This window comes from Gordonia sp. X0973, assembly GCF_013348785.1.
Lineage (GTDB): Bacteria > Actinomycetota > Actinomycetes > Mycobacteriales > Mycobacteriaceae > Gordonia.
The window spans coordinates 453,762-509,424 of sequence record NZ_CP054691.1; the positions used below are offsets into that span (position 1 = coordinate 453,762).

57 protein-coding genes (2 of these 57 only partly in view) are annotated in these 55,663 nt (G+C 68.8%); 24 read left to right on the forward strand and 33 right to left on the reverse strand.

The window, feature by feature from the left end:
- On the reverse strand, positions 1-2,541 hold the 5' portion of the coding sequence (locus HUN08_RS02225) for a Na+/H+ antiporter subunit A (protein ID WP_124246216.1). It extends 303 nt beyond the left edge of the window; the window shows 2,541 of its 2,844 coding nt (coding positions 1-2,541); its start codon is at positions 2,539-2,541; the stop codon falls past the left edge of the window.
- A 93-nt stretch (positions 2,542-2,634) separates the two neighbouring features.
- Here HUN08_RS02225 and HUN08_RS02230 point away from each other — a divergent pair, with 93 nt between their 5' ends.
- Positions 2,635-3,081 carry a hypothetical protein gene (locus HUN08_RS02230; protein WP_124245762.1) on the forward strand — a complete coding sequence of 149 codons (447 nt, stop codon included), beginning with the start codon at positions 2,635-2,637 and terminating at the stop codon, positions 3,079-3,081.
- On the opposite strand, the gene HUN08_RS02235 is transcribed toward HUN08_RS02230, so the two are convergent.
- Genes HUN08_RS02235 through HUN08_RS02270 form a run of 8 tightly spaced genes read right to left on the reverse strand, consistent with a single transcriptional unit; the run spans position 3,078 to position 8,656 of the window.
- Complete coding sequence (locus HUN08_RS02235; RefSeq protein WP_124246215.1) at positions 3,078-3,338, reverse strand: metal-sensitive transcriptional regulator; 261 nt, start codon at positions 3,336-3,338, stop codon at positions 3,078-3,080. The genes HUN08_RS02230 and HUN08_RS02235 overlap by 4 nt on opposite strands.
- A complete protein-coding gene (locus HUN08_RS02240; protein WP_124245761.1) occupies positions 3,338-3,742 on the reverse strand; it encodes a DUF302 domain-containing protein in 405 nt (134 codons plus the stop codon). The genes HUN08_RS02235 and HUN08_RS02240 overlap by 1 nt, the downstream gene beginning before the upstream one ends.
- Positions 3,743-3,767: 25 nt before the next feature.
- On the reverse strand, positions 3,768-4,640 hold the full coding sequence (locus HUN08_RS02245; RefSeq protein WP_301546957.1) for a phosphatidylcholine/phosphatidylserine synthase: 873 nt from the start codon (positions 4,638-4,640) through the stop codon (positions 3,768-3,770).
- A gap of 29 nt (positions 4,641-4,669) precedes the next feature.
- Positions 4,670-5,383 carry a phosphatidylserine decarboxylase gene (locus HUN08_RS02250; RefSeq protein ID WP_124245759.1) on the reverse strand — a complete coding sequence of 238 codons (714 nt, stop codon included), beginning with the start codon at positions 5,381-5,383 and terminating at the stop codon, positions 4,670-4,672.
- 2 nt (positions 5,384-5,385) lie between these two features.
- On the reverse strand, positions 5,386-5,859 hold the full coding sequence (locus HUN08_RS02255) for an SRPBCC family protein (protein WP_124245758.1): 474 nt from the start codon (positions 5,857-5,859) through the stop codon (positions 5,386-5,388).
- A gap of 22 nt (positions 5,860-5,881) precedes the next feature.
- The gene (locus tag HUN08_RS02260) at positions 5,882-6,307 is read right to left on the reverse strand and encodes a DUF350 domain-containing protein (RefSeq protein ID WP_124245757.1); all 426 of its coding nucleotides are present in this window, start codon (positions 6,305-6,307) and stop codon (positions 5,882-5,884) included.
- Positions 6,308-6,311: 4 nt separating this feature from the next.
- Positions 6,312-7,439 (reverse strand): acyl-CoA dehydrogenase family protein, encoded by a 1,128-nt coding sequence (locus tag HUN08_RS02265; protein WP_124245756.1) that lies wholly within the window; start codon positions 7,437-7,439, stop codon positions 6,312-6,314.
- A 17-nt stretch (positions 7,440-7,456) separates the two neighbouring features.
- Positions 7,457-8,656: an acyl-CoA dehydrogenase family protein gene (locus HUN08_RS02270; protein ID WP_124245755.1), complete on the reverse strand. Its 1,200-nt coding sequence runs from the start codon at positions 8,654-8,656 to the stop codon at positions 7,457-7,459.
- 82 nt (positions 8,657-8,738) lie between these two features.
- Between HUN08_RS02270 and HUN08_RS02275 the strand changes: the two genes are divergently transcribed.
- Positions 8,739-10,148, forward strand: coding sequence for an amidase (locus tag HUN08_RS02275; RefSeq protein WP_124245754.1), 1,410 nt, complete (start codon positions 8,739-8,741; stop codon positions 10,146-10,148).
- 22 nt (positions 10,149-10,170) lie between these two features.
- The gene (locus HUN08_RS02280; RefSeq protein WP_124245753.1) at positions 10,171-10,632 is read left to right on the forward strand and encodes an SRPBCC domain-containing protein; all 462 of its coding nucleotides are present in this window, start codon (positions 10,171-10,173) and stop codon (positions 10,630-10,632) included.
- Here the strand turns inward: HUN08_RS02280 and HUN08_RS02285 are convergent.
- The gene (locus HUN08_RS02285) at positions 10,629-11,306 is read right to left on the reverse strand and encodes a TetR/AcrR family transcriptional regulator (RefSeq protein ID WP_165353352.1); all 678 of its coding nucleotides are present in this window, start codon (positions 11,304-11,306) and stop codon (positions 10,629-10,631) included. The two genes, HUN08_RS02280 and HUN08_RS02285, sit on opposite strands and share 4 nt — an antisense overlap.
- An 86-nt stretch (positions 11,307-11,392) precedes the next feature.
- Here HUN08_RS02285 and HUN08_RS02290 point away from each other — a divergent pair, with 86 nt between their 5' ends.
- Positions 11,393-12,781 (forward strand): GH1 family beta-glucosidase, encoded by a 1,389-nt coding sequence (locus HUN08_RS02290; RefSeq protein WP_124245751.1) that lies wholly within the window; start codon positions 11,393-11,395, stop codon positions 12,779-12,781.
- Between the two features lie 23 nt (positions 12,782-12,804).
- Here the strand turns inward: HUN08_RS02290 and HUN08_RS02295 are convergent, their stop codons facing one another.
- On the reverse strand, positions 12,805-13,716 hold the full coding sequence (locus tag HUN08_RS02295) for an MBL fold metallo-hydrolase (protein ID WP_124245750.1): 912 nt from the start codon (positions 13,714-13,716) through the stop codon (positions 12,805-12,807).
- An 82-nt stretch (positions 13,717-13,798) separates the two neighbouring features.
- Here HUN08_RS02295 and HUN08_RS02300 point away from each other — a divergent pair, with 82 nt between their 5' ends.
- The 7 genes from HUN08_RS02300 (at position 13,799) to HUN08_RS02330 (ending at position 19,706) form a co-directional block, all read left to right on the forward strand.
- Positions 13,799-14,353, forward strand: coding sequence for a helix-turn-helix domain-containing protein (locus tag HUN08_RS02300; RefSeq protein ID WP_165353351.1), 555 nt, complete (start codon positions 13,799-13,801; stop codon positions 14,351-14,353).
- 214 nt (positions 14,354-14,567) lie between these two features.
- Positions 14,568-16,193: a chaperonin GroEL gene (gene groL, locus HUN08_RS02305; RefSeq protein ID WP_124245749.1), complete on the forward strand. Its 1,626-nt coding sequence runs from the start codon at positions 14,568-14,570 to the stop codon at positions 16,191-16,193.
- A gap of 180 nt (positions 16,194-16,373) precedes the next feature.
- Positions 16,374-17,048 (forward strand): DUF4166 domain-containing protein, encoded by a 675-nt coding sequence (locus tag HUN08_RS02310; protein ID WP_124245748.1) that lies wholly within the window; start codon positions 16,374-16,376, stop codon positions 17,046-17,048.
- A gap of 34 nt (positions 17,049-17,082) precedes the next feature.
- Positions 17,083-17,526, forward strand: coding sequence for an SRPBCC family protein (locus tag HUN08_RS02315; protein ID WP_124245747.1), 444 nt, complete (start codon positions 17,083-17,085; stop codon positions 17,524-17,526).
- Entirely contained in the window at positions 17,523-18,032 is a 510-nt protein-coding gene (locus HUN08_RS02320; RefSeq protein ID WP_301546846.1) for a DUF6764 family protein, read from the forward strand. The genes HUN08_RS02315 and HUN08_RS02320 overlap by 4 nt, the downstream gene beginning before the upstream one ends.
- Before the next feature lie 10 nt (positions 18,033-18,042).
- Entirely contained in the window at positions 18,043-18,843 is an 801-nt protein-coding gene (locus HUN08_RS02325) for a hypothetical protein (protein ID WP_124245746.1), read from the forward strand.
- Between the two features lie 47 nt (positions 18,844-18,890).
- The gene (locus tag HUN08_RS02330) at positions 18,891-19,706 is read left to right on the forward strand and encodes a hypothetical protein (protein ID WP_124245745.1); all 816 of its coding nucleotides are present in this window, start codon (positions 18,891-18,893) and stop codon (positions 19,704-19,706) included.
- Positions 19,707-19,731: 25 nt separating this feature from the next.
- Here HUN08_RS02330 and HUN08_RS02335 read toward each other — a convergent pair whose 3' ends face one another.
- Both HUN08_RS02335 and HUN08_RS02340 read right to left on the reverse strand, forming a co-directional pair.
- Complete coding sequence (locus HUN08_RS02335; protein WP_124246212.1) at positions 19,732-21,045, reverse strand: D-arabinono-1,4-lactone oxidase; 1,314 nt, start codon at positions 21,043-21,045, stop codon at positions 19,732-19,734.
- The gene (locus HUN08_RS02340) at positions 21,042-22,292 is read right to left on the reverse strand and encodes an alanine racemase (RefSeq protein ID WP_124245744.1); all 1,251 of its coding nucleotides are present in this window, start codon (positions 22,290-22,292) and stop codon (positions 21,042-21,044) included. Before HUN08_RS02340 ends, HUN08_RS02335 begins: the two co-directional genes overlap by 4 nt.
- Positions 22,293-22,428: 136 nt before the next feature.
- Between HUN08_RS02340 and HUN08_RS02345 the strand changes: the two genes are divergently transcribed.
- The 3 genes from HUN08_RS02345 to HUN08_RS02355 all read left to right on the forward strand — a co-directional run bounded on the left by HUN08_RS02345 (position 22,429) and on the right by HUN08_RS02355 (position 26,403).
- A complete protein-coding gene (locus tag HUN08_RS02345; protein WP_124246211.1) occupies positions 22,429-24,189 on the forward strand; it encodes an FAD-binding dehydrogenase in 1,761 nt (586 codons plus the stop codon).
- Between the two features lie 75 nt (positions 24,190-24,264).
- Positions 24,265-25,674, forward strand: coding sequence for a serine hydrolase (locus tag HUN08_RS02350; RefSeq protein WP_165353350.1), 1,410 nt, complete (start codon positions 24,265-24,267; stop codon positions 25,672-25,674).
- A gap of 147 nt (positions 25,675-25,821) precedes the next feature.
- On the forward strand, positions 25,822-26,403 hold the full coding sequence (locus HUN08_RS02355) for a TetR/AcrR family transcriptional regulator (protein ID WP_124245742.1): 582 nt from the start codon (positions 25,822-25,824) through the stop codon (positions 26,401-26,403).
- Positions 26,404-26,419: 16 nt separating this feature from the next.
- Here the strand turns inward: HUN08_RS02355 and HUN08_RS02360 are convergent, their stop codons facing one another.
- Positions 26,420-27,676 (reverse strand): CdaR family transcriptional regulator, encoded by a 1,257-nt coding sequence (locus tag HUN08_RS02360; RefSeq protein ID WP_124245741.1) that lies wholly within the window; start codon positions 27,674-27,676, stop codon positions 26,420-26,422.
- Positions 27,673-28,749: a hypothetical protein gene (locus tag HUN08_RS02365; RefSeq protein ID WP_165353349.1), complete on the reverse strand. Its 1,077-nt coding sequence runs from the start codon at positions 28,747-28,749 to the stop codon at positions 27,673-27,675. The genes HUN08_RS02360 and HUN08_RS02365 overlap by 4 nt, the downstream gene beginning before the upstream one ends.
- 187 nt (positions 28,750-28,936) lie before the next feature.
- Between HUN08_RS02365 and HUN08_RS02370 the strand changes: the two genes are divergently transcribed.
- A complete protein-coding gene (locus tag HUN08_RS02370; protein WP_124245739.1) occupies positions 28,937-29,797 on the forward strand; it encodes an SGNH/GDSL hydrolase family protein in 861 nt (286 codons plus the stop codon).
- Positions 29,798-29,810: 13 nt separating this feature from the next.
- Here HUN08_RS02370 and HUN08_RS02375 read toward each other — a convergent pair whose 3' ends face one another.
- The 4 genes from HUN08_RS02375 to HUN08_RS02390 form a co-directional block, all read right to left on the reverse strand.
- Entirely contained in the window at positions 29,811-31,871 is a 2,061-nt protein-coding gene (locus HUN08_RS02375) for a prolyl oligopeptidase family protein (RefSeq protein ID WP_124245738.1), read from the reverse strand.
- A 65-nt stretch (positions 31,872-31,936) separates the two neighbouring features.
- Positions 31,937-33,034, reverse strand: coding sequence for a linear amide C-N hydrolase (locus tag HUN08_RS02380; protein WP_124245737.1), 1,098 nt, complete (start codon positions 33,032-33,034; stop codon positions 31,937-31,939).
- Positions 33,035-33,083: 49 nt separating this feature from the next.
- Positions 33,084-34,301 (reverse strand): NADH:flavin oxidoreductase, encoded by a 1,218-nt coding sequence (locus tag HUN08_RS02385; protein WP_124245736.1) that lies wholly within the window; start codon positions 34,299-34,301, stop codon positions 33,084-33,086.
- Complete coding sequence (locus tag HUN08_RS02390; protein WP_124245735.1) at positions 34,298-34,912, reverse strand: TetR/AcrR family transcriptional regulator; 615 nt, start codon at positions 34,910-34,912, stop codon at positions 34,298-34,300. The genes HUN08_RS02385 and HUN08_RS02390 overlap by 4 nt, the downstream gene beginning before the upstream one ends.
- A 109-nt stretch (positions 34,913-35,021) precedes the next feature.
- Here HUN08_RS02390 and lpdA point away from each other — a divergent pair, with 109 nt between their 5' ends.
- Positions 35,022-36,407, forward strand: coding sequence for a dihydrolipoyl dehydrogenase (gene lpdA, locus HUN08_RS02395; protein ID WP_124245734.1), 1,386 nt, complete (start codon positions 35,022-35,024; stop codon positions 36,405-36,407).
- Between the two features lie 16 nt (positions 36,408-36,423).
- Positions 36,424-37,188: a PIG-L deacetylase family protein gene (locus tag HUN08_RS02400; protein WP_124245733.1), complete on the forward strand. Its 765-nt coding sequence runs from the start codon at positions 36,424-36,426 to the stop codon at positions 37,186-37,188.
- Positions 37,189-37,197: 9 nt separating this feature from the next.
- Here HUN08_RS02400 and HUN08_RS02405 read toward each other — a convergent pair whose 3' ends face one another.
- The 8 genes from HUN08_RS02405 to HUN08_RS02440 form a co-directional block, all read right to left on the reverse strand.
- Positions 37,198-37,833, reverse strand: a complete 636-nt coding sequence (locus tag HUN08_RS02405) for a helix-turn-helix domain-containing protein (RefSeq protein ID WP_124245732.1) — start codon at positions 37,831-37,833, stop codon at positions 37,198-37,200.
- A 24-nt stretch (positions 37,834-37,857) separates the two neighbouring features.
- Positions 37,858-38,646, reverse strand: coding sequence for an ABC transporter permease (locus HUN08_RS02410; protein WP_124245731.1), 789 nt, complete (start codon positions 38,644-38,646; stop codon positions 37,858-37,860).
- Positions 38,643-39,383 carry an ABC transporter ATP-binding protein gene (locus HUN08_RS02415; RefSeq protein ID WP_124245730.1) on the reverse strand — a complete coding sequence of 247 codons (741 nt, stop codon included), beginning with the start codon at positions 39,381-39,383 and terminating at the stop codon, positions 38,643-38,645. The genes HUN08_RS02410 and HUN08_RS02415 overlap by 4 nt, the downstream gene beginning before the upstream one ends.
- Before the next feature lie 3 nt (positions 39,384-39,386).
- On the reverse strand, positions 39,387-39,854 hold the full coding sequence (locus tag HUN08_RS02420; RefSeq protein WP_124245729.1) for a hypothetical protein: 468 nt from the start codon (positions 39,852-39,854) through the stop codon (positions 39,387-39,389).
- Positions 39,851-40,210 (reverse strand): cupin domain-containing protein, encoded by a 360-nt coding sequence (locus HUN08_RS02425; RefSeq protein WP_124245728.1) that lies wholly within the window; start codon positions 40,208-40,210, stop codon positions 39,851-39,853. Before HUN08_RS02425 ends, HUN08_RS02420 begins: the two co-directional genes overlap by 4 nt.
- Before the next feature lie 41 nt (positions 40,211-40,251).
- Positions 40,252-41,046, reverse strand: coding sequence for a class I SAM-dependent methyltransferase (locus HUN08_RS02430; protein ID WP_124245727.1), 795 nt, complete (start codon positions 41,044-41,046; stop codon positions 40,252-40,254).
- A 71-nt stretch (positions 41,047-41,117) separates the two neighbouring features.
- Positions 41,118-41,759 carry a class I SAM-dependent methyltransferase gene (locus tag HUN08_RS02435; protein WP_124245726.1) on the reverse strand — a complete coding sequence of 214 codons (642 nt, stop codon included), beginning with the start codon at positions 41,757-41,759 and terminating at the stop codon, positions 41,118-41,120.
- Between the two features lie 20 nt (positions 41,760-41,779).
- Positions 41,780-42,310, reverse strand: coding sequence for a carboxymuconolactone decarboxylase family protein (locus tag HUN08_RS02440; RefSeq protein WP_124245725.1), 531 nt, complete (start codon positions 42,308-42,310; stop codon positions 41,780-41,782).
- 66 nt (positions 42,311-42,376) lie between these two features.
- Between HUN08_RS02440 and HUN08_RS02445 the strand changes: the two genes are divergently transcribed.
- A complete protein-coding gene (locus tag HUN08_RS02445; protein WP_124245724.1) occupies positions 42,377-42,622 on the forward strand; it encodes a type II toxin-antitoxin system Phd/YefM family antitoxin in 246 nt (81 codons plus the stop codon).
- Positions 42,610-43,002, forward strand: coding sequence for a type II toxin-antitoxin system VapC family toxin (locus HUN08_RS02450; protein ID WP_301546847.1), 393 nt, complete (start codon positions 42,610-42,612; stop codon positions 43,000-43,002). Before HUN08_RS02445 ends, HUN08_RS02450 begins: the two co-directional genes overlap by 13 nt.
- An 18-nt stretch (positions 43,003-43,020) precedes the next feature.
- On the opposite strand, the gene HUN08_RS02455 is transcribed toward HUN08_RS02450, so the two are convergent.
- Positions 43,021-45,066 (reverse strand): MDR family MFS transporter, encoded by a 2,046-nt coding sequence (locus HUN08_RS02455; RefSeq protein WP_124245722.1) that lies wholly within the window; start codon positions 45,064-45,066, stop codon positions 43,021-43,023.
- A gap of 239 nt (positions 45,067-45,305) precedes the next feature.
- Entirely contained in the window at positions 45,306-46,715 is a 1,410-nt protein-coding gene (locus tag HUN08_RS02460; protein ID WP_124245721.1) for a lipase family protein, read from the reverse strand.
- Between the two features lie 162 nt (positions 46,716-46,877).
- On the opposite strand from HUN08_RS02460, the gene HUN08_RS02465 reads away from it, so the two are divergent.
- Positions 46,878-47,348, forward strand: coding sequence for an SRPBCC domain-containing protein (locus tag HUN08_RS02465; protein WP_124245720.1), 471 nt, complete (start codon positions 46,878-46,880; stop codon positions 47,346-47,348).
- Here the strand turns inward: HUN08_RS02465 and ramB are convergent.
- Entirely contained in the window at positions 47,336-48,763 is a 1,428-nt protein-coding gene (gene ramB, locus HUN08_RS02470; RefSeq protein WP_124245719.1) for an acetate metabolism transcriptional regulator RamB, read from the reverse strand. The genes HUN08_RS02465 and ramB overlap by 13 nt on opposite strands.
- A 27-nt stretch (positions 48,764-48,790) precedes the next feature.
- On the opposite strand from ramB, the gene HUN08_RS02475 reads away from it, so the two are divergent.
- The 3 genes from HUN08_RS02475 (at position 48,791) to HUN08_RS02485 (ending at position 52,235) form a co-directional block, all read left to right on the forward strand.
- Positions 48,791-49,576 carry a hypothetical protein gene (locus tag HUN08_RS02475; protein WP_124245718.1) on the forward strand — a complete coding sequence of 262 codons (786 nt, stop codon included), beginning with the start codon at positions 48,791-48,793 and terminating at the stop codon, positions 49,574-49,576.
- Between the two features lie 349 nt (positions 49,577-49,925).
- Complete coding sequence (gene aceA / locus HUN08_RS02480; protein WP_124245717.1) at positions 49,926-51,218, forward strand: isocitrate lyase; 1,293 nt, start codon at positions 49,926-49,928, stop codon at positions 51,216-51,218.
- A 144-nt stretch (positions 51,219-51,362) separates the two neighbouring features.
- Positions 51,363-52,235, forward strand: a complete 873-nt coding sequence (locus HUN08_RS02485; RefSeq protein ID WP_124245716.1) for a 3-hydroxybutyryl-CoA dehydrogenase — start codon at positions 51,363-51,365, stop codon at positions 52,233-52,235.
- 194 nt (positions 52,236-52,429) lie between these two features.
- Here the strand turns inward: HUN08_RS02485 and HUN08_RS02490 are convergent, their stop codons facing one another.
- Genes HUN08_RS02490 through HUN08_RS02500 form a run of 3 tightly spaced genes read right to left on the reverse strand, consistent with a single transcriptional unit; the run spans position 52,430 to position 54,826 of the window.
- Positions 52,430-53,077, reverse strand: a complete 648-nt coding sequence (locus HUN08_RS02490) for a class I SAM-dependent methyltransferase (protein WP_301546848.1) — start codon at positions 53,075-53,077, stop codon at positions 52,430-52,432.
- 40 nt (positions 53,078-53,117) lie between these two features.
- Entirely contained in the window at positions 53,118-53,987 is an 870-nt protein-coding gene (locus HUN08_RS02495) for a polyphosphate kinase 2 family protein (protein WP_124245714.1), read from the reverse strand.
- Entirely contained in the window at positions 53,987-54,826 is an 840-nt protein-coding gene (locus HUN08_RS02500; protein WP_124245713.1) for an SDR family oxidoreductase, read from the reverse strand. Before HUN08_RS02500 ends, HUN08_RS02495 begins: the two co-directional genes overlap by 1 nt.
- Positions 54,827-54,864: 38 nt before the next feature.
- Here HUN08_RS02500 and HUN08_RS02505 point away from each other — a divergent pair, with 38 nt between their 5' ends.
- A protein-coding gene (locus HUN08_RS02505; protein ID WP_124245712.1) for a DUF445 domain-containing protein crosses the window boundary here: on the forward strand, positions 54,865-55,663 show its 5' portion. The gene runs 536 nt beyond the window's last position; the window shows 799 of its 1,335 coding nt (coding positions 1-799); the start codon lies at positions 54,865-54,867; its stop codon lies beyond the right edge, outside the window.

Genomic DNA, 55,663 nt, shown 5'->3' on the forward strand with positions numbered 1-55,663 from the left:
TGCCAGGCCCATCGTGAGCCCGCCGGCGAAGCCGCCGCCGGGGGAGTTGTGCCCGGCGTAGAAGAAGAAGACCGAGAGCACGACCATCGTCGGGAACACCAGCCGCGTGGTGGCCTCGAGGACCAGGGAACGGTGCCGGGGATCGCGCAGGTCGGACCCGAGCAGCCAGGTCGTGCGCTCCGACGGGATCAGCAGGTCGTCGTCCTGGGCGGTCGCGTCGGCCACCCGCGGCGCCGCGCCGAAGCGGCGGTTGCGGAAGACCATCGAGGCGACGCCGGTCGCCGCGACGATCAGCACCGAGACCTCGCCGAGGGTGTCCCAGGCGCGGATGTCGACGAGTAGGACGTTGACCGCGTTGGCGCCGTGGCCGACGGAGTAGGCGACGTCGGGGATGATGCTTTGCAGCGGTCGGGCCGAGCGCGCGGCCGCCGCGAAGTAGGCGAGGGCGACGAAGGTGCCGCCGATGGCGACGGCGATGATCGCCCGGGTGAGGCGGTGCAGCGCTGGGGGACGGTGGTGGCGGGTCTCCGCGGGCAGTTTGCGCAGGACGAGGACGAAGATCACCAGCGTCAAGGTCTCGACGAGGGCTTGGGTCAACGCGAGGTCGGGTGCGCCGTGGCGGGCGAAGAGGAAGACGCAGCCGTAGCCGTTGAGTCCGATGGCGAGGACCGCGGCCAGGCGGTTGCGCAGCAGGACGACGCCGATCGCCGCGGCCAGCATGAGGAGGGCCACGACCGCCTGCGTCGGTGCGTCGAAGCCCCGCGGGTCGACCGCGCGCCGCGCACCGCTGAACAGCGCGGACATCGGCAGCACGACGGCGGTCGCGAGGATGACGCCCTGGGTGATGGGCAGGGATCCGCGCTGGGTGTTGCGGGTGATGGCCAGCGACACGGCGTCGATGGTGCGGAGCACGGCGTCGTAGACCCGGTCGGCGTTGACGATCGGCTTGTGGACGAAGAGGTGATCGCGCTGGCTGCGGACCACCAGGAAGGTGAGGACACCGGCGACGATCGCGATGGCGGAGAACACCACCGGCAGCCCGAAGCCGTGCCACATCCCGAGGTGTTCGAGTGGGTGCCCCCAGGTCGCGAGGGTGTCGGCATAGGGCTCGAAGAGGTGTCCGAGCCACCCGGATGCGAAGCCGGCGACGACGCCGCACACGGCGAGTACCGCCGGTGGCGCGAGGAACAACGGGCTGGGCAGGTGTGCCCGGGCGACGGCGAGGCTGGGGGCCTGCCGGACCTTGCGTCCGAACGCACCCCACAGGAAGCGGGTCGAGTAGGCCATCGTGATGACCGAGCCGACGAGGACGACCAGGTCGACGGTGTGGGCCTGCCACGTCGAGAGGGCGCCGGAGGACCAGATGGTGCCGAAGGCCGTCTCCTTGCCGACGAATCCCAGGGTGAACGGCAGCCCGGCCATACTCGCCGCGGCGACCGCCGCGACCAGGGCCAGAACCGGCATGCGTTGGCCGAGCCGGGCCAGCTTGCGCAGATCGCGGGTACCGGTCGAGTGGTCGATGATGCCGACCACCATGAACAGGGCCGCCTTGAACAGGGCGTGGGCGCACAGCATGGCGAGCCCGGCGAGGGCGACGTTGGCGTCGCCGAATCCGACGAGCACCATCAGGAAGCCGAGCTGCGAGACGGTCCCGAACGCCAGGATCAGTTTCAGGTCGAGTTCGCGCAGCGAGCGCCAGCCGCCGACGAGCATGGTCAGCGCCCCCAGGCCCAGCACCAGCACCTGCCACACGGGCAGGTGCGCGAATCCCGGGGCCAGCCGTGCGACGAGGTAGACGCCGGCCTTCACCATCGCCGCGGCGTGCAGGTAGGCGCTCACCGGGGTGGGGGCGGCCATCGCTCCTGGTAGCCAGAAGTGCAGCGGGACGATCGCCGATTTCGAGAGTGCGCCGACGAGGATGGCGGCAATCGCGACGTCGACGTAGACCGAATTCGACGGCGGGTGGGCGATCAGGTCCGAGAGCAGGTAGCTGCCGGTCCGGGTGCCCAGGGCGATGATCCCGCCCAGCATGGCCAGCCCGCCCAGGGTGGTCACCAGCAGCGCCTGGGTGGCGGCCCGGCGCGAGCTGGCGCGCACGCCGTAGAAGCCGACGAGCAGGAAGGACAGCACCGTGGTGGCCTCCCAGAACACGTAGAGGACCAGCATGTTGTCGGAGATGACCAGGCCGAACATGGCCGCGGCGAAGGCGAGCATCTCGCCGCCGAAGACCGCGACGCGCGGGCGCATCTCGTCGAAGTAGTGGGCGCAGTAGCAGAGGACCAGCGCGCCGATGCCGAGGATGAGAACGGAGAGGATCGCCGAAAGCGTGTCCATGCGCATGACGAAGGTCATGTGCAGTCGCGGGACCCATTCGACGGTCTCGACGCGCGGACGGCCCCCGGTCGGCCAGTGGAGCAGGACCCAGGCGAGTGCCGCCGCCGGTGCCAATGCGATGAGGTAGAAGCCCTTGGTGTCCAGCCACCACATGACGGCGGGCGCGACCACCGCGGCCACCGTCAGGGCGGTCAGGGTGGCTATCACGGGCGCTCCGGCGAGATCGGTCGTGCTGGCGTCTTCGGACTTGCGCGGGGTGTCACGACGGTGCGCCCGCATGTTTACCCTACCGTTGCAGCTATGTCGCCACTTCTAACAGGTCGGCTCCGCCGCGCGGTCCTCGGCATCCTGGCGGTCCTCGCCCTCGCGATGACTCTCGTCGTCGGCGGATGCGACTCGTCGGAGTCGTCCGGGCCGACCGGGGACGTCGCGATGCCGGCCGACTTCCCGAAGAAGGACCTGCCGCTGCTCGACGGGCGGCTCATCCAGGCCACCGGCAACGCGGCGGACGGGTGGTCGTTGACCATTCAGGGACAGGCCGGTGGGCCGAATGTCCTCGACTCGGCGGTCCAGACGCTGACCAAGGCCGGATACACCGAGTCCAGTCGCACCGAGGAGGGCGGCACGCGCACGGTGATCCTTTCGGCGAAGAAGGGCGACCGGACCTATTGGGTCACGGTGGGCAGCTCGCCACGCGCGGCCGGTGGGCCGAATTCGGTGTTCTACCAGGTGAATCTGGCGCACTAGGCCAAGGAGAGGAACAGCTTCTCCAGCTTCTGCGTGTCGACGTTGTCGGGGCCCTCGGTGCGCATGCAGTACTGCAGGCCGGTGGCGACGAGCGAATAGCCGCTGCGGGCGATCGCCTTGTCGACGGCGGCGAGCTGGGTCAGCGCGTCCTCGCATTCGGCGCCCTCCTCCAGCATGCGGATGACCGAGGCCAGGTGGCCGTGGGCGCGGCGCAGACGGGTGAGGATCGGCTTGATCTCGTCGGCGGGCAGCTGCATCACGCACCCGCCTTGGTGACGAGGTCGTCGAGCATCGCCGAGAGCTGGGCGCGGGCATCGGTGGCGATGGTGTGCAGGGCGGCCGTGCCGGTGAACTGCTCCATCGTGCCCGGGTCGAGGATTTCGACGCGGCTGGCGTTCTCGCCGTCGGCGGAGACGACGACGTTGCACGGCATGATGGCCGCGACCCGCGGGTCGGCCTGCAGCGCTGCATGGGCGAACCGCGGCTGGCAGGCGCCGAGGATGATCTTCGGCTCGACGTCGACGTCGAGCTTCTTCTTCAACGTCGCCTTGATGTCGATTTCGGTGAGCACCCCGAAGCCCGCGTCGGCGAGTCCCGCGCGGGTGCGGGCGACGGCGTCGTCGTAGGGGAGGGGGAGGTCAGCGCTGATGGTGAAGTCCATGACGCCAGCATAACCCCCTGGGGGGTTATGCGCCAGGTCGGCGCAAACCGAGCCGGGCCTGCGACTTGCGCAGGATCGGCCGGCGGCTGCTCGTCATGCGCCGATGGGCGCGACGTTCGGCGGGCAACGAGTCCCAGTGCTCGGGCCGCGCCCGGACCCACCGGTTGGCCCACCAGGCGAACGGGATATGCGCCAGATACGCGGCGATGATGATGATCATCAGCGTGTACGGATAGGTGACCAGCAGGGCTGCCGCACCGGCGAACAGGATCAGGGCGGGCGCCAACGCGGCGCGCGAGAGCTTCGTCGTCGCCTTGAGCGACGAGGTGGGGATGCGGCTGATCGCGAGGAATCCGGCCAGCAGCGTCCAGACGGCGACCGCCGCGAAGGAACTCCACCAGCCGTCGCCCAGCCACTGGTGCAGGCCGACCGGTCCGAGCGCGATCAACGCAGCGGCCGGTGCGGGCACGCCGACGAAGAAGTCGCGGGTGTAGCCGGGGGCGTTCTCGTCGTCGGACAGGGTGTTGAAGCGCGCGAGCCGCAGGATGATCGCGCAGCAGTACACCAGGGCGATCGCCCAACCGAGGTCGTGGCCCTGCATCAGGGTCGCGGCCAAGATGAGTGCCGGAACGACGCCGAAGTTGATCGCGTCGGCCAGCGAGTCGAGTTCGGCGCCGATCTTCGACGTGGCGTTCATCAGGCGGGCGACGCGGCCGTCGATGCCGTCGAGGAAAGCCGCGGCGACCACCAGGACCAGCGCCAGATCGATGCGGTTCTCGGCGGCCAGCCGCACCGCGGTGAGCCCGGCGCAGACCGCGAGGATGGTCAGCGCCGACGGGACGGCGACCCGGGCGCTGCGTGCCCCGGGCTGGCCGACCCGGGGTCGGCCGCGGCGCAGCGAGCGTCGCGTCGGGGTGCCGGCGACCCTCACGGCAGGACCGCCAGCGGGGTCTCGGCACCGACCGTGCGCTGGCCGACGGCGACGCGCAGCGGCGTGCCGGCCGGGAAGTAGACGTCGACGCGGGAGCCGAACCGGATCAGGCCATAGGTGTCGCCGATCCGGAGTGTGTCGCCGACATTCGCCTCGTTGACGATGCGCCGCGCGATCAGACCGGCGATCTGGACCACCCCGATCTCCGCCCCCGACTCGGTGCGGATGGTCATGGCCGTGCGCTCGTTCTGGGTGCTCGCCTCGGGCAGGTCCGCCGACAGGAAGGCCCCGGGGGTGTGGCGGACGGCCGTAACGGTCCCCGAGATCGGGACGCGTTGGACGTGGACGTCGAATACCGAGAGGAAGGTCGAGACGCGCGGCAGTTCCGCCGAGCCCAATCCCAGCTCCGGCGGCGGGACCGCGGAGTCGACGAGGGCGACCTCCCCGTCGGCCGCGGCGACGACGGTTCCCGGCTCGGTCGGCGGGACCCGCGACGGGTGGCGGAAGAAGGCGGCGCACGCGGCGGACAGGGCCCAGGCCGGGCGGGCCACCCACTTGTGCCTGCGGGCCAGCAGCGCGACGGCGGCCGGGGCCGCGACGAAGGGGATCCCCGCCGGGTGGAGCGGTGGGATCGTCTGCTTGGCCAGGTCGGTCAGGTGGGCCAGCCCCGTGGTGGACGGCCGGTCGGGGTCGGCAGGTCGTCTGGCCACGGTTAGGTCGCGACCGCTTGCGCCGCGCGCTTGATCTTGGCGAGCGACTCGGCCATTCCTTCGCGCAGCTCGGCCTCGAATGTCTCGCGGCCGCCGAGCAGAAGCTGCGTCAGCACGCCGGAGACGTTGCTGACCTTGCCACCGGGGGCCTCGCGGCGCTCGGTGAGGGTCACCCCGCTCGCGGTCGGGGCGATCTCGTAGGACCAGACGCTGCCGTTCTCGGCGACCTTCCAGGCGATGGCCTCGTTCGGGTCGAACCGGATCACCTTGGCCGTCGTCGGCCAGAACAGCGGTCCGCGGCGGTTGACGTTGATCGTGCGGGTGCCGAGGCCGACGGGGCCGCCGCGCACGATCATCTTCCGGCACTGCGGGCTCCATTCGCCCATGCGCTTGAGATCCGATACGACCGACCAGACCGCCTCGGGAGTGGCGTCGATCTCGGTCGACGCCTCGATCAGTGCTGTTGCTTCTTTCATGCGCGTCACCCTACTGGGGTGATCAGAGTGCCGCACCCATCGATACACCGAGCGTGACAAATACGACGATATTGATCCACACCACCGCGGAGTTCCCGGTCATCATGAGTTCACCGAGCCGGCCGGGCGTCAACCAGTCGATGAGGACGAAGGAGAAGCACATGATCGCGATGGCCACCAGCGAGTAGATGGCCGAGAACAGCAGGCCCTGCCAGCGGTGTTCCACCAGCACGCTGGAGTGCACGCTGGCCGCGTAGACCACGCCGAGGGAGATCAGGTAGCCGGCCGTGAGGATCACCGAGTTCTGATGGCCCTCTTTCCAGAGGAGGGTGCGCAGGCTGCCCGGCGTCACCACGTCCAGCGCGAGATAACCGACGAGCAGCACCAGGATGCCGAGCAGTCCGTAGGACGAGACGTCGGCCAAGTTTTCCAGCAGCAGGCTTTTCATGCGTTCACCCTATCGACACCATGTCCCAGTCGGTGACCGAGTTCGCCAGGTGCGACAAATGTGCCTCGGCGTCGCCCAGGGTGTGGGAGATGGCCGTCAGCCGGCTGACATAGTGGCCGACCGGGTACTCCGCGGTCATCCCGATGCCGCCGTGCATCTGGATGGCCTCCTGGCCGATCTGGCGCCCCGACCGGCAGATCTGCAGCTTCGCGCGGGAGGCGACCACTTCGTCGATGACTCCGTCGGCGAGGGTGCCGGTGGCGTATGCGCTGAGGCTGCGGGCCAGTTCGAGTAGCACGTACATGTCGGCGGCGCGATGCGTCAGGGCCTCGAAGGTCGACAGCGTCACGCCGAATTGCTTGCGCGTCTTCAGGTATTCGACGGTCAGCTCCAGGGCGCGCTCCATCGCCCCGACGGCCTCGGCGCACAGGGCGGTCTGGGTGAGGACGTCGGCCTGGCGCAACGCGTCGGAGGCGTCGCCGGAGCCGAGTCGGGTCGCGGGAGCGGCGGCGAACCCGACCTGGGCCCCGCGTCGGCGGTCGTGGGTTCGGAACGGGATGCGCGTCACCCCGTCGGCCTCCGCGTCGACGAGGTAGAGCCCGACCGCGCCGGACTCGTCCCGGGCCGAGACGACCAGCTTGTCGGCACTGTCGGCCGCGAGGACCTCGGTCTTGGTGCCGGTGATCTTCGCGGCGTCCCCGGAGCCGGACACCGTGGTCGTCACGCCGGCCACCGGCCAGCGATCGGTCTCCTCGGTGTGGGCGAATGCCATCAGCAGTTCGCCGGAGACGAGGCCGCCGAGCAAGTCGGCGCGGGCGTCGCCCTCGGCGGTGGCCGAGACCAGTGCCGCCGGGACGACGACGCCGTTCAGATAGGGCTCGGGCGCGAGGCTCCGACCGATCTCGCCGAGCACCGCGCCGAGTTCGACCGGCCCCGCGCCCATGCCGCCGTCGGCCTCGTCGACCGTCAGGCCGAGGATGCCGATGTCGGCCAGCGACTTCCACACCTTGGGATCCCAGCCGCGTTCGGTGTCGGTGACCTTGCGGAGAGTCTCGATGTCGTAGGTCTTGGCCAATACCTCGCGCACGGTGTCGCGGAGCATGACCTGTTCGTCGTTGAGTTCGAAGTCCATGATGTCGTGCTCTCCTTCTAGAGGCCGAGGACGGCTTTGTCGATGATCTGGCGCTGGACCTCGGAACTGCCGCTGTAGATGGAGACCTTGCGGTAGTTCAGGTAGGTCGGGACGGAGCGCTGGGCCCAGGTGGGGGCGGCGATGTCGGCCGAGCCGTTGGCGGTGCCCGCATCCGGCGGTGCGACGGCGAGCGAGTTGGGCCCGGCGATGTCGGCCAGCAACTCGGTGGCCGCCTGCTGCAGCTCGCTGCCGCGCAGTTTGAGCAGGCTCGACGCCGGGTTGGGCTTGCCGTCGGCCGACGAGGCGACCACCCGCAGCTGGGTGAGTTCCAGGGCGAGCAGTTCGTTCTCCAGCTCGGCTATGCGGGCCGCGAACAACGGGTCCTCGAGCAGCGTCCCGTCGGCGGTCGGGGTTTGCGCGGCCAGCTTCTTGGCGCGCGACAACGCCATCTTGGTGTTGGCGACGCGGGCGACGCCGGTGCGCTCGTTGCCGAGGAGGAACTTGGCGTAGGACCAGCCGGCGTTCTCCTCGCCGACGAGCTGGTCGGCCGGGACCCGCACGTCGTTGAAGAAGACCTCGTTGACCTCGTAGCCGCCGTCGATCAGCTGAATCGGGCGGACCTCGATACCGGGAGTCGACATCTCGATCAGCAGGAAGCTGATGCCCTGCTGGCGCTTGGGGGCGTCCGGGTTCGTGCGGACCAGGGCGAAGATCCAGTCGGCGTATTGGCCGAGCGTCGTCCACGTCTTCTGGCCGTTGACGACCCATTCGTCGCCGTCGCGCACCGCCTTGGTCTTGAGGGACGCGAGGTCGGAGCCGGCCTCGGGCTCGGAGAAGCCTTGGCACCACCAGATGTCGCAGTTGGCCGTCGACGGCAGGAAGCGCTCCTTCTGCTCCTGGGTGCCGAACTCGGCGATGACGGGTCCGACCATGCCGGTGTTGAACGGCAGAGTGTCCGGAACCGAGGCGAAGGCCAATTCCTGGAGCCAGATGTGATGCTGGATCGGCGTCCAATCCCGGCCGCCCCACTCGGTGGGCCAATGCGGCACGCACAATCCGTTCTCGTTGAGAATCCGCATCGTCGTGCGGATGTCGTCCGGGTAGTCGAGTTCGCCGGAGGCTGCGCGTTCCCGGATCTCCGCGGGAATCTTGGTGGTGAAGAAGGTGCGCATCTCATCGCGGAAGGCGAGTTCGTCGTCGGAGAGTCTCAGCTGCATGGTTCCTTGATACCCGTTCGGTTCGGCTCACGGGCGCCAACCGTCCGAACGGCGAGGTCGTCGCCGTGTAGCGTCGGCAGCCATGACCAAGGTGAGTGCGTTCACCGGTGATTGCCTCGGCGAGCTGGACGCCGTCGGGGTGGCCGGGGGGATCAAATCGGGGGAATTCTCGGCGCGGGAGGCGGCGCAGGCCGCGCTGGCGCGCATCGACGCGGTGGAGCCGCAATTGAACGCGGTGGCGTTCGACGACCGGGAACGGGGCCTCGAGCGGGCCGCCGCCGGAGAGTTCCCGGACGGGTCGCTCGCCGGAGTGCCGTCGATGATCAAGAACAACACGCTGTTCGCCGGGATCCCGACGATGCACGGGTCGGCCGCGGTCCCACCCGTTCCCGCGGCCGCGGACGAGAAATTCGTCGGGCAGATGCTGGCCTCGGGCATCAACATCCTCGGGGCCACGACCCTGCCGGCCTTCGGGCTCACCGCGACGACCGAGTTCGTCGACCGACCGCCGACGCGCAATCCGTGGAACACCGACTATTCGGCCGGAGCGTCGTCGGGGGGAGCCGCGGCGCTGGTGGCCGCCGGCGCGTTGCCGATCGCGCACGCCAACGACGGGGGCGGTTCGATCCGGATCCCCGCAGCCTGTTGCGGCCTCGTCGGGTTCAAGCCGAGCCGTGACCGGGTGATCGCGTCCGCGGAGGGGGAGTCGCTGCCCATCGACCTGATCTCCAACGGGGTGGTGTCGCGGAGTGTCCGGGACACCGCCCACTTCCTCGCCGACACGCAGCGATACGCGCCCGCGAAGGGGATGCCCGAGCTGGGGCTGGTCGAGGGGCCCGGCAAGCGACGGCTGCGGATCGCGCTGATCGCCGAGCCGATCACCGGCGGACTGCTCGACCCGGAGACGTCGGTGGCGCTGGAGGCGGTCGCCGAGCTGTTGGCCGAGCAGGGGCACCACATCGACCGGGTGCCGCTGCCGGTGGAGCGCAGTTACGTGCAGCAGTTCACCGACTACTGGTCGTTGTTGGCTTTCTCGCTCGACCACTTCGGGAAGCGGTTGATCGACAAGGGGTTCGACCGTTCGAAGCTCGACCCGTTCACCGCCGGGTTGTCCAAGCAGTTCCTGCGACGGTTCTGGGCGACGCCGGGGGTGCTGATGGGGCTGCGGAAGTCGACCAAACAGTTCCGCGCACTCTTCGACGACTTCGACGTCGTGTACTCGCCGACGCTGGGCCACGTCACGCCGAAGATCGGCTACCTCGATCCCGGCGGCGACTTCCAGGAGGTCTTCGACCGGCTCGTGCAATACGTGACGTTCACCCCGGCCAACAACACGTCGGGGACACCCGCCGTGACGCTGCCGTTGGCGCAGACCAAGGAGGGCCTGCCGATCGGGCTGCACTTCTGTGCCGATGTCGGACAGGAGCGGACGCTGCTGGAGCTCTCCTACGAACTCGAAGCGGCCCACCCCTTCGCCCGGATCCAAGACTGATCGCTGCGCGCAGGGTGCACCCATGAGCCGGACCGACGTGGTGTCGAGAACCGTCTCGGCGACTCCCGACGAGGTGTTCAGCGCATTCGTCGACCCCGCGGCTCTGCTCCGGTGGTTGCCGCCCGAGGGCATGTCCGGCCGGTTCGACGAATTCGACGCGCGGGTCGGCGGTCGGTACCGCCTGGTGCTCACCTATCTCGACGCGCCATCCGGCGGCGGTAAGGCCACCGCCGACTCCGACATCGTCGAGGCCCGCTTCACCGCGATCGACCCCGGGGTCCGCGTCGTGCAGGCCGTCGACTTCGAGTCCGACGACCCGCGGTTCGCCGGAACGATGACGATGACGTGGAGCACCGCGCCGGTCGACGGCGGAACCCGCGTCGAGTTCCGGGCAGACGACGTCCCGCCGGGTATCTCGAAGCGCGACCACGAAGTCGGCATGACCTCGTCGTTACGACAACTCGCCGCGTTCCTGGCGCGCTAGCCAGGCCGGCGGTCGGGACCGTTCGCGGTGATCCGCTCGACCACCTCGGCGAAATGCCGCTCGACCGCTTCGCCTGGGCGGATCGGATTCGCGCCGCCGCCCAGCAGCCATTGGAGTCGGATGCCGTCGACGAAGGCGATCAGCGATGTCGCCTCCCACTCGGGGTCGAGGTCGGCGCGGATCTCGCCGCGCGCGATTCCCTCGCGCAGCAGTCCGGCGAGGAGGGCGGTGAGGGCTTCGTAGCGACGTTGGGCCCAGTCGCGCAGGAGGGAGTCGGGGCGGGTCGCGTCGGCGCTCACCAGCGTCGAGAAGACCATCAGTTCCGGCGTCTCCTCCATCACCGATCCCCAGGCCGCCAAGGCGCGGATGGCGGCGAGACCGCCGGGGGCCGCGTACTCCTTCATCTGCTCGACCTGCAGTTCCACGCTGCGGGCCAGCGCCGCTTCCACCAGTGCGTCGCGCGACGGGAAGTGGTGCAGGAGGCCGGCGTCGGTCAACCCCACCCGCCCGGCGATGGTCGCGATGGACGCCCCGTGGATCCCCTCGGTGCTGAAGAGTTCCAGCGCGGCGTCGACGATGTCGTTCACCGCGACCCGGGGTGGGCGGCCCCGCGGCTTCGTGTCGGACGCGAGCCGGGACGGGGACTCGGCGACGCGGCGGTCATCGGCGGACAAGGGACCTCCTGGGAAGTACTGCCGCGATGCTACTCGGCAGAGTAACCTAGTCATCGCTAGGTAAATGGTGCGAGAGGGGATCGGACATGGATGGGGCGCGTGCGCTGCCGGATGGTTTTCGTTGGGGGGTGGCCACGTCGGCCTACCAGATCGAAGGCGCCTGGGAGGAGGACGGCAAGACGCCGTCGATCTGGGACTCCTATGCGCACACCCCCGGGATGATCGCCAACGGCGACACCGGAGACGTCGCCAACGACCACTATCACCGCCACTCCGAAGACGTCGCCCTCATGCGGGATTTCGGCGTGGGCGCCTACCGGTTCTCCATCGCGTGGCCCCGGATCCTTCCGGGCGGGACCGGTGCCGTGAACCAGAAGGGCGTCGACTTCTACAGCCGGCTCGTCGACGAACTTCTCGACGCGGGGATCGCCCCGTACGCGACTCTCTATCACTGGGACCTGCCGCAGTCGCTCCAGGACGCGGGCGGGTGGCAGACGCGGGACACGGCGGAGGCCTTCGCCGAATACGCGGGCGTCGTTGCCGGCGCGCTCGGCGATCGCGTCAAACACTTCTTTACCATCAACGAGTTCCACACCTTCGTCGACATCGGCCACCAGGGGCTCGACGTCCCCGTCGGCGGCGGTGAATCCATGCACCTGTCCCTCGCCCCCGGCCTCACCCTCTCCGACCGCGAGCGCAACCAGGTGCGGCACCACGCCGTACTCGGCCACGGGTTGGCGGTGCGGGCGATCCGTGCCGCGGCGCCCGCCGACGTGCAGGTGGGGTTCGCCGAGAACCTCGTCGCCCCGGTGCCGGTCATCAACACCCCCGAACACGTCGCGGCGGCGCGCATCGCGACGCGGGAGCAGAACGCGGCCTATATCACCGTCATGCTCGAGGGCCGCTACACCGACGCCTACCTGGAAACCGCGGGCGCCGATGCGCCGGTCTTCACCGACGAGGATCTGGCGATCATCTCGTCGCCGCTCGACTTCGTCGGGATCAACGTCTACCGGCCGAGCTTCTACGTCGAACCCGACGACGGGCCGCAGGGCTATCGGGAGGTGCCGATCAACGCCTCCCATCCGAAGATGCACTCGTCGTGGCATGTCTTCGACCCCGAGGTCATGTACTGGGCGCCGCGGTTCACCCACGAGCTGTGGAACCCCACGTCCATCTACATCACCGAGAACGGGTGCGCCGCCGCCGATGTCGTGGCCGACGACGGGCGGGTCTACGACTCGGACCGGGTGATGTTCCTGCGCGCCTGCCTCGGCGCACTACAGCGTGCGACGGTGGACGGCGCCCCGGTGGCCGGGTATTTCCAGTGGAGCTCGCAGGACAACTTCGAGTGGACGGCGGGCTACGGCAACCGCTTCGGGCTCGTCTACGTCGACTTCGAGACCTTGGAACGGATCCCGAAACTGAGCGCGTATTGGTACCGGGAGGCGGCGCGGCGCAACGCCGTCGTCTGAGGGATGTCGCCGAGGAAGCGGTGCTAGCTCTCGTGGCTGGGGATGATCGCGAGACGGTCGCGTATCGCGTAGAGACGGTGCACCGTCTCCCATGCCGCATCGCGATCGGCATCGGCGAGCAGACCCGGGTAAGACGCCTTCTGGCGGAGCCGGTCGATCTGGATCCGGCTCCACACCGCGTCGCCGGCCAGCAATGTCGGGCCCGACGACGTCTGCACGAGTAGCCCGACGCTGCCCGGGGTGTGGCCGGGCAGGTCGACGAGGATGACGGAGCGATCGCCGAAGAGGTCGTGGCTGCGCGCAAAGGTCAGGATCGGGGGCCCGTCGAGGTCGTAGAGCGTCACGGGCCGATTGCGTACGGCCGCCCGCACACCGCCCTGCGGCGCGACCGGTCCATCCATCGCCCACGAGTGCTCGAGGCGGTGAAGGTAGGCGGGCAACCCGGGCAGGTCGAGCAGGCCGGCGACGTGATCCCAGTGCAGATGGGTGGGGAGCGCGAAGTCGATGTCGGCGGCGTCGATCCCGGCGAGGTGGAGGGCCTGTCGGATGTCCACGACATCTCGCGGCGGCGTGACGGCCAGCCGGAGAAGCCGGGGCAATTCGGCCACCGCCCGATCGACGACGTCGACGCAGATGCCGGGGTCCACCAGAAAGGTGGCCTCGGGGTGACGGATCACGAATGCGTTGACCGCGTTCTCGGTCCGCGCCGGCCGCCACACGCCTTCGGCGATCGCCGGGGTCGGCACCCGCCGGGCGCGTTGCGGCAGCGTGATCACCTCGACCGACCTGCCGAACCGGGGCAGTCCGCGGTCCTCGAGGGAGGCGAGGAACCGTCGATCGGGGTGTCGCGGGAGCACGGCGCCCACCGGCAATCCGCCGAGCGCCCGACAACAGGTCACCAGGCCCGGCGCGGCGACGGGATCGGTATCGACCATCAGGTGCTCCCCACAGAAAGAATTTGCCAATAGGTCACTATTATTACCACATAGGCAATGCCCGCCGCGTTAAGGTTGTGCGGTGAAAGAACCCGGACAGCGCGACGACACTTGGATCGGCAGACGGGTCGGCGAATACCGCAGAGACCGCAACTGGACCCTGGCGGCGCTGGCCGAGAAGGTCGGGCTGTCCACCACCCAGCTCTCCCGTATCGAGTCGGGCACCCGGCAGCCGTCCGTCGGCACGCTCATCGAGATCGCGCACGCCTTCGGCGTATCCCTCAGCCGTCTGGTCGACGAGCAGTACACCGCCACCTACCAGCTCGTGCGGATCGCGGACCGGGTCGCGGTTCCCAGTGCGAACGGGATCCTCACCTCGCTCGGCGGTGACTTCCCGGCCCTGCAACCGGTGCACCTGTCCATTCCCCCGGCCGCGGAGGCGCCGGATGCCCACCACGGCGGCGAGGAGTGGCTCTACGTGCTCTCCGGCGCCGTCGACGTGCGGATCGGTGGCGACACCGTCTCGGTGGCCGAGGGGGATGCGATCCACTTCCTGTCCGGCACCGCTCATCGGGTCCACAACCCGGGCGGCGCACCCGCGGAGGTTCTCATCGTCTCCACCTCCGCCGCTGGTTGACCCGGGCAGCGCAATCGGTCGCGGGTCGGTCCCCGTCGCCGCCTCCGACCTTGCACTCGGCATAGGAGAGTGCTAAAACGGTCTTGGCACTCTCCTACCCGGAGTGCTAGGTCGGGACGGTGAGATCGGTCGTTGACACGCCGGTCGTCCGTCGCGGGCACCGAGTCCGGCCATCGAAACCTAGTGTCACCCCCTATCGGAGGATCACTTCCCAATGGCCAAGCAAATCGCGTACGACGAAGAGGCCCGCCGCGGCCTCGAGCGGGGTCTCAACGCCCTCGCCGACGCAGTCAAGGTCACGTTGGGCCCCAAGGGCCGCAACGTCGTCCTGGAGAAGAAGTGGGGCGCCCCCACGATCACCAACGACGGTGTTTCCATCGCCAAGGAGATCGAACTCGAGGACCCCTACGAGAAGATCGGTGCCGAGCTCGTCAAGGAAGTCGCCAAGAAGACTGACGACGTCGCCGGCGACGGCACCACCACCGCCACCGTGCTGGCCCAGGCGCTCGTTCGCGAGGGTCTGCGCAACGTCGCGGCCGGCGCCAACCCGCTGGGCCTGAAGCGCGGCATCGAGAAGGCCGTCGAGTCGGTCACCGAGTCGCTGCTGAAGAGCGCCAAGGAGGTCGAGACCAAGGAGCAGATCGCTGCCACCGCGGGCATCTCGGCCGGCGACCCGTCCATCGGCGAGCTCATCGCCGAGGCGATGGACAAGGTCGGCAAGGAAGGCGTCATCACCGTCGAGGAGTCGAACACCTTCGGCCTCCAGCTGGAGCTGACCGAGGGTATGCGCTTCGACAAGGGCTACATCTCGGGCTACTTCGTCACCGACGCCGACCGCCAGGAAGCCGTCCTCGAGGACCCGTACATCCTGCTCGTCTCGAGCAAGATCTCGACCGTCAAGGACCTGCTGCCGCTGCTGGAGAAGGTCATCCAGGCCGGCAAGCCGCTGCTGATCATCGCCGAGGACGTCGAGGGCGAAGCCCTCTCGACCCTGGTGGTCAACAAGATCCGCGGCACCTTCAAGTCCGTCGCCGTCAAGGCCCCGGGCTTCGGTGACCGCCGCAAGGCCATGCTCGCCGACATCGCCATCCTCACCGGTGGCGAGGTCATCAGCGAAGAGGTCGGCCTCTCGCTGGAGACCGCCGGTCTCGAGCTGCTGGGCACCGCGCGCAAGGTCGTCGTCACCAAGGACGAGACCACCATCGTCGACGGTGCCGGCGACGCCGAGCAGATCGCCGGCCGCGTGGCCCAGATCCGTGGTGAGATCGAGAACAGCGACTCCGATTACGACCGGGAGAAGCTGCAGGAGCGTCTGGCCAAGCTGGCCGGCGGTGTCGCGGTCATCAAGGCCGGTGCGGCCACCGAGGTGGAGCTCAAGGAGCGCAAGCACCGCATCGAGGACGCCGTTCGCAACGCGAAGGCGGCCGTCGAAGAGGGCATTGTCGCCGGCGGTGGCGTCGCCCTGCTGCAGTCCGAGGACGCCATCGACAGCCTCAAGCTGGACGGCGACGAGGCCACCGGTGCCAACATCGTCCGCGTCTCGCTGGAGGCTCCGGCCAAGCAGATCGCGATCAACGCGGGCCTCGAGCCCGGCGTGGTCGCCGACAAGATCCGCAACGCCAAGAAGGGCACCGGCCTCAACGCCGCCACCGGCGAGTACGAGGACCTGCTCAAGGCCGGCATCAACGACCCGGTGAAGGTCACCCGCTCGGCGCTGCAGAACGCGGCGTCGATCGCGGCCCTGTTCCTCACCACCGAGGCCGTCGTCGCCGACAAGCCGGAGAAGAACCCGGCCCCGGCGATGCCGGGTGGCGACGAGATGGGCGGCATGGGCTTCTAAGCCCAACCGCGTCTCGCAGACAGATCGATCTCGGGGCCGGTCATCCGCACGGATGGCCGGCCCCGAGTCGTCGCGACCGGATTCGCGGGGTTCGCGCTCAGCGCCCGACCCGAAGCGGGTAGGTTCACCGGTGTAGGAAAACCGTCGACTCGACGAATCATCGACCAGGGAGTGCGCACAATGACACCGGTGTATCGCGCTGCACTGGGGTCCGACTTCGAGAAGCTGCACCCCAATATGCAGTGGCGTTACGGCATCGACTCGTCGTCGGGCATCGCGCAGATCATGTCCGGACTGATGGAGTCGGTCTACATCACCTCGGCGCTCGGCCCGCCGGTGATCCGCTTCTACGGCAAACGGAATGCGATGCCGTCCAAGACGAGCCGCATGGTCCCGTTCCGCCAGGAGAACTATTGCTATCGCGACGAACTCGGTCGTGAATGCCTCGCCGTGCTGCGGACCTTCGAGTACAACTCGGGCGACCGCGGCCTGAACTCCGTCATCGTCGACGGGCGCGACGGATTCGTCGACTACTTCGGCGACGGCCCGGAGCTGCTGTATCCGTTGGAGCCGTCGGTCACCCGGGACGGCTCGCTGCGCCTGGACAGCGGCCCGGTTCGGTGGTTGCGCGGCCCCAAGGTCGCCATGCGCGGACCCTTCGTCGCGCAGATGCAATACACCGAGGGGTGGGACGAGGAACACCAGCGTTTCCACTGCGACGCGACCGTCCGCAACCCGATCATCGGGGAGATCCTGCACTACCGCGGCTGGTTCACCGCGACCGACAAACCGTGTACGACGGCCGACATCCCCGACGAAGCCTGGACCCACCGACTGGTGGACCGGGAGAGCTGACCCGCGGGCGTCCCCGGCAGGGTAGGTTGACCGCATGGCCGTCTCCGCAAACACCCAATTCGATATCGACGCACCACCTTCGGTGGTCATGGAAGTCCTGCAGGACATCGAGTCCCTGCCCGAATGGTCGGGGCCGCACAAGTCGGCCGAGATACTCGAGGAATACGACGACGGGCTGGCGAAGCTGGTCAAGGTGAAGGTGTCGGTCGGGCCGATCACCGACGAGCAGACCCTCGCCTACCAGTGGACCGAGGACTCGTGCACCTGGGATCTCGTCGAAGGCACCCAGCTGTCCAAGCAGCACGGCGTCTACACGATCACCGACAACGGGAAGGGCGGCTCGCATGTCGAGTTCACCCTGGAGGTGGACCTCAAGGTGAAGCTGCCCGGCCTCATCGTCAAACAGGGCCAGAAGACCGCGGTCGACACCGCGAAGAAGGGCCTTACCAAGGAAGCAGTGAAGCGGGCGCGGGCATGATGGCCCGCGCGGCCGCGGCAGCCGCGGTGCTCGCCGCCGGGGCCTGGCTCTCGGTACTGGCCGGCGGTCAGGCGCACGCCGCCCCCGGGGCGCTGTGTCAGGCGGCCAACGGGCACACCAAGACCGTCGTCAACGGCGACAGCGCCTGCGGCGCCAAGGCCGGCAAGGGCAGCACCGCACGCGCCGAGGACACCAAGGGGGAGGGCACCGCGATCGCCGTCGCGCAGAGTGGCGGCCACGCCGACGCCCGCACCCTCGACCGCAAGTCCGCGGCATTGGCCGGGGCCAAGCACGGCGGATCGGCGAACTCCTTCGCCACCGGCCCGGGCGCCTACTCGGTGGCGCAGGCCGACCATCACGGCACGTCGGTGGCCATCGGCGGCTGGGGCGGATCGGCGATCTCCACCACGCACGGCGTGGCCTGCACCGGCGGATTCGCCTTCGCCTGGGAGTCGACCTCCGGCCGCGTCTGCGTCAACAGCGGGTCGCTGGGCTACTCGAACTAAGCGGGGCGCCATGAGTGCGGCGGCGACGGTGATCGCGATCGTGGCGATGACCGTCGCACTGCCGCTGCTCTGGTTGCGCGCCGATGTGGTCGATCCGCGTCGATTCTCCGCGACGGCCGCCGAACTCGGCGCCACCGATACCGTGCGCACCTTCGTCGCGACGATGATCACCGAGCAGATCGCCAAGGCCGCCGGCACCCTCACCGGGAGTCTGGCCAAGCCGTTGGCCCAGCGCTACACCCGGTCGCCGGCATTCATCGGTGATTTCGTCGATCTCGTCGACCAGCAGCACGCCTGGCTGTTCGACCCGCCCGCCCCCGACGTCGACCCGACGGTGATGCGCCTGGACCTCACCCGAATGGTGCGCCGCGTCGCCAGACAGGTCGCACCGATGCTGGGGGACCAGATCGGCGGTCCGATCCGACTCCCCGTCACCCAGCGCAGCGCGGCACTGCGCGCCGGCCGGTACCAGCGGGCTGCGGCGGTGGTGTCGCGCTGGGGGATCGTCGCGCTCGGAATCGCCGTCGTCGCGGCGGTCGCCGCGCTCGCCTCCTCCGCCAGTCGTGGCACGACGCTGGTGTGGCTCGGGCTCGGAATGGTCCTCGCGTCCGGGGTCGCATGGTCGTTGGGGGCGGCCCTCGTGTCCCGGATCCGCAGGTCGACGGCGGGGATCGACGCGGGCGCGCGCGAGGTGGTCGATTCCACCGTCGGGGCACTCGCGGTGCAGCTAAACCGGTGGTCCCGCGCGGTCGCGGGTCTGGGCGCGGCCGTCGTCGTACTCGGCGTCGTGGCGAGGTTGCTCTGGGGCTGAGCCGTCGCAACCCGACGCGGCGGGCATCTGCTGGGTACGCTGACCGGATGCGAAGTCTCGTGGCCTTCCTCGCCGGCCTGATCGCGGTGGTCGGGATCGTTGCCGCCCTGCCATCGTTGTGGGTCAGCCAGCGCGTCATCAGCCCGACCGGATTCACCGCGACGGCGCAGAAGATGGCCGACAGCAGCGAAGTCCGGACGTTCATGGCGGACACGATCACCGACCAGATCGGCAAGCAGGCGGGGTCCGCCGCCGGCGCGCTGGCCCGCCCTTTCGCCGTGCGATACACCAGCTCCGAGGGCTTTACCCACGACTTCGTCGACCTCGCGCAGCAGCAGCACCGGTGGCTGTTCGATTCGCCGCCGCCCGGTGTCGACCCGTCGGTGATGCGCCTGGACCTCACGAATATGGTGCGGCGGGTCGCCGGTCAGGTGAATCCGTCGCTGGCCGCGGCGGTCCCCGGGCCGATCCTGGTCGCCGTGAGCCAGCGCGATCAGGCGCTGGAGGCGGGCCGCTACCACGACATCGGCAGGAAGATTCCGCGATACGCCTACGGCAGCGCCATCGTCGCGCTGATCGCGGCGCTGGTCGCACTCCTGTTTTCCCGACGCCGCGCGGCGATGCTGGCGTGGCTCGGTTTCGGCGGCGTCCTCTCCGGCGCGGTCGCGTGGGCCGGCGGATACTTCTTCGCCTCGCGCGCGAAGGACGAGTTCAGCGGCACCGAGGCCGGGGTGCGGGAGGTGGCGCAGTCGACGATCAACGGGCTGGTCGGCGACCTCCACGAATGGGCGCTGATCGTCGGCGGCGCCGGCGCGGTCCTACTCGTCGTCGGGCTGCTGGGCCGGGTCCTCGTCCGCGACTGAGCGCGGACGGCGACTGACCTCGGACTCAGTCGCCGAGCACGCGGGTGAGGTAGTCGTTGCCGAAGACGCGGTCCGGGTCGTACCGGTCGCGCACCGCGCGGAACTCGTCGAAGCGCGGGTACACGGTGCGCAGGTAGGCGGCGTCGCGCGTGTGCATCTTGCCCCAGTGCGGGCGCCCGCCGTGCCCGGTCAGGATCTCCTCCACGTCGGCGAAATAGGCGGCCGAATCGGCGGGGTCGTCGCGGTGGTAGCGGTGGACGGCGATATAGCCGCTTGCGCGACCGGTGGCCGTGGACAGCATCAATTCGTCCGCGGCCGCCGCGCGCACCTCGATCGGGAAGCTCACGCGGTAGCGGCGCCGGTCGATCATGGCCCGGATCTCGCGCAGGGCCTCGGGGATCTCCTCGACGGGGATGGCGTATTCCATCTCGCGGAACCGCACGGCGCGGTCGGAGATGAAGACCTTCGTCGACGAGTCGACGATGGTGCGCGCCGACAGGGCATGTCCGCTGAGCTGGTTGATTGCGGGTACGGCGGCGGGCACCGTCCGCCCGACCGCGCAGAGCATCCCGAAGAGCTTATTCGAGAGCAGCTCGTCGTCGACGTAGCGCCGCAGCCGCGACGGCCCGGTCCGTGCCGTCGTCGTGGGCAGCCGGGTGTTCGTCTTGGTCAGGCAGCATTCGGTGTGCGGGAACCAGTAGAACTCGTAGTGGTCGATCGATCCGATGGCGTCGGCCCAGCCGTCGAGGACGTCGTCGAACCGACCGGGGGCCTCGACGGCCCGCAGGTGGAAGGCCGGCACGCACCGCAGGGTGATGTCGACGAGCACGCCGAGTGCCCCGAGGCCCAGCGCGACCGCGGCCAGGTCGGGGTCGTGCTCGGCGAGGGTCACCGATTCGCCGCGGCCGTCCACCAGCGTGGCGCCGACGATCTGGGTGCTGATGCCGCCGAAGCCCAGCCCGGTGCCGTGGGTGCCGGTGGAGGTGGCGCCGGAGACGGTCTGCCGGTCGACGTCGCCGAGGTTGGCCATCGCCAGACCCATCGGGGCCAGCAGCGCGGGGATCTCGTGCAGGTGGGTTCCGGCGGCGAGAGTGACCCGCGAGGCGTCGGGATCGGCCGAGACGAGGCCGCGCAGCCCCGACAGGCGGAGTTGGATATCGGTCGGCACCCCGATGCCGCTGAAGCTGTGGCCGGCACCGATCGGCTTGATCCGGCGCCCGGTGGCGCGGGCGTCGGCGACGAGCGCGCGGATCTCGTCGACGGTGGACGGGGTCTCGACCGTCGGGTCGGCGGTCTCGGTGCGGCCCCAGTTCTGCCAGTGTTCGGTGCTGCCGGTCATAGGAAGCATTTCCCTTCTCCCCGATAGGTCGGGACGACGTCGATGACTTGCGGGCCGCCGTCGGCGCCGCGGTCGATGATGGCCACTTCGTTCGCGTGCTCGGCCGGCTCGCCGGATTTGGTGTGGCGGAACCAGACTCGGCCACCGACCTGGAGCCGTTTTGCCGCGTCGCCGCGCAGGGGGGTCTGTACCTCGCCGGCGGCCTCGCTCCCGATATACGAAAGTCCTTGTGGCCACACCGGTTTCGGCAGGCGATCGGCCGCCGGCGGTCCCGAGGCGATCCACCCGCCGCCGAGGACGGTCACGATGTCGCGGGCCGGGCGGCGCACCACGTCGAGTCCGAAACCCATTGCCGGGGCCGGTTGGAAGTGGGCGTAGCCGTCGAACAGGTGCCCGCCGAAGAAGCCGCTGCCCGCGGCGATGTCGGTGACCGAGCGGTCGGCGGCGGTGACTTCGAGGGAGCCGGTGCCGCCGGCGTTGACGAATTCCAGCTCGGCGTATTCGCCGATGGCCCGGATGGCCTTGCCGCGCCGGTCGAGCAGTTCGCGCATCGAGCGCGCCTGGATGACTCCGATCGCCTTGTTGCGCAGCGCCGATCCCTCGGTGTCGTTGGCCAACCCGGCCACCTGCGCCTCGTAGGACATGACTCCGACGAGGCTGAATCCGCGTCGGCCGGTGATCTTCCGGGCCAGGTCGCGGGCGTCGGAGACCGAGTGCACCGGGGAACGGCGCACCCCCAGGTGCACCAGCCCGCCGGCGTAGCGCAGTGAGGCGTCGAGGTCGATGGCGACGCGGACCGGTTCGCGCGCCGACGGCGGCACGGCCCGGTCGATCAGGTCGAGGTGTTCCACGGAGTCCACCAGCAGGGTGACCCGCGAGCGGGCGGTGTCGTCGGCGACCAGTCTTTCGATGGCGTCGACATCGGCCGACGGGTAGCCGAGCAGGACGTCGGGGAGGTCGGCCGCGGTGGCGAGCCAATGCGCCTCGTCGACGGTGTAGGCCAGCACACCGGCGAAGCCGTCGCGCCGCAGGATGTCGCTGATCACCGACCGGATGCGCAGCGACTTGCTGGCGACGCGGATCGGCACCCCGCCGGCCCGGCGCGCCAGGTCGGCGATGTTGTGCTCCAGGGCGATGGCGTCGACGGCCAGCACCGGAGAGGGCAGGCGCGCGGCGCGCACGGCGGCATCGATCGCCGCCCAATAGGACCGCGGATCGTCGACCCACACGGGACGGTCGGCGCTCATGGCATCAATTCTGGCTGGGTCTTGTCTTCAACTCGCACGCGGACTACGGTAACCGAAACTATTCGTTCGAACGAACGAATCCGAGATCTGTCGGCCCACCAGGTCGAAGGGGGATGCTGTGCCGGTATCGAAGAGGATGGTCACCCGCCGGCAGGCGCTCGCGGGGAGCGCCGCGGCTGTTGCCGCGGTGGCCTTCGCGGGGAGGACCGCGACCGCGGCGGGCAGTCCGTCGCAACACGCCGACGCCCTCATCGTCGGCCACGGGCTGTCCGGACTGGTCGCCGCCTGCGAACTCGCCGCCAGGGGCAAGAAGGTCGTGATCGTCGACCAGGAATCGGAGAAGAACCTCGGCGGCCAGGCCTTCTGGAGCCTCGGCGGGCTGTTCTTCATCGACTCGCCGGAGCAGCGCCTGATGGGCATTCGCGACACGCTCGACGACGCCCGGCGGGACTGGATGACAACCGCGGGATTCGACCGCGGCGCCGACCGGCGCGACGGCGAGGACTACTGGGCGCGCCGATGGGCGGAGAAGTACCTGGAATTCGCGGCTGGCGAGAAGCGCGATTGGCTGGCCGGGATGGGGGTGTCGTGGGTGCCGGTGGTCGGCTGGGCCGAACGCGGCACCGGCCGGCGCCGGGATCCCGGGAACTCCGTGCCGCGCTTCCACATGACCCTCGGCACCGGTCCCGGGATCGTGGAACCCTTCGAGCGCCGCGTTCGCGAGTTCCAGCGCGCCGGACTCGTCCGCTTCCGCTTCGGTCACCGCGTCGACGAACTGCTGACCGTCGGTGGTGCCGTGACCGGCGTGGCGGGGACGGTGCTCGCGGACCACGGTGCTCCCCGCGGCAGGGCGGGTACCCGCGAACCCGTCGCCGGATTCGAGCTCCGCGCCCCACTCGTGATCGTCGCATCGGGCGGTATCGGCGGAAACCAGGATCTCGTCCGCAAGTATTGGCCCGCGCGGCTGGGAACCCCGCCGGCCTTCATGGTGACCGGTGTGCCGGCCCACGTGGACGGCCGGATGCTCGACATCACCGCACGCGCGGGCGGCCGACTCGTCAACCGCGACCGCATGTGGCACTACACCGAGGGCCTGCGGAACCACTCCCCGATTTGGCCCGGCCACGGCATCCGCGTCCTGGCGGCGCCGTCGTCGATGTGGTTCGACGCGACCGGCCGCCGATTCCCCAGCCCGGGCATCCCGAGCCTGGACACCCTGGGAACCCTCGAACTGATCCAGAAGACCGGCCACGGTCACTCGTGGTTCGTGTTGAACCGCGAGATCATCGCGAAGGAGTTCATCCTCTCCGGTTCCGAGCAGAACCCCGAGCTGACGGCGAAGAACCTGCCCGCCTACCTCGCGAGTCGTACCAGGGGCGTACCCGCGCCGGTGCAGGCCTTCGTCGACCGTGGACCCGACTTCGTCACCGCCCGGACCATCGGCGAGTTGGCCGGCAAGATGAACCGCCTCGCCGGAAACGATCTGCTGAACGCCGACGAGCTCCGCCGACAGGTGGCGCATCGCGACGCCGAAGCGCGGAAGCCGCAGTCGACCGACCCCGGCATCCGGCAGATCCGCCGCTCGCGGGCCTACACGGGCGACAACCTGTTCCGGACCACGGAATTGAAGCCCATCACCGACGCCGGCGCCGGGCCGCTCATCGCGATCAAGATGAACATCCTGACCCGCAAGTCGCTCGGCGGTCTGCAGACCGACCTGTCCGGCCGGGTGATCGGCGGCGACGGACAACCCGTTCCCGGGCTCTTCGCGGTCGGCGAGGCCGCCGGTTTCGGCGGCGGTGGCTACCACGGCTACCGCGCACTCGAGGGCACCTTCCTGGGCGGTTGCCTGTTCACCGGGCGACAGACCGGCCGTGCCGCCGCCCGCATGCTCTGAACAATCGCAACGACGGACTGCCGGTCCCCCGTACCGGGGGCCACAATGAATCAGCTGAAGAGAATGGACACCCCCATGACCCACACCCGCCGCCGCCTCGCACAGCTCTGCAGCGCGCTGGCCATCACGACCGCCGCAGTGGCCGGCCAAGCCGCGCAGGCGCAAGCGACGCCCACGGCGATCAACGGCTGGCGACACCAGATCACCGATTCGCGCTCGCTGCTGGCGGCGGTGCAGGGCGGTGAACTGCTCGGCGTCCCACCCCTTCCGGACCTCGCATCCGGTGCGGCCGCCACCCTGGGGTCTCCCGAGTACTGGTCCAACTGGGTGCATGAAGCCATGCGCAACAACAAATTCCTGCTGCCGCTTCCGGTCGACGTCATCAAACCCGACGTCTTCCTTCCCCATCAGACGGTGGCCGCGGGGGCGCCCGCCCCACTTCAGGTGAAGCCGGCGGCCTTCGACGTCGGAGCGGTCACGTACCGGTGGTCGGGTCGTACGAAGACGGTGCGCGACTTCGTCCGGGACACCGGGACCGACGCCCTGCTCCTGACCCACAACGGGTCCCTTCTCTCGCAGACCTACGCCAACGGCTATCGGCGGGATCGGAAACACCTCGGGTGGTCGGCCACCAAATCCGTGATCTCCACCGTCGTGGGCATCGCCGTCGACGAGGGGCGGATCGCCTCGCTCGATGACCCGATCGACCGGTACGTCCCCGCCCTCCGTCGCACCGCGTGGCAGGGGACGACCATCCGCAACATCCTTCGCATGCGGTCGGGGGTCAAGTGGGATGAACACACCTCGGAGATCTCCAAGAACGACCAGTTCCTGCAGTGGATCGATCTCGCCCTGGACTACTACTCGAACGGTCGAATCGGCAAGACCCGCAATGGGTTCCTCCGCTCCTTGCCCCGCGTCGAACCGCAGGGAGTGAGGTTCAACTACAACAGCGGCAACACCCAGGTGCTGGGATGGATGCTGGAGTCGATCTACGCGAAACCGCTGAGCAGGGTCCTCTCCGACAAGATCTGGAAGCCGGCCGGTATGGAGGCCGACGGGGCGATCATGACCGATCGCACCGGGGCGGCCCTGGGCTCGATGTCGCTGTTCGCCCGCCCGGTGGACTTCCTCCGGTTCGGCGAGATGATCCGCAACGGAGGAGTGGCGGGCAACGGTCGTCGGGTGGTGTCCTCGGCCTGGGTCACCGAGGCCACGACGAACCGCAAGCCCGCCCGCGACGCCGGTGACGAGCACCAGGGCTCCTACGGATACCAGTGGTGGTCCGGCGCGACACCGCGCGGTTTCCAGGCCAACGGCTTCCAGGGGCAGTACATCACCGTCGTCCCGGAGAGCTGTCTGACCGGCGTCCGGATGGCGCACACCATGCAGATGGCGCCGTCGGGTGACTTCGCCGGCCAGGGAAACGACGAATGGCACACGGTCCTGCGCGCGATCTCGAAGCGCGTAGGGCCGTGCGGATAGTCCGGGTCACCCCGGCTTCCCACCGATGCCGACGGCCGTACTGGCTCGACGGTGCGGCGGCGACCCCTGGGTAGACTCCGGGAGAACCGACACCGAACGACGTCGAAGCCAATCCGAGCCTGGCGACCGCTTCCCGGGAGGAACCACATGGCCAACGCCGTCCGTGACCAGATCCTCGCCGTGACCCTCGATCTGATCGGCGAGAAGGGAATCGGCGGCGTCAGCAACCGCGCGATAGCAAAGGCCGCCGGTGTCTCCCTCGGAACCCTGACCTACCACTTCGAGAGTCAGGAGGACCTCCTGAGCGAGGCCCTCAACCTGTTCGTCGACGACGAGGTCGCGCGCCTCACCGCCATCAAGGAACGCCTGGCGACGACGAGCCCGCTCGACGTCGAGGCCACCTTCGAACAGGCCCGGATCGAAGTCGAAGACCGCGCGAACCGCAACGGGCAGATCGCCCAGCTCGAACTGTATCTCCACGCATCGCGCGCGGAAGGTCTGAAGGACGCCGCCCGCCGTTGCTTCGCCGCCTACGATCAGGTCGCCACCTCACTGCTGGAAGGGGCCGACCTTCCCGGCTCGACGCGCTACGCCCCGCTGTTCGTCGCGCTCGTCGACGGCCTCGAACTGAGGCGGCTGGCCGTCGACGCGCCCGCGATCGACCTCAGCGAGGCCCTCGACATCGTCCGCGCGGGAATCGAATCGAGAAGCGCAGCAAGCGAAGGGTGACGGCCGCGACCCGGGGCTAGCGAGCCGGGTCCTCGTCGGCGACCCGCCGCCGATCGTTGGCGGCGAGCACGGCGCCAAGTGCGGTGAGGACGTCGACGGGACGACTCAGGTTCAGCCCGGTGAGATCGGAGATCTTGCGCAGCCGATATTGGACGGTGTTCGGGTGCACGTGCAGCGATTCGGCCGTCGACGTCGAATTGCATTCGCTGTCCAGGTAGGTCTCCAGGGTCCGCCACAGCACCGGGTCGTCGGCGATGGGATCCAGTCGGGCAGCGTTCAGGCGGGTCGCACGGGTGGGGCGGCTGAGCTGGAACTCGACTGCCAGATCGTCGAACCGGACGACCGGTCGATGCGTCGACTTGCGCCGGGCGATCGCGACCAAGTCCTGGAGCTGCGGGATGACGCTCGGGATCTCCTCGGTCCGAACCAGGTCGACGGCACAGGTCGTCCGCACGCCCATCCGCTGGGCGAGTTGCTCCAGGCGCCCCTTGAGTTCGCCGAATTCGTCCGCCTCGGTCGTGGCCGGTCGCGAGCGGAGTGGGACGAGGGCCACCCCGCCGCATGCCGTCACCGAGTACAGCGCCTCGCCGCGGCCGATGCCGTCGAGCTGCCGGCGCAGGCGACGTGCCTTGCGCGCCGCGGCGACGGTGTGGGAGACGCCGTCGTCGGTCTCGTCGGAGCTCGGATCGACGGTGACGGCCACCGCCCAATACTGGTCGGCCACCGTCAGGTGGAAGCGGTCCGCGGCCGCGGTGTGGTCGTCGCCGGCGAGCAGCGCGTCGAGCAACTCGACGTGCCCGGGACGCGGATCGGGTGCGCCGATGCCGTTGTCGACGTCGTAGCCGGCGATCACCGCGCCGGTGGCACTGCGCAGCCACCGGAAGACCCGATCGCCGATCTCGGCGAGCGTGCCCTCGGCGAAGGCGCCGCCCCCACCGTCGAGCCCGTTGACGATGCGCAACCATTCGCGGGCGCCGATCTGATAGGCATCCAGGACGGCACCGAGGGGCACCTGTTCGTCGGCACGGTCGCGCGCCGACTCCTCGAGTTCGGCGAGCTCGGCCGGGGTCGGCGCCGCGCCGGTGGCGATGACGCGGACGACCATCTCGAAGTTGCGGCGGACGATGCGCCGGACGTCGCCGTTCACCGTCTCGTCGGGAAGCGAGCGGTAGAAGTCGACTTCGCTCCGGATCCGGGTCACCACGTTGCCGACGATGGTCGCGGTGCGCTGCGCGAGGTGGTCGGCGAGACGAAGGGGCTGGTCGGCGGTCATCGGCCGGGATTCCCGGTCGGCTCGGTGAGCGGCCGCTTCGGCAGGGCGCGGGCCGCCACCCGATTGCGCTTCACCTCGTCGAAGGACTTGTCGTGCGGCAGCGACCAGTCTTTGCCGAGGAAGACCCGGGCCGCGGCGGGATCGTGGTAGGCGACGTGCATGAGCCACGCGGTCGTCACGCCGAGGAAGGGATTGGTCCGCGCCGACCGTGCGACGTCGAGGTGATGGGCGGTGCGCGACACGGCGAAATACGCCGGGGCCGATTGCATGCCGTTGAACTGCCACATCGTCTGCCACGCCCACGGCGGCACGATGTTGTCGAGGCGGCCGCCGAGGACGAGGGCGGGCACGTTGACGGTGCTTCCGAGAGCGAGTGGGCCGTTGGCAATGGTGAAGACCGAGACGACGTGGAACCGCGGGTCGATCGCGGTGCCGGTCGACGGATAGAGCGAGGCCGCCTGAAGTGCGCCCTGGCCCCCGGCGGAGTGCCCCGCGTAGCTGATCCGGGACCAGTCGACCCGTCGGAACAGCGGATTGCCGGGGTCACGACTCATGTAGGCCAGCACCGCCGTGCCGAGCGAGGGCACCTCGATCAGGGAGTTCCAGAAGGTGAACGGCATGGCGATGATGAATCCGTGGCTGGCCCAGTTGCGGGCGAGTGCCGTGTACTGCGACGGATTGCCGCCGATGCCGGGCATGAAGATCACCGCCGGGTAGGGCCCCTTCGCCGCCTTGCCGAAGGGTGCGAAGATCTGCACGCCCACCGGCGACTCCGGTCCGTAGGGGAAGGCCAACGAGCAGGTCATCTCTTCCTTGATGCCCTCCCCGCGCGCCTGCAGCAGCATGATCATGCCCATGAGCGAGGACGAACACTTCGTCGGCGCGTAGTTGGTCGCCACCTTGAGCGGCCCCGGTTTGGTGAAGTCGGCGAGCGGGCCGGCCGGCGTTGCGCCCGGCATCGAGCGTGGCGGAGCCGGCTGGACCGGCGCGGCCGTGGCCACCGGCACGGTCGCACCCGCCGCGGCGACCACCACCGAGGCGGTACACGCCGTAGCCGCAAGAATTTTTCGCACCGTGATCCCCGTCATACGGTCAATGGTGGCGTCGGATTGGCCCTTCACGATTAGTTTTTGCCACAAAGGTCAGCCTGTTCAATTGGGGCCGTCCACTAATTCTCGCCATTGGCGCCCGATCCGATTCGCGCGCGGCGTGGACGGCGCTACCCTCTGACCGAATTATCGGATCGAGAGGGGTTGCGTAGTGAGTACATCGATGTGGGGTCGGCTGGTCGCGGTCGTCGGTGCCGGGGTGTTGCTGATGGCCGGGCCGGTGGTGGCCCCGGCGACGGCGGCCCCGTCGAACGAGTATGTCGCGCTGGGTGATTCGGCGGCGGCCGGTCCGCTGATCGAGCCGCAGGACCGCTCGGTGCCCGGCTGTCTGCGCGCCGAACAGAATTACCCGGCGGTCATCGCGGCCCGCCTGGGCCTCCGGTTGCGCGACGCGACCTGCTCGTCGGCGAAGTCCTCCGACGTATACGCCACCGCGCAGCGCACGATCCTGTCCGGGGCGGTGCCCGTCCAGACGTCGCACCTGTCCGCGGCGACGCGGCTGGTCACGCTGACCGTCGGGCTCAACGATGTCGGCGCTTTCCCAATTGCGCTCTCCTGCGTCGACCTCCCCGGCTCGACACCGTGCAGCCAGCGCTACCGCCACGGCTCGCGGGACGGGTTGATGGCGCGCATCGACGGCCACGGCCGCGTGTGGGGTGCGATGCTCGACGCCGTCCGACGCGGTGCGCCGAACGCGAAGGTCGTCGTCGTCGGTTACGGCAACTATGTCCGCAAAGGCGGCTGCGCCGAGCAGCCGATGCGCCCCGCCGACGCCGACTACCTGCAGAGTGTCATCGCGCGGGCCAACGCTGTGATGGCCGCCCAGGCGAAGCACCGGGGCGTGCGGTTCGTCGACATCGTGCCGATGGGCGTCGGGCACGATATGTGCGCCCCGGCCGCGCAGCAGTACTACTTCGGCCTCGTCCCGTCGCGCGTCGGCGTGCCGATCCACCCGACCGCACTCGGCATGCGGGCGACGGGAAGGTATGTCGCCGACCGAATCGGCCGGTAGCGGCGGGTCGGCCTCATTCCGGCGAGCCGAGCTGCTGCCACAGGAACTCGTAGGCCAATGCGGCGAGGAAGGCGGACTGCTTGTTGTCGGCCGCGCCGCCGTGGCCGCCCTCGATGTTCTCGTAGTACCAGACGTCATCGTGGCCGGTCTGCTCGAGCTTCGCCGCGAACTTGCGCGCATGCCCCGGGTGGACGCGGTCGTCGCGGGTCGACGTGGTGATGAGGATGGCCGGGTACTGCAGGTCGGCGCGGACGTTGTGATACGGCGAGAACGGCTCCATGAACGCCCACTGCTCGGGGTCGTCGGGGTTGCCGTATTCGGCGACCCACGAGGCACCCGCGAGGAGCTTGTGGAAGCGCCGCATGTCGATCAGCGGCACCTGGCACACGAGGGCGCCGAACAGTTCCGGGTAGCGGGTGGCCATCACCCCCATGAGCAGGCCGCCGTTGGATCCGCCCATCGCGCCCAGCTGTGCGACGGTGGTCATGCCGTCGGCGACCAGCGTCTTGGCCACCGACGAGAAGTCCTCGTACACCTTGTGGCGGCCGGCCTTCTGCGTCTGCGTGTGCCACGTCGGGCCGTATTCGCCGCCGCCGCGGATATTGGCGATGACATAGATGCCGCCCTCGCTGACCCAGTTGAGACCGGGGCCGGGTGAGTATCCGGGTACCAGGGCGTTCTGGAAGCCGCCGTAGCCGTACAGCAGGGTCGGACCGGATTCGACGTCGCGACGGCGCAGGACGAAGTAGGGGATGCGCGTGCCGTCGTCGGAGGTGGTGAAGCGCTGTTCGGCGACGACGTCGGTCGCGTCGAAGAACGCGGGGGAGTGCTTGATCGGGGTGACCCCGTCGGTGGAGGTGCCGTAGAACAGTGTCGGCGGTGTGGTGAACGTGCTCGCCGACGCGAATATCTCGTCACTGTCCTCGGGATCGGTGTCGACGATCCCGATGGTGGCCAGTTCCGGCAGCCCCGGCAGCGAGGCCGGCTGCCAATCGCCCAGCGTCAGCAACGACACCCGGGTGACGACGTCGTGCAAGGTGGTCAGGATCAGGTGCGACTTGGTGAAGTCGTAGTCGGCCAGACTCGTCGATGCGTCCGGGGTGAACAGCACCGTCACGTCGCGATTGCCCGCGAGGTAGGCGGCATAGTCGAAGACGAGCAGGCTGCCCGGCTCATACGTCGACCCGCCGAGGGCCCACGGCGAGCGGGGCATCACGAACAACCACTGCCGGTAGGGCGCGGCGTGTGCGTCGGTCGGCACGTCGAGCAGGGCCAACTCCCCGTCGGGGCCGACCTGGTAGATGAGCGAGTTGTAGAAGTCGGTCGAGCGCGAGGCGAAGATGCGCTCGAAACCCGGCGTGCTGTCGTAGGAGGCGCCGGCCGAGACGTCGGTGACCTCGCCGGCGAACACGACGGGCGCGTCGGCCAGATCGGTGCCGCGGACCCAGCGCTTGGCGATGCGCGGATAACCGGATTCGGTCATCGACGGCCCGCCGTCGGGTGCGGTGCCGAAGTCGGTGCTGACGAGCACGGTGTCGGCGTCGATCCACCCCACCGACGACTTCGCCTCCGCGAGTGCGAAGCCGCCGTCCTGCGGTTTCACCCATTCGCGGGTCACCAGGTCGAATTCGCGGACCACGGTCGCGTCGGCACCCTCGCGGGAGAGTGAGACCAGGACGTGGCGACGATCGGTCGATCCGTCCCGCGGGCGCAGCACGGCGGCGCCGTGCCACACCCACTTCACGCCGTCGGCGGCGGCGAGCGCGTCGACGTCGATCAGTACATCCCACTCGGGGGAGTCGGTGCGGTAGGACTCCAGCGTCGTGCGCCGCCACAGGCCCAGCGGGTTCTTCGCGTCGACCCAGAAGTTGTAGAGGTACTCGCCGCGGCGGCGCACCGGCGGGATCTTGTCGTCGCTGTCCAGGATCGCCAACGTCTGGTCCCGGATCTTCGCGAAACGCGGTGTGGTGGCGAGGGTTTCGAGCGCGCGCCGGTTCTTCTCCCGCACCCAGGCGAGTTGCTCCCCGCCTTCGACGTCTTCGAGCCATTCGTTGGGATCGGTTGCTGCGCTCATCGGTCCATCATGCATGAACGGCCCCGGTGGTCCCGGGGCCGTTCATGTGAATGGACGAGCGGTGCCTACTCGGAGTCGATCAGCTCGGCGTACTTCTCGTCGACGAGGTCCTGTACGTCCTTGCCCTTGGCGATGGCCTCGTGCGCCTCGGCCACGACCTTGCCCAGATTCGCGGCCTGCTCGATCGAGACGATGTGGAACTTGCGGCGCTTGCGGAACTTTCCGGTCACGTTGCCGGAGAGTCCGCCCTCGGTCTCCAGTCCCTTGACCAGGTCCAGCTTCTCCTCGCCGGAGCCCTCGGCGAAGTCGAGGTCGGCGAGGTCGACCCACACGATATTCGGCGCGGTCGTCGACTCGAAGACGTAGCGCAGGTTGGTCAGGTCGCTGACGGTCTGCCACAGGGTCTGCGAGGCGTCGGGCTTACCCGGCTCCGGCGTGCGGAAGGGCTGGGCGGCGTTGCGGATGATGCTGAACATCGCCGCGATGGCCTGCGTCTGCGATTTCGGCTGCACCTGGTGCTTGACGTAGTAGAGGGCGCGCGCGAACCGATCCTTCGCATCGCAGGTGCCGGGGAGCGGGTCGTCGCCGCCGAGCCCCTCGACCTTCTTGACCAGCTCGAGTTGCTGGTCGTACGACGGCGAGTTGGTCATCACCCAGTACTCGTCGGAGTGGTAGACATCCAGCTTGCCGTCGATGTACTCGAAGACCACCGAATCGCCCCGAGCGTCGTCGAGGGCCAGGTGGATGGCGGGTTTGCTGCCGCCGGTCGGATCGTCCATCGGGATCACCTGCGGGTTGTTCGCCTTGGTCCACTCGACGGCTTCGGCGACGGTCGCGAAGTTGTCCAGGTAATACTGCATCCACACCGACATCGACAGCTGCGGGCGCGACTCGTCCGGCTCGCCGTATTCGGATTCGGCGAGCCACAGGACGTGACCGGCGAGACCCTTCTCGTTGATCCCGTCCGCCGAGAGCAGGTCGAAGACACCGGCGATGACGCTTCCGTACTTCGCCGTCCACCTGAGCTTGCCGTTCACTCGGTCGTCGCGCTCGATGCCGCGGGGGAGCTTCCACAGGTTGGTGTGGAGATCCATGTGGAAGTCCATGTTTCGGCCGACGACGACCGAGCCGTTGGCATCGGGCCACATAACGCGAGTGCACATAGCGAGTCCGCTTTCGTTTGGAGGGTGGGGTCTCGCCGGTGAGGCTACGCTACGCCGGCACCTCGCCGGTTCGGATCGGACACCGCGTGTGGCTGTAGATCGTCGGCATGCACAGATTGCAATGGGTGCACCGCGATGTGGTCGACGGATCGGCGGCGATCCGCATCGGCAGATCGGGTTCGCGGAGCAGCGCCCGGCCCATCGCGACGAAGTCGAAACCTTGGGCCATCGCCGTGTCGATAGACGAGCGGTCGGTGATCCCGCCGAGCAGGATCAGCGGCATCCGCACGGCCTGCCGGAGCTGCTGCGCGAGGGGCAACAGGTAGGCGTCGGTGTAGGGGTAGTGCTTGAGGAAGACCGGGCCGCCGACCCGCAGCCCCCACTTCATCGCGCCGTGGAAGGCGTCGGCGAACTCCTTGCGCGGGGCGTCGCCGTGGAACAGGTACATGGGGTTCAGCAGCGAACTGCCCGCGGTGGGCTCGATCGCGTCGAGGTGGCCGTCGGCTTCGAACAGCCGGGCGACCTCGCAGGCCTCGTCGACGTCGAAACCGCGCAGCGGGCCGCGTCGCGGGGTGCCGTCGTACATGTTGAGTTTGGCCCAGACGGCGACATCCGGCCCGACGGCCTCGCGCACGGCCGCGGCCACCTCGCGGGCGAACCTGGCCCGGTTCACCAGGGAACCGCCGTAGGCGTCGCGGCGGCGGTTCAGCAGCGGCGAGAGGAAGCTCGACAGCAGGTAGTTGTGGCCGCAGTGCAGTTCCAGTGCGTCGAATCCGGCGTCGACGGCGATCCGCGCGGCGTCGGCGAAGGTCGTGACGAGTCCGGCGATCTCGTGGGCGTCGGGGGAGTGCGTGATCGACATCCCCATCGGGGCCGGGATGGCGCTGGCGGCCAGGGCCGGGGCGCGGTTCGACACGGAGTTGGCGACCGGACCGGCGTGGCCGATCTGCGCGGCCGCCTTGGCGCCCTCGCCGTGAATCGCGGCGGTGAGGCGGCGCAGGCCGTCGACGGCCTCTGGCCGCAGCCAGATCTGGTGGCGGTCGGTGCGGCCGCCCGGGCTGACGGCGCAGTAGGCGACGGTGCAGATCCCCACGCCGCCCGCGGCGTGTTCGCGGTGGAATTCGACGAGGTCGTCGGTGACCAGCGCGTCGGGGGTCATGCCCTCGAAGGTCGCGCACTTGATGAGCCGGTTGCGCACCGGCATCGGGCCGAGGGTCGTCGGCGAAAACGGGTCGGGGACCGGGGCGGAGGGCGATGTCGTGCTCATGCGGGCTGCTTTCGGGATCGGGTCCGGCCGCGGGGCCGGGGAGCTGTGGGCGCGGAGAGGCCGGCCACGACGAAACCGCGCAGGGCGGCCAGCGCGTCGTCGGAGAGCGGTTTGCGGTCGCTGCGGCCGAAGGCGGCGAGGATGAGGTCGAACGCCAGCGCCCAGCGTGCGCGCGCCGTCGCCTCGTCGAGATGCGGGAGCAGTGCGCTCCATTCCGCGAGCGACGTCCACAGGCCCTGGCCGGGCCACCTGGTCTCCGGCGCGTCGGCGACGAGTCGGGCGAGCAGGTGCAGGTGGGCGCGCCCGAGCGGGTCGGACTGGATCCCGACGAACGGGGCGAGCACCGCGTCGACGATCTCGGGGACCGTCGATTCCGGGGTGATGGTGGCGCGCGCCGTCGCCCACCGCGGGACGAGCCGATCGTCGAGCAGGGCGACGACCAGGTCCTCCTTGGTGCCGAAGTGGTAGTGGACGGCGGCGACGTTGGCGCCGGCGGCGGCGCAGATGGCGCGGACCGAGACGGTGTCGTAGGGCTGGGCGGCGAACAGTTCCTCGGCGCATTCGAGGAGGCGTTCGCGTGTCGCCTGCGGGGTCGTCGCAGCGGTGGGCATGACCCCAGTACACCTCATTTCAATCAATGTTTCAATCAATGATTGAAACCTACTCGCGAGTATCGGGTGACCTCTGCGTGGCGATGCGCCGCGGGCTACGCTGAAGGTCGTGTCAGAACACTTTGAAACCGTTGTCCTGGGAGCAGGACCCGGTGGGTATGTGGCCGCGATCCGGTCCGCCCAGTTGGGTCTGTCCACCGCCGTCATCGAGGAGAAATGGTGGGGGGGTGTCTGTCTGAACGTCGGCTGTATCCCGTCGAAGGCATTGCTGCGCAACGCCGAGCTGGCGCACATCTTCAACCACCAGGCGAAGACCTTCGGCATGAGCGGCGACGTGAGTTTCGACTTCGGCGCCGCCTTCGACCGCAGCCGCAGCGTCTCCGACGGCATCGTCAAGGGCGTCCACTTCTTGATGAAGAAGAACAAGATCACCGAGATCGACGGGTACGGCGTCTTCAAGGATGCGAAGACCATCACCGTCGGCGACCGCGAGATCACCTTCGACAACGTCATCATCGACACCGGCTCGGAGGTGAAGCTGCTGCCCGGCGTGCAGCTCTCCGACAACGTCGTCACCTACGAGACGCAGATCCTGACCCGTGAGCTGCCGTCGTCGATCGCCATCGTCGGCGCCGGCGCCATCGGTATGGAGTTCGGCTACGTGCTCGCCAACTACGGCGTCGACGTCACGATCATCGAGTTCCTCGACCGCGTACTCCCCAACGAGGACGCCGACGTGTCCAAGGAGATCGCCAAGGAGTACAAGAAGCTCGGCGTGAAACTGCTGACCTCGACCAAGGTCGGGTCGGTCGCCGACAACGGCTCCTCGGTCACCGTGACCTACACCGACGCCAAGGACCAGCCGGGCGAACTCACCGTCGACAAGGTGCTCATGTCCGTCGGCTTCGCGCCGCGCGTCACCGGCTACGGGCTGGAGAACACCGGCGTGGCACTCACCGACCGCGGCGCCATCGCGATCGACGACAATATGCGCACCAACGTCCCCGGTGTCTACGCGATCGGCGACGTCACCGCGAAGCTGCAGTTGGCCCACGTCGCCGAGGCGCAGGGCATCGTCGCCGCCGAGACCATCGCCGGCGCCGAGACGATGACGCTGGGCGACTACCGGATGATGCCGCGGGCCACCTTCTGCCAGCCGCAGGTCGCCTCCTTCGGGTTGACCGAGGCGCAGGCGAAGGACGAGGGGTACGCGGTCAAGGTGACCAAGTTCCCGTTCACCGCCAACGGCAAGGCCCAGGGCCTCGCCGAGACCGCCGGCTTCGTCAAGCTGATCACCGACACCACGCACGACGAATTGCTCGGCGCGCACCTCGTCGGCGACAACGTCTCGGAGTTCCTGCCCGAGCTGACGCTGGCGCAGAAGTGGGACCTGACCGCCAAGGAATTGGCGCGCAACGTGCACACGCACCCGACGATGTCGGAGGCGCTGCAGGAGGTCTTCCACGGCGCCATCGGCCACATGATCAACCTGTAAGCCCGGTCGCGAATCCGTGGCCACGGTCGTCGTCTTCCACGCCCACCCCGATGACGAGGTCATCCTGACCGGTGGCACCATCGCGCGGCTCGCCGCCGACGGTCATCGGGTGGTGGTCGTGGTGGCGACCGACGGCAACGTCGAGGGGCCGGACGACGCGCCCGGTGACGCGCCGGACCGGATCGCGGAGCTGCGGGCCAGTGCCGCCGTGCTCGGTGCCGCCCGGGTGGCCGCCCTCGGCTACGCGGACAGCGGCTTCGGCCCGGAGTTCTACCCGGACCCGCCCGGACGGGTGCGATTCGCCCGTGCCGACACCGAGGAGGCCGCCGGGCGGTTGGCCGAAATCCTGCGCGACGAGCGGGCCGACGTGCTGTTGAGCTACGAGGCCAACGGCGGATACGGCCATCGTGACCACGTGCAGGTGCATCCCGTCGGTGAGCGGGCCGCCGAACTCGCCGGTGTCGGCCGCGTGCTGTACGCGACGATGCCGCGGGAGACGTTGATGCGCGGGCTGCGGATCGCGACGGCGCTGCGGCTGCCGTATTTCTACGGCCCCGACGTGGTGCCGACCGCGTACAGCCCGCGCGACACCATCACCCACGAGATCGACGTGCGGTCGGTGGCCGGGGTCAAGAAGCGTGCGTTGGCCAAGCATGTGTCGCAGGTGCCCGCGGGCTTGAGGTTCTGCCCGACGCCGTTGTTCGCCCTGTTCACCGGGCGGGAATGGTTTGTCGAGCGCGGGGTCGCGGCGGCCGGGAAACCGGCGGGTCGGCTCCTCTGACCGGCGGGATCAGCGAATCGGCGTGAGGCGCAGGACGATGGAACAGTCGGTGCCGGCGGGGTCCGGCGCGACGGTGACCTCGTACTGATCGGCCAGCGCCGGATCGGCGTCGAGTGCCTGCCGCAACGCGCCCTCGACGATGCCCTGGGCGACGGCCGAGTCGGCGCGGGTGATGTCGCGCAGCGGGCACGAGCAGATCGAGAGTTCGTGTTCGCCGAAGACGCTGGCCGCGCTGCGGACCTCGAAGCCGAGACGGGACAACGCCGTCTCGACGACGTCGACCGGATCGGCCACGCCGGGAGAGGCCGTGCGCGGTGCGACGGGTGCGGCCCACCGGCGACCGATCTCGACGGCCGCCGTGCGCCGCGACTGCTCGTCCTCTCCGAGGGTTGCGACGAGGAGCCCGATCAACCGGGCCTCCGGTTTCGCGGCCGCCGCCGCGTATCCGCTGCGCGGACGCCCGACCGTGGTCGACGGCAGGGCGACCGGCTCGACGAGCCCGGCGTCGATCAGCTTGTTGAGGTGGAAGCGCGCGGTGCTGATGTGCAGGTCGAGGGCCTGCGCCACGTAGGCGACGTCGACGGGCTCGTCGGCGGCGTCGACGGTGGCCAGCACGTGGTCGCGTTGGCGGGCGCGGCTGCTCATGGGAGGCATTCTAGTTGCTGCGGGCTAATTCCTGCGCCGCCGGACAATCGTGGCGGCAATGCCGACGGCGAGGATCAGCGCGGCGCACAGCGCGAAATAGGTCAAGGCACCGTTGCGCCCCCACGGCGGGGTCAGGGCGAGCCATTGGCCGGTTCCGTAGATGCCGTTGAGGAAGGGCATGAACTGCTGGACCTTCATGCCGCCGGGCACCAGCGCGATGGCGTTCTCGAGGAAGCCCGCCCACAGCAGCATCAGCGCGATGGCGGCGACACTCGAGCGGGTGGCGGCCGCCAGGCCGATGCCGAGGGCGGCCGCACAGAACGCGAAAACCGGTACCGCCCAACAGAATCGGAGACCGGCTCCGGTGAGCAGCCCGACCTTGCCGTAGACGACGGGGAACAGGTGCGGCAGTGTCGTCAGCAGCAGCACGGTCATGCCGAGGACGGCGGCCGCGGCGATCGCGCCGTAGTAGAGGGAGCGGGCCAGGATCATCGTCGACGGGGAGCGGAAGAGGAAGCGTTCGGTCTCGGCGGCCGGGCCGCGCACCGTCGATCCGTGGGCGTGGGCGGCGCCGACCGCGAAGATCAACACGCCGACGTCGATGACGCGTGTGATCGAGTTGTTCGGCTCCACCGGCGTGACTCCGATCTCGCCGGTGTTCATGGTGGCGAGCTTCTCGAATACCGCCGCGACGACATAGGTCATGAGCAGCGGCACCCCGATGCCCAGCGGTACCGCGACGAACCACCACGGACTGCGGCGACCGCCGGCCCGGACCGCCTCGGTGCCGACGGCCCGCACGATCGACCTCATGCGGCGCTCCCGGGCTCGGCCGCCGCTGCGCCGACCGCCCGCAGGTAGGCCTGCTCGAGGTCGTCGGTGCCGGTGGCGGCGAGGAAGGCACTCGGCGGCTGGTCGACGATCAGCTTGCCGCCGTCCAACACGAGGATCCGGTCGGCATTGCGCCGCACCTCGTCGAGTAGATGGGAGGCGACGACGACGGTCCGCCCCTCGTCGGCGAGTTCGCGCAGCAGGTGGCGCAGCCAGATGATCCCGGCGATGTCGAGCCCGGCCTGTGGTTCGTCGAAGAGTAGGACCGGCGGCTCGCCGAGCAACGCGCCCGCGATGCCCAGTCGTTGACGCATGCCGAGCGAGAAGCCGCCGATCGGACGGTCCGCCGCCGCCGCGCCGAGCCCGACCAGGTCGAGCAGCTCGTCGACCCGATGATCGTCGATCCCCGCCGAGCGGGCGATCCACCGCAGGTGCCGTCGGCCGGTGTGCCTGCGGTCGAACCCGTCGATATCGAGGTGGACGCCCAGCTCGCGACTCTGCGTCGCGCCGAGCGGTTCGGCGTCACCGGGCCGACCGCGGATCGTGACGGATCCGCGGTCGGGGGTGACGATCCCGCTGATACAGCGGAGCAGGGTCGACTTACCCGCGCCGTTGAGGCCGAGCAGGTAGGTGAGCGAACCAGGCGCCACCTGCGTGGTCACGTCTTCGAGGACCCGCCGCCCGTCGTACCGTTTGGTCAGGCCGTCGACGCGGAGCACGTGTCAGGCGTTGCAGTAGATCGGCAGCCCGACGGTCTTGACGCCTTTGCACATCGAGCTCGACGCCAGCTTCCAGTTGCCCTGGTAGACGAAGTCGATCGGCATGTTGATGTCGGGGCGACCGGCCGAGCGCGCGTGCATCTCGATGGTGGCGCGGTTGCCCTTGCGGGTGATCGGACCGCTGACACCCGCCGAGCCCTTGGGGGCGCGGAACAGGCCGAGGTTGTAGACGGTGCGCGGCACGACGACGGCATTGTGGCCGCCCTCGACGTTGGCGGCCTTGGCGTCGTCGGATGCGGGCGTCGCGACGAGGAAGTGCACGATGTTGTTGAGATCGCCCGCCGTCGGGTTCTTCGTCGTGACCGTGAAGTTGGCGGGCAGCGCCGACGCGGGGCCGGCGACGGTGCTCACGCCGACCGATGCGGCGCCGGCGACGGCGAGGGTGATCATTGCGGTGCGGATGGTTTTCATGGGGTTCCTTTCGGATTGTTGTGATGGGGGGTGAGGACGATCAGGGAAAGAGCGGAGTCCTCGGTGGCGGTGAGCGCGTGGGTGATCTCGGCTTCGACATGGATGGCCGTGCCGGGGGTCAGCACCGTCGTCGTGTCGTCGACGGTGAACTCGACCCGCCCGGCCTGGGCGACGACGAGGATCGGCCAGCGCGCGGTGTGCTCGGGCATCGTCTGACCGGCGCGGAAGCTCAGGCGGACGACGGTGGCACCGGACAGGTGCGCCATCGCCTTGATATCCGGGCTGGTGGCGTCGGGCAGTCCCAACGCCGTATCGGCGAGTCCGGTGATGACGGTTTGTTCGGGTGTGTCGGTCATGGGCTGCTGACCTCTCCTCGGTCGTTGGGTCGGTCGTCGGGTCAGTCGTTGCGGGTGGCGATGATCTCGATGGCCGCCAGGTTGTCGCGGTATTTGCGGAAGGTCTTCCGCATGCCGAGGACTCGACGGCGGGCGTCGCCGTTGCGGATGACGTTCCCGGCGAACTTCAGGGCGCCGCCGAGCCCCTCGTCGGCGATGATGCGGCGTGGCTGGAGGAGGGCCATCGGGGCGAAGCGGACGGTTTCGACGGTGAATCCGGCGTCGGTCAGGAGTGCCCGCCACTCGGCCTCGGTCAGCGGCCGGGCGTTGACCTTGATCGAGCGGGCCAACGACTGGCGGATCTCCTTCTTCTGCTCGTCGGAAAGGGTGTCCGGTTCCAGGGCGAGTTCGTGGATCGCGTAGCGGCCGCCGGGGCGCAGGACGCGCTTGGCCTCGTCCACGATCTGCGTCTTGCCCTTGTCGGACTGCATGGTCAGCATGGCCTCGCCGATGGCGACGTCGACGCTCTGCGCGTCGAGCCCGGTGCTCTGCGCCTCCCCGGTGCTCACGGTTCCCCGTGTGCCCACCACCGCGCCGGCGAGTTTGGCCGCGGCCTCGTCGGATTCGACACCGCGGTAGCTGCGCGGGTCGCGCGCGAGGATTTCGACCGCGGTGCGGCCCAGCCCGGGGGCGATCTCCAGGACGTCGGCGTCGGCGAGGTCGGCGTCGGCGAGTAGCTGTTCGGTCAGTTCCCGGCCGCCGGGGCGCAGGACGCGCTTGCCGAGCTTGGCGAGCAGCCAATGCCCGGGCATGTCCTCCTCGGGACGGTTCGCATACGGCAGCTCACTGGTGGCCATGGGGACTCACGCTCCTTATTAAGAGAATGAGTCTACGGTAAATTAAGCAACCCTAATTTGGCTAGCCTTAATTAACCTTGGTCCTTCGTGGCGAGGACGAACTGCCCTTGATCGACGACGGTCTGCTCGATCTGGGCCACACCGTTGCGGCGCAGCCGGTCGGGGATCTCGTGGCGACCGAAGAAGTGGTATCCACCCAGGTTGCCGATGGTTTCGACCCCGGGGAGCGACGAGACGGCGGTCCGCACCGAGGTGAAGATCGCGATCTCGCCACCCGGCTTCGTGACGCGCACCAACTCGTCGACCACCGGCAGCGGATCCGGGATCAGATACAGCGCGGCGAAGCAGGCGACGGTGTCGAAGGAGCCGTCGGGGAACGGCAGGTGGTGTGCGTCGCCGCGGACGAAGGTGGTCTTCGCGTGGGGGGATCTCGCCGCCCGCGCCAACATCGCCGCGGAGAAGTCGACGCCGACGCAGCGCCCGTCGCCGGTCAGGTTGGCCGCGAGGCGACGGGTGTAGAGGCCGGGACCGCAGGCGACGTCGAGGATCTGGCGTTCACCGGCGCGGGCGAGGTAGGCGGTGAACGCCTTGTCGTATTCGGCGGTCGCCGTACCGCCGAGGCTGAACAAGCGGGTGAACGTCGGCCGCCACGCGGCCTCGTAGACGGCGGAGAAGACCGGGTTGGCCATGAGCCGCTGCGCGATGGTGGGCATGGTTCGCCTGCCGGGTCGCGTCAGCCGTCGCGCTGTACGCGCAGCACGCCCAGAGTCGTCGCGAGCGAGTCGTACTGCGAGATGAGCAGGACGAAGGAGATCAACTGGGCCTCGTCGAGGTGCCGGGCGACCGAGGCCCAGGTGGTGTCGGAGATGTCGCGGGACTGGACCATCTCGTCGACGGCCAGCAGCATGGACCGTTCGCGGTCGCCCCACCCGGCGTCGGGTCCCTCGATGATGCGGCTGAAGGTCGCTTCGTCGATGCCGGCGCGTTTTCCGAGTTTGCGGTGGTGATCCATCTCGTAGTCGCAGGATCGCAGGTGGGCGACGCGGATGATGATCATCTCGGTGTCTTTGCGCGAGAGTTTGCCGAACGGCATCATCCGTGCCGAGTAGTACAGCCAGCCGCGGAACAGGCCCTTGCTGCGGCCGAGGGTCGAAAAGATGTGTGCGTCGTCGACGCCCTGCACTTTCGACGCGCCGCGGGAGAAGACCCAGTTGAACAGGCCCAGCTCACGCAGGCCGCCGGGTTCGATGCGAGGTGTGGTCATGGGGACCAACCGTAGCCCAGCCACCTCGTCGGTGAACTGCGATAGCACAAGTGCTACTCTGACGGAATGGAGACCGTTGGACTGCGCGAGTTGCGACAGAATGCCTCTGACCTGGTCCGTCGTGTCGAGGGCGGGGAGGAGATCACGATTACCGTCTCCGGTCGTGCCAGCGCCCGGCTGGTCTCCGCCGGTACCAAGACGTGGCGCGATTGGGATGCCGTCGAGAAGCTGTTCGCCGGTCCGGGGGATCCGGATTGGGAGTCCGACCGCGACCTCATCGACCCGGGACTGAGTGATCCGTGGGATCGGTAGTGCGCGGAATCCTCGACACGAGTGTCGTCGTGGCGACCGACGTCGACCCCATTCCGGGTGAGTTGGCCCTGAGTTCGATCACCCTGGCCGAGCTCCACTTCGGTGTGCTGGTCGCGAAGACGGCCGATGTTCGCGCGGAGCGGTTGCGGCGACTCCTGTTCATCGAACGGACCTTCGACGCGCTACCCGTCGACGGCGCAGTCGCCGACAGCTATGGACGGCTCGCGTCGACGGTCGTCCTGGATGGGCGAAGCCCGCGCGCACGGTCGATGGACCTTCTCATCGCGGCAACCGCCGATGCGCATGGCGCACGTCTCTATACGCGCAATCCCGCTGACTTCCGAGGTCTCGCCGACTTCATCGAAGTCGTCTCCGTTTGACCGTTGCTGCGGTTCGACCTACTGCTGCAACGCGTGCCGACCGGCGGGCAGCTCGGTCTCGGCCAGCGCCCGTTGGCCGATTCGGTTGAGAGCCGCGGTGACGTCGGCGGTGACCTTCTCGTCGTCGGCGTCGGTGGGTAGCCATTCGTGGACCTGCGAGACGATCCAGTCCCGCCAAGCGCCGGCGATGGCCGCCACCTGCTGCTCACCCGCCGCGGTGGGGACGAGGTAGTCGCCGTCGCGCACGAGGTAGCCGTCGTTGACGATGCCGTTGTAGAAGGAGGTCAGCACCCCCGGTGGGATCCCGATGCCGTTCTCGATCGCCGTCTGGGTGATCCGCCGGTCCAGGTAGCGGGCCGGCATACCCGCCCGCAGCACACCCCACGCCGTCGGGACGTCGAGGTGACTTCCCGACGCGGCGAGCGCGTCGCGGAAGGCCGTCTTGCCGCGGGTGCGCAGAATACGGCCGATAATCGTCTCCAGCGTCGTCTGCGACGTCGTCGAGTCCGGCACGGCGAAGCCCTCCGTCGCACCCGTCGCGCTTTCCCGAGCAGCCTCCCGCATCGGGCGCTGCGGCAGGAACAGGGCAATCACGAAGGCGAGGATCGCCACCGGCACGACCCACAGGAACACATGCTGGAGAGTCTCCGCGTAGGCGTGCACGATCGGCAGCCGCTGGGTCTCGGGCAGCGCGTGCAGCTTGGCGGGCGTTGCGGCGATCGTCGGATCGGCGACGCGAGCCTGCATGAGCGCGCCTGGCAGATTCGACTTGAGCTGGTTGCTGTAGAGCGTGCCCATGACGGCGGCGCCGAACGACATGCCGAGCGTGCGGAAGAAGGTGATCGCGGACGTGGCGGTGCCCAGATCCTCGTAGCTCGCGGTGTTCTGCACCACGAGGACCAGCACCTGCATGATCAGGCCGATGCCCAGGCCGAGGATGAAGATGTAGATCGACGTCACCAGGATCGACGTGTTCTCGTCCATGCGTGACAGGAGGTAGAGGCCGACGGCGATGATCGCGGACCCGGCGATCGGGAAGACCTTGTACTTGCCCGTGCGGCCGACCACCCCGCCGGACACCACGGCCGTGATGAGTAGACCGACGACCATCGGGAGCGTGCGCAAGCCGCTGTCGGTGGCGGTCGTGCCCTGGACGTACTGCAGGAACGTCGGGAGGAAGGTCATCGCGCCGAGCATGGCGAAGCCGACGATGAAGGAGAGGACCGACGAGATCGCGAAGACGCCGCTGCGGAAGAGATGCATCGGCAGGATCGGCTCGGCGGCCCGCAACTCGACGAACACGAAGATGACGAACGCGACGATCGAGCCGACGAAGAGACTGATGATCGTCGCCGATCCCCAGGCGTACTGCGATCCGCCCCACGAGAGCGCCAGGGTCAGGCCGACCGCCCCGAGTGCGACGAACACGATGCCCGCGTAGTCGATCTTCGCCTTGATCCGTTCGGAGATACCGGGGATCGTGCGCAGAGCCATTGCGACGACGATGATGGCGATCGGCACGTTCACGTAGAAGGCCCAGCGCCAGGAGAGATGGTCGGTGAACAGGCCGCCCATCAGCGGGCCGATGACCGTCGTGACACCGAACACCGCGCCCAGAGCGCCCTGGTATTTGCCGCGGTCGCGCAGCGGGATCACGTCGGCGATCAGTGCCGTCGCCGTCACCGTGATCGCGCCGCCGCCGATGCCCTGGATCGCCCGGAAGGCGATCAGCATCACCATGTTCTGCGCCAGACCGCAGAAGAAGGAACCGACGATGAACACGACGACGGCGACGATGAAGACCTTCTTGCGGCCCCACAGGTCACCGAATTTGCCGGCGAGCACCACCGACACCGTTTCGGCCAGCATGTAGGAGGTGACGATCCAGCTCATGTGGCCGGCGCCGCCGAGGTCGCCGACGATGGTCGGCAGGGCCGTCGAGACGATCGTCTGGTCCAGTGCGGCCAGCAGCATCCCGATGAGAATCGTCGCGAAGACCCAGTTGCGCTGGCTCAGCGACAGCGATGTGCGAGCCGTCGACGGTGCGGTGGCGGCAGTGGTCATCGTGTCTCCGTCCGGATCGGAATCGCGAGTGCGCGGGGTCAGCCTACGACCGCGGCTCTCCATCGGAGGGAGAACTGCCGTCCGTAGTCATGCCAACTGGAGCAACAATATGAGGAACGAGAAGAAGCTGAGCCAGAAGCGGCGCGTCGCTCACCGACGTTCCCCCTACCTGCGAATCCGCCCCGTTATCGAGCGCGAATCTATCAGGGGAATCTAGTTGGTCAACCGTCTGCCGGAAGTCAACGGCGACAGATGCGGACGGTCCTCGGTATCGGAGACTGCGCAAAGCGGACGTTTCGAACTTTGGCGTCGAGCCAGTTCAACGCGTCGGGGAATCCCATGAAGGCGCTGCCGAAATGCTCCGCGGGGAATTCGTGGTAGTCGACGGGCACACCGAGGCGGCACTGCTCGTCGACGAACGCCCTTGTCCCGACTGCGGGCACCCACCACTCGAATCTGCCGTGATAGACGAACAGCGGCGTGCCGGACGGTCGACCGCGCATCGCGCTGACGCGGTAGACCTTCGCGGCGAGCGGGGAGTGGAACGGGTCGCCCGACTTCGACATCAATTGCATCGGCCAAAACGTCGGGCCGATGATGCCGCCCGCCGTCGAACACGCGTCTTTGATGGCGGAAGTCGCCATCCACTGCGCGAGATTGTTGGTCTCCGCGAGGAGTTCGGGGCGCTCGCGGATGATCCCGAGCGTCGCGACGTGGAGCACGCCGGTGGCAATGTTCGCGTTCATCGACCTCGGCAGCAGTGAGAAATCTGCCGGCATGCCGCCCAGGGCGGCACCGCGGATCCGGTTGGCGAGTTCCGGTGCGTAGTCGTCGAGTTGTGCGACCGCCCCGTGGGTGGCGATTGCTCCGCCCGAGAAGCCGGACATGATGACCGGGGCCTTGATCACGTGCAGACGATGCGTGTTCGCGTCGTGGTTCATGATGGCCCGGATGGAGTCGAGTACGACGCGTCCACCGGAGATCGGCTCCGCATAGGCCATCCGGGCGCCTTGGTGGTCGGCGACGAGGACGGTGAAGCCGCGATCAAGCGCCCACTGGGTCGTCGGCGGGATGCGGTCCGGGTCGTTGGTGGTCAAGTCGCGCGGGTGCGACAACGCGTAGCCGGGCGTGCATCTCGCTCCGAGTGAATCGATCGCGAGATTGTTGACCAGCACCGGGGTCGGGCCGCGCCCGGTCCAGCGTGCCGTCGGGTAGAGCAGCGTGGCGGTACCCCAGGACGGTTTGTCGTGTGAGTCGGTCGTGGCGAACTTGAGTTGCACTGCCCGTCGGACAGGTTGGCCGAGCACTGCGCCGACGGTCGGCGTGATGTCGCGCGCCGCGACGACGGAGCCGCGGGTAAGGCTGTCGAGATTCGGCGGACGAGCGTCGAAGAATGGATCCCCCGACGGCGAGGGCAGCAAGGCCGCACGTAGATCCTGAGTCCGGCGGTCGAGGTTCGGGTCGGCCGCGCGTGGATCGAGGTTTCGGCGATGCGGTATCGGCGGAGGTGGTGCGAGGCCGTTCATGAAGTCGCGAATCGCGGGCGGCGCCGGTGCGACGTTGAACGGTTCGGCGCGTGCAGCAGCAGCGGGCACGATCAGGCCCGCGGCGAGCACGGCAGCCGCAGCCAGACCGCGAACGACGAACATGGCGCCCCCCTGGTCCTATGTGCGGTGTCGAAGTTCGGATACAGAATAGACCCGTTGAGGTCACGTGTGTTGCCAGATCGTCTCCGGCTCGGTCGACGAAGAACTGGGCGCGGTCGGCGGAGAACTGGGCGCGGTCGGCGGGACCGCGGTTACGGTCGAAGGATGTTCGAAGTCGAACGAGATCCCGCCGTCGTCGAACTCGGCGTTTTTGTCGAGCAAGAACCGTCGACGGTGTGGCGGGCGTTGACCGAACCGGACCTGATCGCGCAGTGGCTCTCGCCGACGACGGGGTTTGCGCCGCGGGTCGGGACGACCTTCATCGTCGAAGTGCCGACGCCCGACGACTCGGCGGCCGAAATGGCCTGCCAGGTCACCGTCGTCGATCCACCGCGGCGGCTGACCTACAGCTGGACCGATCTGCGCGGTGATCCGCCGCAGCGCTGGCTCGTCGACTGGCAATTGTCGCCGCATGGGCACGGCACCCGGATCCTGATGACGATGAGTGGATTCGACATCGCCGACCGACGCCAGAAGATGGCGCGCAACGCCGTCGAGCGCGGCTGGGACCGGACGGTCCTGCCGGCGCTGGTGCGGGTCGTCGGCGAGACCGGCCCCGATCGTCAGGTGCCGTAGGGCGAGATGCTGCTGCGGTGCTCGTCGATGTGCAGCGGCACGCCCAGCGGCGGGAAGGCGCGTTGCGGGCAGCCGATGCGGTCGCAGACCCGGCAACCCGAGCCGATGGGCGTGATCTTCGCCTGCGGTCCGATCTCCAGACCGTCGGAGTAGATGACGCGCCCGGCGTGGCGCAGTTCGCAGCCCAGCCCGATCGCGAAGGTTTTGCCCGGTTGCCCGTAGCGCGCGGCGCGGCGCTCGACCGTGCGCGCCACCCAGAAGTAGTCGCGGCCGTCGGGCATCTGCGCCACCTGGGTCAGGATCTTGCCGGGCGAGGCGAACGTCTCGTACACGTTCCACAGCGGGCAGGTGCCGCCGCTGGCCGAGAAGTGAAATCCCGTCGCCGACTGGCGTTTGGACATGTTCCCCGCGCGGTCGACGCGGACGAAGGACCACGGGATGCCGCGCAGATTCGGGCGCTGCAGGGTCGAGAGGCGGTGGCAGATCGTCTCGTAGGAGAGTGCGTAGAACGCCGAGAGGCGCTCGATGTCGTAGCGGAAGTCTTCGGCGGCGCCGTGGAACTGTTCGTACGGCATCATCGCCGCGGCGGCGAAGTAGCTCGCCAGTCCCGACATCGCGAGGGCCCGGGCGTCCTCGGAGGTGAAATTCGCGTCGTCGACGAGCCGCGTCATCACGTCGCTGTATTCGAGGTAGGCCAGCTCCGACGCGAGCTTGAACGTCCGCTGGCCCGGACCGAGCGTCGCGGAGACCTCCAACTGTCCGCTGTGTGAGTCGTAGCGGTGCAGCAGGTCGTCGCCGAGGTCGACGCGGCGCACGATGTGGACGCCGTGCATGGTTTCCAGGCGGTTGGCGATCTCGGCCCGGACGTCGCCGGAGCGCATGCGCATCCGCGTCACCATCTCCTCGGCGGCGACGTCGAGTTCGTGGAGGTAGTTGTGCCTGGCGGAGAAGAAGTCGCGCACCTCCTCGTGGGGGGCGCTGATCGATCCGCGCATGCTGCGGTCGCCGCGCTCGTCGGTCGCCGCGGCCAGCTGGTCCGACGCGATCCGATACCGGCGGTGCAGGTTGACCACGGCCTCGGCGATCGTCGGATGCGACGACACCATGTCGACGATCTCCGTCAGATCGGTCGCCGACCCCGGGGTCATGTGCTCCTCGATCAGCGCCTCGCGCAGCTCGGCCACCAGGCGGATGTTGTCCTGCGGATCGAAGAACTGCGCGTCGACCCCGAAGACCTCCGAGATCCGGCCGAGCACCGCAGCCGTCAACGGCCGGGTGTCGTGCTCGATCTGGTTGAGATACGACGGGGAGATCCCCAGATCGGCGGCCAGGCGCACCTGTGACAATCCGCGCTCGGCGCGCAGCTGGCGCAGACGTGATCCGACATAGTTCGGTCGCGCGGGTGTGGTCGTCATCGGCGCCTGCCCGGTACGGTGTCGCGCATGGGTTCTCCAAGGAGATGGTGGTCGGCGACCGGCGTCGTATTCGTCATCGCCGGGCTGGTGGGCTGTTCCTCAACCGTAGACCTGACCCCGCCGTCGCCGGGGGCGATGCTGCTCGCCCCGGCGGAGCTGCTGGCCACGTTCACCGCGCAGGACGCGACGGTCCAGCAGCTGACCGAGGGCAACGCCGCCCTGCTCGCCGCCGCCGAGCAGGCCGAGGTCGCTCCGCGCGAATGCCGCCCGACCGCCGACGCCGACATGAACCGTCGCATGTCCGAGGACGATGCCGCGGTGCTGGCCGCGCGCAGCCCGGAGGCCTCGTTGACCAACGTTGTCTTCGCCGGCGCGCGCGATGTCGACGCCGACCTGCGGGAGAACACCGACGCCTGCGCGACGACGCGGACCACCGTCGCGCAGGGTTCGCGTGCGGGTGCGGTGATCACCGCCGAGCACCGCAAACTGGCCGCGCCCGTGCTGGCCGGCCAAGGGGCCGGCCGGTTGGGGCTGGTCGGCCGGTTGAGCATCACGCAGATGTTGGTGTTGCGCACCGACACGACGACGACGATGCCCGACGGTGCGACGTCGCGGTCGGTCTCGTTCGCCGGGTACGCCGTCGGCCAGACGCCCGCGGCGAAGGACAAGAAGGCTGATTTCACCGTCGCGCTGACCGTCGTGGGGGCCAGCACGCCGTTCACGACGCCGTTCCCCGAGCTGACTCCGCCGATGTCGGACAAGGAGTTCGCCGAGCTGTTCAGCAAGGCGCTCGTGGCGGCCGGCAGGGCGTAGTCGAGTCGTCGCTCCCGCCGTCGCGAGTGTGACGAGCGACACACCTCGTCGCGGAGGGAGGCGTGGCGGGGCGGCATGATCCCCCGACGGCTGGATGTCGGGCCGGCGGACCCGGCTCGGAAAATCCCAGTACGCGCGTACTTTTTTCTTCGAGGTGCCGTGACTTTCACACCCGTAGTTTCGCAAACTTTGCAAATTTTGGCTGAAACATTGCGCGGATTTGCATTTTCAACGATTGGACCTGCGGGTTTGTTCTATGGCACCCTTGCTGCAGGCACCGCCTAGAGGCTTGGGATTCTTCGCAATCTCTGTTCGGCCTTTTCGTAAGAAGAAGAAAGCGAATGCACTAATGAGCAACGTCGGAAAGCCACGTACCGCCGCCGAGATCCAGAAGGACTGGGACACCAACCCGCGCTGGAAGGGCATCACCCGCGACTACACCGCCGAGCAGGTCGCCGAGCTGCAGGGCAACGTCGTCGAGGACCACACCCTCGCGCGCCGCGGCGCCGAGATCCTCTGGGAAGGCGTCACCAAGGGCGACGACAGCTACATCAACGCGCTGGGCGCCCTCACCGGCAACATGGCCGTGCAGCAGGTCCGCGCCGGCCTGAAGGCCATCTACCTGTCCGGTTGGCAGGTCGCCGGCGACGCGAACCTCTCGGGCCACACCTACCCCGACCAGTCGCTGTACCCGGCCAACTCGGTTCCGGCCGTCGTGCGCCGCATCAACAACGCGCTGATGCGTGCCGACGAGATCGCCCGCGTCGAGGGTGACGATTCCGTCGACAACTGGGTCGTCCCGATCGTCGCCGACGGTGAGGCCGGCTTCGGTGGCGCCCTCAACGTCTACGAGCTGCAGAAGGCCATGATCGCCGCCGGCGCCGCCGGTACGCACTGGGAAGACCAGCTCGCCTCGGAGAAGAAGTGTGGCCACCTCGGTGGCAAGGTGCTGATCCCCACCCAGCAGCACATCCGCACCCTGACCTCGGCCCGCCTGGCCGCCGACGTCGCCAACACGCCGACCGTCGTCGTCGCCCGTACCGACGCCGAGGCCGCCACGCTGCTGACGACCGACGTCGACGAGCGCGACCGCCCCTTCCTGGACGGCACCCGCACGTCTGAGGGCTTCTTCGGCATCAAGAACGGCATCGAGCCCTGCATCGCCCGCGCCAAGGCTTACGCCCCCTACGCGGACCTGATCTGGATGGAGACCGGCAAGCCCGATCTCGAGCTCGCCAAGCAGTTCGCCGAGGCCGTCAAGGCCGAGTACCCGGACCAGCTGCTGGCCTACAACTGCAGCCCGTCCTTCAACTGGAAGCAGCACCTGGACGACGACACCATCGCCAAGTTCCAGAACGAGCTGGGCGCGATGGGCTTCAAGTTCCAGTTCATCACCCTGGCCGGCTTCCACGCCCTCAACTACTCGATGTTCGACCTGGCTTACGGCTACGCCCGCGAGCAGATGAAGGCGTACGTCGACCTGCAGGAGCGCGAGTTCGCTGCCGAGGAGCGCGGCTACACCGCCACCAAGCACCAGCGCGAGGTCGGTGCCGGCTACTTCGACAAGATCGCCACCACCGTCGACCCGAACACGTCGACCGCGGCGCTCAAGGGCTCGACCGAAGAGGGCCAGTTCCACTAGGAACAACCTCCCCGGCGGGCAGGACCACCTGCTCCGCTGATCGAAGGCAATGACCAGCCGGGGCGGTGACGGAACACCGTCACCGCCCCGGCTGTTTCATGCTGCCCACTTCCGCCCGTCCGTCGCCATCACCGAGGAGCCCGAATGGCCAGCGAGAAGCCCACGCGAATCGGCGTCATCGGCTCTGGCCAGATGGGGTCTGGAATCGCCGAGGTCTGCGCCCGCGCCTGCGTCGACGTCTTGGTGTGGGAGTCCAGTCGGGAGGCCGCTGCGGCCGGGCGGACGCGTCTGCGGCAGTCGTTGGATCGCGGGGTATCCAGCGGCAAGCTCACCGTCCGGGAGCGGGAACAGGCCGCCGGTCGGGTCCGCTTCACCACCGAACTCGGCGACTTCGCCGATCGGCAGCTGGTGATCGAGGCCGTCGTCGAGGACGAGGCGCTCAAGACCGAGATCTTCGCCGGACTCGACGCCGTCGTCGCCGACCCGGATGCCGTCCTTGCGTCGAATACGTCGTCGATCCCCATCATGAAACTCGCCGGCGCGACGTCGAACCCGGCGCGCGTCGTCGGGATGCATTTCTTCAACCCGGTTCCGGTGCTCCCGCTCGTCGAGCTGGTCACGACCCCGGTCACCGCCCCGGGGGTCGCCCGGCGCGCGGAGGATTTCGCCCGCGACGCGCTCGGCAAGCAGGTGGTGCGGTCGGCGGATCGGTCGGGATTCGTCGTCAACGCGCTGCTGGTGCCGTACCTGCTGTCGGCGATCCGGATGGTCGAGTCAGGGGTGGCGACCGTCGAGGACGTCGACAAGGCGATGGTCCTGGGCTGCGCGCACCCGATGGGGCCGTTGAAGCTCACCGACCTCGTCGGGCTGGACACCGTGAAGGCGATCGCCGACGGGATGTACGAGGAGTACAAGGAGCCGCTCTACGCGCCGCCGCCGTTGTTGGTGAGCATGGTCGCCGACGGTCGGACGGGCAAGAAGTCGGGTCGGGGCTTCTACGTCTACGACCAGCGCTAACTCCGCCGACTGGGCATCCCAACCCCGCTGAGCGCCGGGTCGAGTGACCGCGACGAAGGAGCGGTCGTATCGAGACCTGGGCACCCCAACCCCGCCCAGTGGGCACCCCAACCCCGCCGAGTGGGCACCCCAACCCCGCCCAGTGGGCACCCCAGCCGCGCCGAGCGCCGGGTTGTATCGAGACCTGGGACCGACTAGCTGTCGATGCGTTCGGCGATGATCGTGCCGACGCTGCGTGCGCCCGCTTCGGATCGGACCGTCGAGTCCGCGATCTGGAAACCTGCGGCACCAAGATGCTCGGCGAGCAGATCCGGTGGCCAGAAGTATGCCGTTGTCACGGCGTGATCGAAGGGTGCGAGAGCCGGGCCGGCGAAGTAGCCGACGGCCAAGCCGCCGCCCGCCCGGAGGCATCGCGCGAACTCGCGCAGCGCGACATCAACGTCGGCGGGCGTCGAGTGGATCAGTGAGAACCAGGCGAGAATCCCGCCGACCCCACCCGAGGGTTCGTCGAGACTCGAGGCGCGTCCCAGGCGGAACTCGACGTCGGGGTGCGAGCTTCGCGCTTGATCGATGAACTCTGGAACAGGATCGACGCCGACGGCATCCACACCGGCCGCCTTGAGGAAAGCCGTCCACTGGCCGGGGCCACAACCGACGTCGAGGACTCGTCCGGTCAGTGTGCGCGACCAACCGAGCAGCAGCGCGCGATCGACCTCTGCAGTCGAGTCAATCGAACCGAAGAGATCGATGTATTCCCGGGCGCGCCGCGAGTACGCGTCACGAACTCTGTGATCGGGCACAGCCGTACTGTAGTGCCCACTCGACGAGGTAGAGGTGCCCACTCGGCGGGGTTGGGGTGCCCAGTCGGCGGTCGGCGGATGGTCAGAGGGCGGCTACGCGGGACTTCTCGTGATCCAGGTCGAAGGTGGGGCCGGGCCAATCCAGATCCAGGCTTTCGAGGGCGTCGATCAGCAGTTCGCAGACGGCGAGTCGGGAGAACCACTTCCGGTCGGCGCCGACGATGTGCCAGGGGGCGTAGTCGGTGTCGGTCTGGTCGAAGATCGCCTGATAGGCCTCCAGGTAGGCATCCCAGAAGCCGCGTTCGTCGATGTCGCCCGGGTTGTACTTCCAATACTTCTCCGGGTTCTCCAGCCGTTCCGCCAGCCGCTTCTTCTGCTCGGCTTTCGACACCACCAGCGCGACCTTCACGATGGTGGTTCCCGCGTCGGCGACCTCGCGCTCGAACTGGTTGATCAGGTCGTACCGCTGCGACCACACCGACTCGGGCACGAGGTTGTGCACCCGGACCGGCAGCACGTCCTCGTACTGGCTGCGGTCGAAGATCCCGATCTTGCCCGCCGGCGGGAGGGCCTTGTGGATGCGCCACAGGAAGTCGTGCGACAGCTCCTCGGGGGTCGGCTTGCCGAATCCGGTGATGGCCAATCCCTGCGGGTCGACGAGGCCGCCGACGTGGCGCACGATGCCGCCCTTACCCGCCGTGTCCATGCCCTGGATGACCAGCAGCACGCTGCGGTGATCGCCGCTGCGACCGTTCGCGTAGAGCATCTCCTGCAGATCGGCCAGCCGGTCGCCGCGCGCGACGAGCACCTTCTCGCCGTCGGCCTTGTCGCCGTCGAAACCCGGCGTGGACGACGGGTCGTAGTCGGCGATCGGCCCGGCCGCGCTCACCCGCAGCGCCTCGCGGGGGGCTTGCGACCATCCCGTCGGCAGATTGTCGTCGGATCTGCCCATCAATCAACCTCCGTCGCGAGTGCGTCCGCCGGGGAATCCGGCGCGGGTGGGAAGAGGGGGCCGCCGCCGAACGCCGCCCGGTGCGAGTCTGGCACGGTCACCCCGTCGTCATTGGTGATTCCCCGGGCCGCGCCGTACTCCGCGGTCACGACCGTGTGCCCGTTCAACGCGGACAGCTCGGGGTCGTCGGCCAACGCCGCGACGACCCGCCCGACGAATGCCGGGTCCTCGGCGCGCTCGATCGAGAACCCGGCGAACTCGGTCATCCCGCTGCCCAGGAGTAGCGGCGTGCGGATCAGGCCCAGCCACAACGACAGTGCGGTGACGCCGGACCCCGCGAGTTCGGCGCCCATGTCGTAGGCCATCTTGTCCAGCGCCGTCTTGCCCATTCCGTACAGCACCGAGTGCAGATGTCCGCGGCTGCCGAAGGAGGAGGTGGAGGCGATCAGCCCGCTTCCCCGCGGCACCATCATCTGCGCGGCGTGCACCGCGGCGACGTAATGCGACCGCAGTCCGATGCCGATGAGCGAATCCCAGTCGGCGACGGGCCGCTCGTAGAACTTCGCGGTGAACCCGGCAAAGCCGCGCGGCGCGGCCCACGCGTTGTTCACCAGCAGGTCCAGCTGGCCCGATTCGTCGGCGATGCGGGCGAAGGCGGCGGCGACGGCGTCGTCGTCGGCATGGTCGACGGCGAGCCCGATCGTCCCGTCGGGCGCGGTGCCGCTGCGCGAGGTGCCGTACACCTGCCAGTGCGCGTCGCGCAGCGCGCTCGCGACTCCCCAGCCGACGCCGCGGCTGGCGCCGGTGACCAGCGCGATGCGTTTCGAGTCTGTCGGCATCTGCACAGCCTAGGCGTCCTTGGGTAAGACTGGACGCTATGTCCTCTTCTGTGGTGTCGCCCGAGACAGTCCCCGACGCGCCGCGCGCGACCGGTCCGGCGTTGAACGCGCTGGGCGCCGAAGCCGACGAGCAGCGGCGGCGGGACCTGCGCAAGATGAAGGCCCTGGCCACCGGGTTCCTCGTTTTCGCCGCGGTCGTCTACCTGGTGATGCAGTACCTCGACGCGCGTCCGAGGGAGACGGCCGCCTGGGTCGGCTACGTCCGCGCGGCCGCCGAGGCCGGCATGGTCGGCGCCCTGGCCGACTGGTTCGCCGTCACGGCTCTGTTCCGCCATCCGCTGGGTCTGCCGATTCCGCACACCGCGCTGATCAAGCGCAAGAAGGACCAGATCGGTGACCAACTCGGCGGATTCATCGAGGAAAACTTCATGGTTCCCGAGCTCATCGAGCAGCGGGCGACCTCGTTGGAACTGCCCCGTCGGATGTCCACCTGGTTCGCCGACCCGGTCAACGCGCCCCGGGTCTCCGCGGAAGCCGCCCGGGCATTGAACCTGGCCGCCGAGATGCTCGACGACGAGGATGTCGAACGGTTCCTGATGGCCGCGGTCGGATGGGCCGCGGAGCCGGAATGGTCGCAGCCGGTGGGCCGGATCTTGGAACAACTCGTCGACGAGGACCGCCTGGAACCGGTGCTGCAGCTGGGCGCCGACCGGGCCCACGAGTGGGCGCTCGGCAGCCTCGGGCTGATCGACCGGCTCATCGACCGCGACGGCCCCCAGTGGATGCCGAAGTTCGCACAGAACTTCGTCGGCGACAAGATCTACAAGGAACTCGTCG

Bases quoted from the DNA above. Each gene is read 5' to 3' on its own strand.
- HUN08_RS02420 (WP_124245729.1), bottom strand. From the start codon at position 39,854: ATGAAAACCATCCGCACCGCAATGATCACCCTCGCCGTCGCCGGCGCC.
- HUN08_RS02460 (WP_124245721.1), bottom strand. From the start codon at position 46,715: ATGTTCGTCGTTCGCGGTCTGGCTGCGGCTGCCGTGCTCGCCGCGGGC.
- HUN08_RS02230 (WP_124245762.1), top strand. From the start codon at position 2,635: ATGTCGCCACTTCTAACAGGTCGGCTCCGCCGCGCGGTCCTCGGCATC.
- HUN08_RS02405 (WP_124245732.1), bottom strand. From the start codon at position 37,833: ATGAGCAGCCGCGCCCGCCAACGCGACCACGTGCTGGCCACCGTCGAC.
- HUN08_RS02445 (WP_124245724.1), top strand. From the start codon at position 42,377: ATGGAGACCGTTGGACTGCGCGAGTTGCGACAGAATGCCTCTGACCTG.
- HUN08_RS02280 (WP_124245753.1), top strand. From the start codon at position 10,171: ATGAGCCGGACCGACGTGGTGTCGAGAACCGTCTCGGCGACTCCCGAC.
- HUN08_RS02260 (WP_124245757.1), bottom strand. From the start codon at position 6,307: ATGAAAAGCCTGCTGCTGGAAAACTTGGCCGACGTCTCGTCCTACGGA.
- HUN08_RS02320 (WP_301546846.1), top strand. From the start codon at position 17,523: ATGATGGCCCGCGCGGCCGCGGCAGCCGCGGTGCTCGCCGCCGGGGCC.
- HUN08_RS02340 (WP_124245744.1), bottom strand. From the start codon at position 22,292: ATGAGCGCCGACCGTCCCGTGTGGGTCGACGATCCGCGGTCCTATTGG.
- HUN08_RS02345 (WP_124246211.1), top strand. From the start codon at position 22,429: ATGGTCACCCGCCGGCAGGCGCTCGCGGGGAGCGCCGCGGCTGTTGCC.
- HUN08_RS02235 (WP_124246215.1), bottom strand. From the start codon at position 3,338: ATGCAGCTGCCCGCCGACGAGATCAAGCCGATCCTCACCCGTCTGCGC.
- HUN08_RS02380 (WP_124245737.1), bottom strand. From the start codon at position 33,034: ATGTGCACTCGCGTTATGTGGCCCGATGCCAACGGCTCGGTCGTCGTC.
- HUN08_RS02355 (WP_124245742.1), top strand. From the start codon at position 25,822: ATGGCCAACGCCGTCCGTGACCAGATCCTCGCCGTGACCCTCGATCTG.
- HUN08_RS02350 (WP_165353350.1), top strand. From the start codon at position 24,265: ATGACCCACACCCGCCGCCGCCTCGCACAGCTCTGCAGCGCGCTGGCC.
- HUN08_RS02375 (WP_124245738.1), bottom strand. From the start codon at position 31,871: ATGAGCGCAGCAACCGATCCCAACGAATGGCTCGAAGACGTCGAAGGC.
- groL (WP_124245749.1), top strand. From the start codon at position 14,568: ATGGCCAAGCAAATCGCGTACGACGAAGAGGCCCGCCGCGGCCTCGAG.
- HUN08_RS02440 (WP_124245725.1), bottom strand. From the start codon at position 42,310: ATGACCACACCTCGCATCGAACCCGGCGGCCTGCGTGAGCTGGGCCTG.
- aceA (WP_124245717.1), top strand. From the start codon at position 49,926: ATGAGCAACGTCGGAAAGCCACGTACCGCCGCCGAGATCCAGAAGGAC.
- HUN08_RS02500 (WP_124245713.1), bottom strand. From the start codon at position 54,826: ATGCCGACAGACTCGAAACGCATCGCGCTGGTCACCGGCGCCAGCCGC.
- HUN08_RS02465 (WP_124245720.1), top strand. From the start codon at position 46,878: ATGTTCGAAGTCGAACGAGATCCCGCCGTCGTCGAACTCGGCGTTTTT.
- HUN08_RS02330 (WP_124245745.1), top strand. From the start codon at position 18,891: ATGCGAAGTCTCGTGGCCTTCCTCGCCGGCCTGATCGCGGTGGTCGGG.
- HUN08_RS02325 (WP_124245746.1), top strand. From the start codon at position 18,043: ATGAGTGCGGCGGCGACGGTGATCGCGATCGTGGCGATGACCGTCGCA.
- HUN08_RS02475 (WP_124245718.1), top strand. From the start codon at position 48,791: ATGGGTTCTCCAAGGAGATGGTGGTCGGCGACCGGCGTCGTATTCGTC.
- HUN08_RS02335 (WP_124246212.1), bottom strand. From the start codon at position 21,045: ATGACCGGCAGCACCGAACACTGGCAGAACTGGGGCCGCACCGAGACC.
- HUN08_RS02265 (WP_124245756.1), bottom strand. From the start codon at position 7,439: ATGGACTTCGAACTCAACGACGAACAGGTCATGCTCCGCGACACCGTG.
- HUN08_RS02275 (WP_124245754.1), top strand. From the start codon at position 8,739: ATGACCAAGGTGAGTGCGTTCACCGGTGATTGCCTCGGCGAGCTGGAC.
- HUN08_RS02315 (WP_124245747.1), top strand. From the start codon at position 17,083: ATGGCCGTCTCCGCAAACACCCAATTCGATATCGACGCACCACCTTCG.
- HUN08_RS02430 (WP_124245727.1), bottom strand. From the start codon at position 41,046: ATGGCCACCAGTGAGCTGCCGTATGCGAACCGTCCCGAGGAGGACATG.
- HUN08_RS02410 (WP_124245731.1), bottom strand. From the start codon at position 38,646: ATGAGGTCGATCGTGCGGGCCGTCGGCACCGAGGCGGTCCGGGCCGGC.
- ramB (WP_124245719.1), bottom strand. From the start codon at position 48,763: ATGACGACCACACCCGCGCGACCGAACTATGTCGGATCACGTCTGCGC.
- HUN08_RS02310 (WP_124245748.1), top strand. From the start codon at position 16,374: ATGACACCGGTGTATCGCGCTGCACTGGGGTCCGACTTCGAGAAGCTG.
- HUN08_RS02385 (WP_124245736.1), bottom strand. From the start codon at position 34,301: ATGAGCACGACATCGCCCTCCGCCCCGGTCCCCGACCCGTTTTCGCCG.
- HUN08_RS02295 (WP_124245750.1), bottom strand. From the start codon at position 13,716: ATGGTCGATACCGATCCCGTCGCCGCGCCGGGCCTGGTGACCTGTTGT.
- HUN08_RS02255 (WP_124245758.1), bottom strand. From the start codon at position 5,859: ATGAAAGAAGCAACAGCACTGATCGAGGCGTCGACCGAGATCGACGCC.
- HUN08_RS02240 (WP_124245761.1), bottom strand. From the start codon at position 3,742: ATGGACTTCACCATCAGCGCTGACCTCCCCCTCCCCTACGACGACGCC.
- HUN08_RS02485 (WP_124245716.1), top strand. From the start codon at position 51,363: ATGGCCAGCGAGAAGCCCACGCGAATCGGCGTCATCGGCTCTGGCCAG.
- HUN08_RS02495 (WP_124245714.1), bottom strand. From the start codon at position 53,987: ATGGGCAGATCCGACGACAATCTGCCGACGGGATGGTCGCAAGCCCCC.
- HUN08_RS02435 (WP_124245726.1), bottom strand. From the start codon at position 41,759: ATGCCCACCATCGCGCAGCGGCTCATGGCCAACCCGGTCTTCTCCGCC.
- HUN08_RS02290 (WP_124245751.1), top strand. From the start codon at position 11,393: ATGGATGGGGCGCGTGCGCTGCCGGATGGTTTTCGTTGGGGGGTGGCC.
- HUN08_RS02425 (WP_124245728.1), bottom strand. From the start codon at position 40,210: ATGACCGACACACCCGAACAAACCGTCATCACCGGACTCGCCGATACG.
- HUN08_RS02270 (WP_124245755.1), bottom strand. From the start codon at position 8,656: ATGCAGCTGAGACTCTCCGACGACGAACTCGCCTTCCGCGATGAGATG.
- HUN08_RS02455 (WP_124245722.1), bottom strand. From the start codon at position 45,066: ATGACCACTGCCGCCACCGCACCGTCGACGGCTCGCACATCGCTGTCG.
- HUN08_RS02390 (WP_124245735.1), bottom strand. From the start codon at position 34,912: ATGCCCACCGCTGCGACGACCCCGCAGGCGACACGCGAACGCCTCCTC.
- HUN08_RS02360 (WP_124245741.1), bottom strand. From the start codon at position 27,676: ATGACCGCCGACCAGCCCCTTCGTCTCGCCGACCACCTCGCGCAGCGC.